We start from the raw sequence: 56,194 nt of genomic DNA on the forward strand, positions 1-56,194 counted from the left end.
GATCGCAGCGAGAAAGCATGCCGTCGTCCTTTGGTGCTGGGGCGCCCGGTTCGATCAATGCATCGGCCACGGCGCCCGTGATCTGCGTGACTGTTCGCCACCGCTTTGTCGTTTGCTCCTCGAAAACGGTTCACGGCCGGAAACAAATGCGGCCCGATGAATCCTGATGCGAAGAGGCCGAGTCCAAGTCCAAGAGCTCGAGGGGACGGATTTGGATGAAATCCAAACGCCATAGTTTGTCTCTTGGTCAGAAGGCCCGCTGTGGCTGCCGATCCATAGCGCGAGATCGACGCCTATTTCGTCGACGATACAACCGCCGACGCCAGACTCAACAATTACGTGTATACGCTGAAGAAGCCTGGTTCGCGTCCACCAACGTCCATTCAGATCCGAAACAACACGAAGCGCAGCGTCGATCGACGGCAATCGAGGCTGTATGCTGATGGATGACGCTTCTTGACGCAGGTGGGTGACGGCGGGCCCTATTCCTGTTATCCGGAATTGCCGTGGTGCGATGCAGACGAAGCATCGCTGCGCCAACCGTTGGGCTTGCCGGAGGGGTTGTTTCTTGACATAGTTACAACCTGTTCAGGTGCGCGCTTGCACATGTAGCTCGGCGTGCGAACACACCGGGCTTCCCCCCGGCCGAAGGCGCGCCGTCGCCATAGCATCCGGTTATGGCATCCGGTTATGGCATCCGGTTATGGCGTTGGGTTCTTAGTTGGGACCTCGATGTTGGATCACGAAGTCCGATGCTTGTCATAGGTGCGAGATGAAGAACCTCGATTTCGCAGCTGAGCTGCACCTCAAGCTCGGCGCGCCCGCAAGCGGCACCGTCGAAAGCCTGCGCCTGCTCCGCGCCTTTCTGAAGCTCGCGCCCCGGCAGCGTTTCGAGGTCATCAAGCTCGTCGAAGACCTCGCCACCGAAGAAACCCTCCCCGAACACCCCCTTTCCTGAGCCGGCCCGCGCGCCCGCCTTACGATTTCCTGCCAAAGCCGGCCGCCGGGCGACGTCTTCCCCGGGGCTGGACGCTGGCAGGCGATCCGGCAAGTGTGGTATTCAGTTCTGAAAACGGGAGGAGTGCGACCATGATCGAACCGAAGCTCGAAGTTCCGGCCGAACTGCGCGACCTGGCCGAGAAGACGATTGACCAGGCGGAAAAGGCATTCGGCATGTTTTTCGAAGCCGCCACCAAGTCGATGACGACCGTTCCGGGCGCGGGGGCGGACGTGTCGAAGCAGGCGCTCGCTTTCACCGAGCAGAACATGAAGTCGGCGTTCGAGCATGCTCGCAAGCTCGTCCATGCGACCGACCTTCAGGAGGCGATGCGAATCCAATCGGATTTCCTGCGCAGCCAGTTCACCAGTGCCGGAGACCACATGCGCCAGATGACCGGCAGTCTCATGCAACCGGGTAAGGACAAGTCCTGATTCTCGGTGTGTTCACGCCGCGTCCACAGATTGGACTTGTCCGGCGTGAATATCGCCACTGGTGCCGGTCCATGATGGCCGTCGAATGGACCTCATTCGCCGCCCATCATGCTTTCTGCTGAACCCTGTCGGTTCTCAGGCAGGGATTTGCATATGTCGCAGGTACCTTGAGCCATCGGCCGCTCTGCTAACGCAGCGATGCGATGTAGGCCGCGATGTCGCCGGCTTCAGTCCGGCTCAAGGGGAAATTCGGCATTTTCGGGTGCGGGTCTAGCAGGAAAAAAGCGCGTCTTTCTGAACTGAAGTCGGGCCTGCGCGCAACGGACGCGAAGGAGGGAACGTCGGCGCTCGCCTGGATCTGGCCGTTCGCCACGACATGGCGGCTGGCGGACCAGCGCTTCGCAAGCTCGGCGCCATGATCTGCATCGGCGCTAGAAAAAGATAGGCCGGCAACAAGCGCAGCCTTGAAGCAGGGCGGCCCCGGGGTGTCTAGGAGCCCGGGGCCACAACCTCAGCTTCCGGTGGGTCCAATAGTTCGGCCACGGGGTCCAAGCGGGAATCAGCGGAGCACATTTGGCGAAAAGTTTTGCATCTGCAGCCTGCTGCATTTCTATGCGGTGAACGCCCTTCGGATGATGCGGGGAGTTCGATCCCGCAACATGGGCAGTGTGATCGCAGCCCAGCGACAATTGTTGTGTCTATTCCTGGCGTGTGTGGGCGATGACGTCTATGATGCAACTGGACAGATTAGTCGACCAGAACAGCGCTGACGAACATCGTGTACGGTGCTTTTGACAAATAGAAGCCGTTCTAATTTTACCTAGGGCGCTCATTGTGCGGCGCCCGCCGGTGGGGAGGCCTAGCGGCTAAGCGCTACAATACCAGTATTCGTATTCCCCAAATTCTGCACGGCCTTGTTCATCGTAGGATCGTTGACGTAGCCGCTGGCGGGGGTAGAAGAGCCATTGTTCTCATTCCTAGCGCGATTGCCCAGCCGATTTCCCGTAGTTTGATGGTTGAGAGCGTTGCTCGCGTTAGGTCCGGGCGAACCACCCGTACCGCTCGCGGTGCCACTGCTCGACATCGAGCCGGCCGTCGTGCTGCCTGAGCCTGTTCCTCCTCCAGAAGCTCCACCTGAACCACCTCCGCCAGCTTGCGCCAGGGCCGAGGTGTTTGGTCAAAACGCGACCGCTATCCTGTTCGTTCAGGCGGCGCAAAATGATCTTCGTTCGACTGACGCTTCAACGTGGCTTGCAGCCCTTGATGGATATTTGGCCACGTTCCAGGATGCAATTAAGTCCTCACGCAAAATCGTGCAGCTCAAAATCAGCACGCACAATCCTCCTACCGAAAGTATCTTCAATGTTAATCGGGCCATCGCCGACGGGCTCTGCGCCGCTTCCCAGCGAAGGAAGGTGCGACTTCGTCCTAGATTACGCTGCCGATCCAACCGGGGGCCCTGTTCCGCTGCCGCAAACCGAGCTTTATACCCTGACGGCACGCACCCTTCGCAGGGCGGACAAAGCAATATGGAGGCAAATTACTTTCGACCTCTTTCCTCTCTTGATCCATCGTAGAATTCGTCCTGTTCGCTAGACCGGCAGGATGTAAGATTATGTCCGGGCGGCGCTGGGCGAACGGGCTCAAGTGTGCTGGTGGAACTTTATAGCCCCTTGATCTTTGCGTTAGGCGCCGAAGTGAATAGGCAGACGATGCTCCGCTGGCTTAGCTCAGATCGTCGAAAGATCAAAAGCGATCGAAAGCAGCTTGAAGGCAGGGCTCGCCGCCTGCTGCAGAGTTACCTGACGGCCAATGAGTGGCAAAAGCGCCAATACTATCAGGCAATCGCCGGCGCGGCTTCTGCATGTCAGCCTGGTATTGATGATCCGAGCTTAAGTAACGAGAAGCTTGCTGAATTAACCGCTCAGGCCGCGACAAAAGTCGTCCAAGTACGTAATCGGAAAGCAAAAGATGCGCACGATCATTCAGCTGTACTGATCACGGATGCATACGCAACGGTTGCAATCGCCTATCGACGAGCGGCTTCAGCCTACACTGCTGACAAGGAAATGGAGCAGCTGGGCACCGCCGCAGTACACCTGGTCACGATAGCGAATTCATTTATGAATGCTGAATAGGACCGACAACGACAGAAATGTGACTGCGGCTTCGGCAAACCAGCCTCGCTTCTCGCTCAGGCGTATACCTTGCGCAAACCCTTTCTCCTAAGCTGCCCGTAAGACGTTATTTGTACCGTCGTCACCAACAAGAAAAGGCGGGCGGCATGTCGATTGCATTTCGAATTTTTGTTCTCCTGTTCTGTGCTTACGCCGGTTGGGAGACCGCGAGCATCCAATTCGGCGATTTGCGAGAGCCTCAGCAGCAAGGGCGTTCTCCAACCGGATAAGCAAGGAATGAACAAAACAACCCTTCACCTGGAACGTCCGCAACCAAGCCAAGTTCGGCGTGCTGACCTCGCGCCGGCTATCGGTTATGCGATGCTCGTCGATGGTCGTTTCAAGACCGAATTTCTAGATCAGGACGCCGCGACTAACGCGGCCCTTGATTTGTTGGCCAAGTATCCGAAGCTGAAGATCGAGATCTACGATGCAGCATCGAAGTCACGAACGCCGGCGAAATAGCCGCTGCGCCGCAGCATGCGTGATAACCATGTCTTCTGTTTTAATCTACCTTTAGCTTTTTGCTAACAATCGAGGTCGTCGCCAAACGGAGGCGGCCTGTGCCTTTGATGAAGTATTTCGGATTCGTCGGCAGCGCTCTCGTCCTGTTGCTGATCGCTATCGGCTGGTGCTTGCCGCAGCAGGCGATGGGCCCCGATAACAGCGACGTAGAGCGACCGTCCATCAAGATCAGCTCAGCCGAGAGGGCGCCTGAACGGGTCATAATCGATACCAGCTTGCCGACCATTGTGGCTCCGTCGAACATCAGTCCTTCTACATCAATGACGTCGGTGCAATCTGCTCGGCCTCTGCAGAGCGCATTCTCCGAACTTGACGTCGCCCGGAAGCCGGTCACTCCGAAATCAGGCGGCGAGGTCTTGAAGTCGAAGCATGCGGCAAAAGGCGAATCCGCGAAAAAAGTCTCTCACCGTCGAGCAGCGAAACCGTTGAATATTATTCCCGCACCCGCAACGGGAGCGCAAGCTGCGGCGCCTGATACGAGAATGTCGTTACTGGAAACACTCAAGGAGCGGCTAGGGCAGACGTTTTTCAAGCTGAACTGATGACGGTGTCCAACGATAGGAGCCGACGAGCGCCAGTCACGGCGGAGGCGCACTCGGCTCGATTGGACCGACCCAATAAATAGTCTCTGAAGATGGCATCCGACGGCGGCAAATCGGCCTCCTGCGTCACCGGGGCGGCTGGAGCAGGCCCGCACAAAACGGCTTTAGTCCGAAAGTCGAATAGCGCCACGTCATCGGGCTCGCGGAAGCAGCAAAACCCCGCCCGCGTAAGCCCGCTTATTTGGAAGGGCGCCCTGTCGTAGAGCGGCTGAGATAGACGTCGCGATGGGCGATCGGCGGCCACGATAGACGGCGAGGGACGCATTACGCTTACTGCGATACTACGATTCGTGGAAAGACGGCCCGGGTCGGGCGCTTGGGTTTAGGGCGGTGGCCGCTTTAGGTCGTCGGCAAGCCGTTGCGGATTCAGCAGAATGCGCGAGGCCGGTTCTCCGTCCTGCTCACAATGGTGAGACCGTTTACGCGGGCAGCCCTGCCTAAGGCAGCCTCTGACCGCAGGAACAGTGGAGGGAAGGTAACCTCGGCCGCAGGTCTCGGCCTGAGGTCGCTTTTTGCGAGCCGCAACCGTCGACCCTGATTCACATAGTGAAATGCAGATGCGGGTCAGAATGCGGCAACGTCCACGTGCCGCGACCTTGACGCTGGCAGGTTTCTCCGACCTGCTCCCTCCCAGGCGCCGCCGGCTCTTGAAGTTGCGCCCGACGGACGGCGCCCGCCCCTCCGGACTGTGGTTGAGCCGTCCCGGACCTGGCGATGGATCTCTCCATCGCAGGCGCGCCCTGCGCAAGTATCATGGCACTGGGCCACATCCGGCCAATCCCTCGGCCGTCTTGATTGCCGCCGGCGTCTCTCCGAAATCGTACCGGCCCGCAAAGGCCGCACCGGGCTGGTGGATCTCGTCCCGCTCACGCTCGGGCATTGTCAGCTCCTCAATCGTTCTCAGTCCACGCGTGCGACATTGACGAAGCGAGCGCTTGTCCGTCGTGCCAGGCGGAATACACAGTCGGGCTAGTGAGGCGCACAACTAAAAATATCTCGGCGCTTACGAAAATAGGAACGAGGTCTGCACTTTCACATTCCTTCCGAAGTGCAATCGGGAGCCTCAGCATGGCAACGCAGATCGTGATGGATCACAGCGGCGACAGCCGCTACTTCTTCGACAACTCCAGCGGTGATGCTCTGGCGGAGGCGGAGAGACGTTTTCTGGAATTCACCGGGAAAGGATACACTGCAGCGGTGCGGAGTAGCCCGGAGGAGGTAACCAGGATCACCACGTTTGATCCGACCGCCGAAGAGACATTGTTTTTTCCGCGGCTCGTCGGTGGGTGATGGCCAGGTGAAGAGGAACTTAGCTCGGGTCAGTCGGTGGCCCCTTCGTAGCCTCTGTATTGGGAAGCTCTATGAAGCATCCAAGGACGAGAAAACGATTCACGCTCGTGCGCTACGCCTCCTTCGTTCTTGGCTTTCGCCTCAGCAGAGGGCGGACTTTGACAGGAAGGGATACTTCGAGGTCGTGGGATGCGACACTGGGAAGCGGTACCGAATCCGGCGCGGCACGTCCGCCAACGTCAACGAGATAGACGAATACGGGCGGCTCGGAACGGGGCGCTGCTTCGTCCCGTTAGGTGGCTTGGCCCAGGGCGACGTCATGCTTGCCCAGAAAATAGCTCTCGAAACCGACGAGAACCGCGCGTTGAGCATCGCCAACAGCTTCCCGGGACCGCTAGGCTTGCGCCTCCCCAGGCGTCGCCCCGCAGAGGCTAGGAGCTCGGGGGTACGCCTGTCCCCGGGCTAGAATTCGAGCCACGGTGCTTCTCATGCGGCGACGCCACAGCGGTCTCGCTGATTGCAACCACAACATTGGTGGTTGACGACTGTTGGATCATCTCGCGTACCACCGCTGGCATCCATTGCCTTATTGATTCGGAGTGTAGCCCTGACCGATTGGCTCTTCAAATCGGCAATACGGGAAAGATCTTCGTCGTGTGTTGAGTATGCCGCTATTAGGCCTGACCGATAACCCGAGGACTGGGGCGTTCGAACGGGAGCTATCTTGTCTCAAAGAATGCAGTTCTGCACCTCGTTTGCTTGAACGCAGCCCTGGATGAAAAGGGCCGAAGAGCCGGAGGCTGCGGGGAGGGCTAGAACAGTCCGCCGCCTTCGGGTTGAATTCTCCCTCGAGTGACGCTGCCCGGACGCGCGGGAAAGCTCGACACAAAGGTGACGCGACGTGAAAGCCTTCAGGCTCGATGGAATTCCACCGCCCGCTGTTTCAGAGAAACTCTGGCCGCGAAGCCTGCCTGCAGCCACGCCATGGCCTGCGTGTGCCCCGCTTTGCGCGAACCTCATTTTCCCACCAGGCACTGAACTTGTAAGCTGACGGCGGTAACGGCCTCCCGAGAATTTCCTCGATGTCCGAGAACGTGAGCCGAATAGTGTGCGTCCTTGTGCGACCCAGCTCCCTCGATAGCGGATCGTAAACGGACATGACGCTCGGCTCGTCACGTCGGTCTGTCATCGCCGCTCGCGGGGATGTTGAAGCCCCGGGCGGCAACTTCTAGCTCGAGCTCAGTGATCCGTTCGAAGATGCGAGCAGTAATAGCCTCGGAATCTTCAGCGCTTATTGATCGAACGCCTGTTAGAGATAGCTCGTCCCTGAGAACCTTCGCCACAAGCAATTGGATTGCCATTGGATTAAATCCTAAAAAGACGATCCAACCGCAACCGACGGGCGAACGCAAGTGGTTAGGTGGTGCTGCCGTGCTTCGGCTAGTTGTCTCGGCCCGGAATTCTGAGCTGCGCAGCTGCTCGCACAAACTTTTCTGCCGCAGCATCAACAGCAAACCCGTGTGCCTCATCGGGTGTCCTACCCTGCGTGGTCTGTAGGCGATTAGCCGTCTCGCTTTGCTTGAGCACGAGTCGTTAGCTTATCCAGCTTCCATTGCTCCTCGCTCAGACGTCTTTCGACATACTGCCGTTCGAACTCCGTCAGAGTGGTTTGCAATAAGAGGTGGTAGCGTTGAATATTGTTGCGATGTGCCCGGACCAAATCGTCGTCAATCATCGTCGTCGGCTTTCCGGGAGTGAAACGGACAAAACAATTCATCATCAAGCGGGATGGGCAGGCGACCGAGCAAGAGCAGGCCGGAGCATCTCCGCCGCTCTCTCCATGGTAGTAAGCTTTTCTTTCCCAATCTGTGAACTATTTCACACGGCCTTGCGATCGTCGCCTAGGTGGCAGCAGACACAGTGCAGTGGTTTAACGGGCGTCGGTCGGCTTCATCCAGCCCGATGACCGCGGTATGGATGCCTAGCACAGTGGGGCGGCTCATCGAGCTTGGCTGAAGGCCGCAAGGTTTCTTATGGAGTCCAAGTCCATCAAAAGCGCAGGAAAAGAGCTGCCAAGTCTATGCGTCGGAAGACTGCGGCGACAATGGCATGGCGGTTTGATCACTGCATTTTATGCCCGAGGTCTCTCAGCCGCGTGCGAAGAAAGTCGCTGGCATGGTCGTATTGCGCGTTGCCGTTCGTGATTTGGCGGACGCGTGGATCCATTAAGCGACCAACGGTTTCGGAGCCGAGCAACTCAACTCTGTCCGACCACTGCCGTAGCAACGTATCGGGTATATCGTCCGCAGATCCAAACATCCGCAAAAGGGAATGTTCGGCTTCGGGCTTGTGGTCGTGATGAGTCTTCGCCGCATAGAAAGCGAATAGTCCCCGGAAGGCATCACGGGAAACGCCAGGTTTTCCCATCGCAATATCCCTGAAAAAATCACGTTCTCAATGGACGCAAGTTTGACGCCTCCGTTCGGGAAAAGCTAGAAAACCAAAACCCTGTGCCCACGTTTTTCGAAGAGTTTGCGGTTGGACGCTGAGTGGAATGCCAGCCCGTCAATGATCGTAACCAATTTTGACGAAGGCCAGGTTGGACCTTTGAGGCGCCCTCTGGCTCTTGTTGCTCCCCAGCCGCGCCATTGGCTGAAGCGCGAGCCGGCGGAGGGGCCAGCGTGTAGAAGCCAGCATAGAAGTTGCGCCGACCGCGCGGCTTGCACTAAGCTCATTCGATTGTACGAATTGTTTTTGTGGAGTAGCGTCATGTCGAGTGCGATTGAGTTGATTGTGGACGGCTACGCAAGACTTAAAGACCGCCAGTCGCTTGAAGAGCTGAAGATGCACCGCCGGCGCCTTGCCGGAGACCTGAAAGCCTGGGTGGGCTTTGACTGCAGGTTGTCGATCGCGCAGATCGAACAGGACATCGCGGCAATAGAGGCGGGACTGGAGACGTTGTCGGGGCCGGTCGGCGGCTAAGCTAAGGAGCCAGCCCGACGGCGGCGTGCGCGCAAGGAGGCAAGTGCTGCGATCTTTCGTCATGGCTGCCCTCATTGAGCTTTGGCCGTGCTCGTTTGCGCTATGCCTGCCGTCGGAGGAGATTGTCGCTAAGCTTCGCGCCGCAGGCTACTCGCAGATCCAGGAGGTGCCGGCCGGAAAGATCAAGACTTACAAGGCCGTCAAAGAAGGTCCCGCGCGCTCGGTGGTCATCGACAGGACCGGCCACATCGCAGACGTGGGAGATAGCTAGACGGGCAGACGAAGCCAGACGTCTTTACTGGATAGCGTGCCGGTTGGCGTCGCATCTCCATATCGACGACGCGAAACGAGCCATGACTTTCGTAAACGTAGCGAAGGTGCCAGACCGGGCCGAGTTCCGGCGAGATGGCGAAGTCGTCTAAGGCAGACGCGACGTACCGAACGGCATCGCGTCGCTCAACCGGTGCGGAGAACATCGCCTCTATCAGCGCGGCCAGGCTCACGCCGCCGACTAGCAGGCTCGTGCAGCTTCGTCGCCGTCAGTAAGCCGGAGGGAGGTCACGATGACCCGCAATACCGGCGGGGTTCTTCAGAGCCACGGCACGGTTCAGACCCAAAACCGGACCGTTGATGTAAGGGCGCGGGGCGGCGGTTGGGTATTTTCGCAAGGTGATGGACGACTGCTACAACACTTCAGCACGAACCGGAGCCACGCCACGATCCGTAATCCCTAAGGTGCGCGCGGCGGCGAGCGAGAGGTCGAGGACGCGGCCTCGGACCCATGGTCCGCGGTCGGTGATACGAACCACCACCGACCTCTTAGTCTCAAGATCAATGACCCGGACTCTCGTGCCGAACGGCAGACGGCGGTGCGCCGCGGTTAGTGAATTCCGGTCGTACGATGAACCGTTCGCCGTCTTGCCCTTTGAGTACGAGTAGAATGAGGCCCTTCCGGAGAACACTCGGTCGAGGGAGCGAGAGGCTGAACGGTCTTTCAAGGGTTCTTGACGATCTTTCAATGTTTGTTGTCCGTTCGGAGCTTGCACTTGCGGCTCATCCTTCTTTGTCTGTTCGAGCCCATCAGGAGCCGGCTCAGCACGAGCCTTTGGAATGATGGACCACCGCTCATTGAAATCCTCTGCTGCAGCGGTGTTCGCATTCAAGCCAATCCAAGCAGGGACTGTCGCAATCGCAACCATTCTGAGGAGAAGACGCATCGTTCGGCCTCATCAAACAATTGAAGCACAAGTCAACAATGCAACCCACCAGCCAGTGTTCCTGAACATGTATTCGCGTCTCGCACATAGGTGATTGCATACCGACGTTGCGAGGATGTGCGTAGGAGCACCGCAGCAAGTCAATTATCTCGCTGCGATGCATCGCGCCATTTAGCGCCACCGGCCGGGGCCTAGGGGCGGCCAGTCTTCCCAGCGCGCACTACATACGAGCGGCCCATGGGAAAGTTGCGTATCCCCAAAATGAGAAATTTCAACCCGCCTACTGACAAAGGGGCAGAGTTGTTGGTGGCCGTACGCCCGCCGACGCCAAGCCCGGCGAGCGGTGCTTCGCGCTGGTCTTAGTGGACGAGCAGCGGCCCCCAGCTTGAGGGGCAATCGCCAAGGCCGAACACGACGACCACGCCGCGGCGGGTGCCGAACGAACTGTGTCGGGCAGCTTGATTCGCGGCAGAGGGGGTTATTCGAGGTACTTAGGAGCCTGCGGTTGGCGCTCGCTAAAGGACCCCGCAATCTTCTGTTCGGCGATTTCGAAGACCGGACGAGCGTTGGCAATTGACCACAGTACCTTCCCAAGACTTCCGATTGCTTGCTCGGCTTCCTCAGTCCGGTCAGCCGGCTCTTCCTTCAATGCCTCTCGCTCTGCACGCTTGGCTGCCGCAGACTTGCTCCTTTGAGCCCGCACAGCATGTTGCAGGCAACACAGGGGCGGCGGTCGCAACTAAGTCCGATTCAGGGTGTATGACGGAGTTGCGTTCCTCCTAGGAGCCGTGATGGAACCAACAGAATCTGCCCGCACGCACCGTCAGGTGTTGCCTTGGCTCGTGGTCGCGTTGATTGTTGTGTTGGCTGGAGGCATGTTCGTTTGGATGAGTAACAGAATTGATGCCCTACAGGCAGCGACTGCTATTCGTCAAGATTCTGGCGTCGAACAAACAAAGAGGGCGGTAGCAGCTCTTGAGCAGACGGTGAAAGACATTCAGTCAAGCCAGCAAAGCCTTGTGGACCGGATTGCGGAGGTCCAGCGCAAAATTGCCTCGGAAGGCAGTAATCGCAAGCTAATGTCAGATCAACTAGGCGCACTAGGCGCACGCGTTGATGGGCTGGCATCGGCGAACGCGGAGAGCGCCGCGACTGCCCGTCAGAACTCACGCACAAAGCGATAGATGTTGGCGCTTAGTTCGGTGCCGGAAATTTCTTTCCGAAAGTGGGAAAAACCTTTCGCGAACATCTTCAACACAGAGAACGAAACAGCGACGCGCGTCAACGTTAGTGACCAATTAACCTGCCCTTGAGAGTGGTCCTCTCAACGCGATTTGGGACTCGCCTCCGGTCCGACGGCCAGTTGATCAGTACTGCGGGGTTCTCGCACTTCTTCCGCCGCTTGCGGTTTCTTTGAAACGCCCATCCGATCAATCGCGCCAGCCCGAGGACAACTCCTGCGACGATCACCCAGTGGGGATATCCGATCCTGGAAAACGTCGCTGTTCCCGCTAGTGCTCAGCGCTCACCCTCGTGCCGCAACGGCTGGGTACGAACCGCTTTTGAGAGCAATGTTTTCGACGACTGTTTGCTCTTTGGTCGGAAAGTACGTCGCAACCAACGACAGGACACCAGCGATGCAGACGGCCGTCAAAGCGGCGCCTGCAACGCTTACCGCACCTCGCAATAGCAACTGCCTCAACGCGCGAAACACGATATCTGCATAGTCGGAAATGCGTAACGAACATACTGCGCGCGATCGACGGCGCCCAGAAACGCACGTCGCATCGCGCGCATCCTGTCAGATGGAGGTTGCGTGGAGCGAGAGCACTGTCGGATGATCGAGTAGGTGCCGGTCTATTGCGTGAGCGACAAGCCAAGAACAAATGCCTTAGCCGCCGTCGCGCCCGGCGTTCGCTTCAATTTCTTTGCGATCTTCGTGACACCAGTCTTTTGCTTCGCAAGTAACTTCAGCGTCTTCAGGTCGTCTTTCGTCCACTCGCGACGAAACCTTTTTTCTTCTTGGCCAACTTGGCGCTCCTTCGTTGATAGGAGCGCGGTCTAACACGTGTTGCGCGGTTCGCAAATGCCTCGTGAATGGCGCTGTTTGACGGACGCTGTCCTTTTCGACAGGTGTAGGCCGTCCTGAGCCGTGGGCATGATCGCGCTAAAGGACGAGGGCCGCGGCTATGCGACGTTACTACTTCCCGATTTTTCACAAGGGAGAGCCACATGCGGACGATGTGGGGGAGCTATTTGGCTCGGCTCAACTAGCCGTCCAATACGGCGCGCGCGTCGCTCGGGACATCGCCAGCGACCTCGACTATGATTTTAGCCAAGCGGCGTCGTCGTCAGAGTCAATCGTCAACGCTAGGGAAGCGCGACGTTGGCGAACAATGCCCACCAATTCGTGCCGGCGGGCCTCCTGCACACGGCTGTGATGCGCATTGTGTGAAGTAGTTCACAACCGGCAGGGTATCACCGAGCGTAGCGTGCGCGCTTCCACTGGAGGGAAGCGCAATGAAGTGGAACTTGGCAACCTATCGAATGCTCGCGCTGACCGCCGCTGTTCTGGCGGCGGCTGGTACTACTATGGCCATCGGTACTCCTCGTGGAGTCCCTGAACCAATGTTGGGATCCGATTGGCAATGCAGCCGGACCATGCTGCTCGTGACCACGTGTGCGCACTGAAGCATTGATCGGATAGCCGCAGACGCGCGCTCGGCAAAGCTAGCGGGTGCTCGTTCACACATCTCGGCCTTCACGAACGTCGGCCTAACAATCGGTGTACGCATCCGGCGAAGACCCCGGCAGGCCGCTTTCGGGAAGGCTGATCGCGCTCAAGCTGCGTGAGCGACGTTTTTGGGCTGCCAATTCCAAGGCAGCAGTTGGTCAATGCGCTTGGCAGAGTGATCAGGTAGGCGGGCCAGCACGTCGGCAAGCCAAGCCTGCGGGTCGACGTCGTTGAGCTTTGCGGTGGCGATGAGGCTGTAGATGGCAGCAGCACGCCGAGCGCCCTCATCGGACCCGGCGAAGGTCCAATTTTTTCGCCCGATGGCGACGGCCCGTAGCTCACGTTCAGCAGCATTGTTCGACATGCAAAGCCGCCCGTCATCAAGGAAGCGGCTAAATGCATCCCAGCGGCTGAGGCAGTAATTGATCGCCTTCGTCGTGTCGTTGTTCCTGGAGAGCTTGGCGCGCTGCTCGCGCAACCACACCTCCAGCTCGTCGATCAGGGGGCGGCTACGCTCCTGGCGCACACGCAGACGCTCCTGCGCAGGAAGTCCGTTGATCTCGCGCTCGATGGCGAACAGGACGTCGACGCGCTTGACCGCCTCGGCCGCGATCGGCGCCTTGCTGAGCCGTGCCAGATCAAAGAACTTGCGCCTGCCGTGCGCCCAGCACGCGGCCTCGACGATCGGGCCGCCTTTGCGATTGGCCTCATAGAGCCTGCCAAAGCCGGCGTAGGCGTCGGCCTGCATCAGTCCGGCATAACCTGCCAGATGCTGCTCCGGATGCGCACCGCCACGATCGGGCGAGTAGAAGAACACGGCCGCCGGCGGATCTGGGCCGGCAAACGGACGGTCGTCGCGCACGTAGGTCCAGAGCCGTCCGGTCCGGGTCTTGCCCTTGGCCAGGACCGGCACCGTGGTGTCATCGGCGTGGATGCGCTCGGCTGCGAAGACGTGGCTCCGGATCGCATCGACCAGAGGCATCAGGTTTGCGGCGGAGGCACCTACCCAGTCCGCGAGCGTCGAGACGTCGAGGTCGATGCCCTCACGCTGGTAGACGTCGCTCTGACGATGAAGCGGCAGGTGAAGGCCGTACTTGGCGAACAGGACATGAGCCAGCAGCTTGGGTCCTGCACGCCCGCGCGTAATCGGGTGCGAAGGAGCCGGCGGCTGGGTGATCGCTTCGCAGGCCCGGCAGACAAGCTTCTCGCGCACGTGCTGGATCACCTTCCACTGGCGCGGAACGAGCTCCAGCGTCTCGGTCACGTCCTCCCCAATTTTGCGCAATCGGCTGTCGCCGCAGCATGGGCAGCTGGCAGGCACCGGGTAGACAATGCGCTCCCGCTGCAAATGCTCCGGCAGCGGACGACGGGCCGGCTTGCGACGCTCGAACGATGGCACCGTAATCTTGTCGGCTGCCATCTGCGTCGCGCTCTCAGCTTGCGCCGCGTTCTCCTCCAGGTCGGCGAGCTGTAGCTCGAGCTGGTCCAGCAATGCGCCTCGCTCGGAGGACTGTCCGAACTGCTCGTGCCGCAGCTTCTTGATCGTGAGCTTGAGCTTCTCGATCAACAAGGTCCCCGCATGGGCCTCGGCTTCTGCGGCCAACCGGGCCGCTCGCTCGGCGAGCAGCATCGCCTGCAGCGTAGTCACATCATCAGGAAGAGAATCATCGGCGCCCATCGAGACCAGAGAATCACAAGACGCGGTCTCTGTCCGAACTGCTGGTCGCGCCGGCGATTCAAATCACAGCGATCAGCCGGCCGCCTGCGGTCGCCAGGTATGTTGCGGCATCCGCCAGTCGATGCCCTTCAGCAGGTAGCCAAGCTGGGCTGGGGTAATTGTCACGACGCCATCAGCCGGCGATGGCCACAGGAAGCGGCCGCGCTCCAGCCGCTTGGCATAAAGCGACATGCCCAGTCCATCGTGCCAAAGGATCTTGATCAGCTTGCCGCTTTTGCCACGGAACACATAGAGGTCGCCGCCGTGTGGGTCTCGCTTAAAGGCTTCCTGCACCAGTAAGCCCAGCGAGTTCATGCCCCGACGCATATCGGTGTGGCCGGTCGCAATCCACACCCGCACGCCTGACGCAATAGGGATCACCGTAGGCGTCCATCTGCCAGCGCCGCCACCGCGGCCTTTAGCGTCGCCGCGTCGACCGTACCCATGATCCGCATCCGAGCCCCGGCAGCAAACTCGATCTCGATCGACCCGCCGCTGCTGGCCGGCGTGACCGGACAGGGCGCCGGACCTGATTCCGCCACCACCATCGCCGGTACGAAGCCAGGTTGATGGGCGGCATCCTTCGGCTCAGGCCGAAACGACCGTCGCCATCGCAGGAGCAGTGAGCGCGAAACGCCATATCGCCGCGCCGTCGCAGCGACCTGGCGCGGCGCTTGTAAGCTCTCGAGGACGATTTTGAGCTTCTCATCCTCGGACCAGCGCCGCCGCCGGCCTGTGTCCACTACTTCGAGCCGTTCGACTTGGGCACTGCGCCTATCACTGTCCATAAGGACAGTTCTCAACAACAAGCCTCATTCGGCAAGGCGGCCTTCACCGGACGCATACCAATCGGTTAACGAAGAACCCATAGCGTGTTCCGCCGTTGACCTGCATCCCGTCACGCATGACGAGGTAGGTCTAGGACGGGGCCGATACCATGGCGGACCTAAGGGAAAAATTGGACAAACTCCGCACCGATGCCGCGGATTTTGTCCTTATGAGCAGACGATCGAGCGACCCGCAAAAGCGCGCACTTTTCGAACGCTTGGCAGATGAGCTCGCCATAGAGGCTCTCGAACTCGAGCAGGTGGTGAAGCTGCAAAGCCGGCGCTCCGGTCACAGCGACATGGATAAAGTCGTGCCCCTCCACGTGCGTCCAGATCGTCGCTGACCCAATCCCTTTCCATTTGTGGGCGTCGATACGAACCCCTCCGACCCATGCGGCGGCCGCCCGATCTATGTAAGGCCCGAGCTCGCCGCTCGGATGGCGCGACCAAGCAGATAGATAGCTCGCCGCCAAAAGCCAATCCCCGGCTCGCTCCACTAGGGGATCGGCGGCTTGCAATCTTTGCAAATGTCGTCGGATTAACTACTAAATAATAAAACGAGAATTAAATAAATTAAATCATGGACGAGGTTTAAATTTGGATTAGGATGCGAATGCTTGGCGCCGGACGAACGCGTCAAGGACCTCCTGGAAGCGGCCCCATCATCCTGCCCCCAGCTTACGCCGTCAAAAGGATGTAGGGGCCGCTTCTTTTCTTTGGCAAATTGGGAGGCGAATCATGCAGTTCCTGTCATTAGGTGATTGGTTTTTCATCTCCGCAGCGACGGGTACGCTCCTACTGGTCGAGGTCGGAGTTTTGATCATTGTGGGCGTGATCTGAGCCGGACGTTTTCCCTCAATTTCAATTTCAGCGCTCCCAGCGCGCGAACTGCACTTTATGCCCTCCATAGTGTCTACGCACTTCAGCACAGAGCTTTCCGAGCGACGCTCCCATGGTCACGGGCGTGCGCCTGCTGCCTGCCTCTCTTCCACTCCTATGAGGGGGCGACGGTACCATATGGGAAGCGACTTTAGCTAGGCAACCGTTCTTCATGGCAAAAAGGCCGCCCGGCTTAAATAAGCGCGGACGGCGGCAGCCCGGGAGCGTGAGCAAAACCGGTGCTGGCAAATTGTACATCCGAATCGTGGAGTCTGAGCAAAATTGCTCACTAAAGCAAACCACGTGAGGCGGCCATACTCCTTCTGGACCTCTATTCGCGGGCAGTGTTCACACCGGAAGACTGAGACCTTGCGGCGCAGTCCCATGGCTCCCATCGTGCCGAAAGGATTGCCCGATGTTGTACATGGTGCCTTTCATGTCGTTTTCGGCGGGCGCAATTCGCTGTTGGTCCATGCTTGAAAATCCGGGACCTGCATTGGATCGATGTCGTCGCACTTGATACACCGAAACTTGCGACCGCCTGTCCTGACGATCACGAAGTGCATCGGCGTACCGCAGTTAGGGCAGATCGGTCGGGGAGGGTTTTTTGGCATGCTACTCACGCTGAAAACGCGCGAGTCTTCTGCTCACTGTCATCGGATAGCTGCGGAAGATAGGCCGATGATGGAGCTACTCTAGTTAACAATTGTGGCCGCTGCATGAAAACGAACAGGACTACGTATTGTCACGTAGCCGCCCTGGTGCAACGGCGAGGTCATTTCTTCGGTCACCTCAGTCCGAGCGGCTCGCTTCGCTGCCTCGTCCGCCAATAGTCGTCGCCCGCGATCCCAGCGTAGACTCTCTGATCTGATCGCGCAGTTGGTGCAATTCGTTCAACTGAGTTCTTAAATTAGCTGCCGTCGCTGCGACGGCTGCAATTCGCACTTCGGTCAGGGCTGCAATCCGCGAGTCCACGGCGGCTTCAATGCGCCGCTTAAGAGAACTCATCGGATACCTCCAATTAATGGAACTCTACTACGAAAATCACGAATGTGGCAGTGTGGCACTGTGGCAGTGTGCTTTACTGGTCAATATTGCTCATACTGCAAATATTAATGCAGACGAGTAGTCCTTCGGTTTGCGGATCGGCCGCATGGCCGCTTCGGGTCTTGGTCATCGCCGGATCCCTTGGCACCTGCAACCAAATGCGTAGACTAGCCCCGAACGAGCCAGGAGAGAGCTTTGGCGATCGAGCGGCCAAACCGACGGCTGACGACGATCCTCGCGGCTGATGCAGTCGGCTATAGTCGGCTTGTGGGGATTGACGAGGAAGGCACGCTCGATCGCCTCCGGACCGTCCGCAATGACCTCATCAATCCTATGATCGCCGCCCATCGCGGGCGTATCGTCAAAACTACTGGGGATGGCTTGCTGGCCGAGTTCGCCTCGGTTGTGGATGCAGTTCGTTCGGCGATCGGTATGCAACAGGCCATGGCCGAGAGCAATTCTGGCCTCGTACAGGATAGGCGCATTGAGTTCCGCATCGGAATCAATCTCGGTGACGTGGTCGTGGAGGACGATGGCGACCTCATGGGCGACGGCGTCAATGTGGCGGCGCGATTGGAGGGCACTGCCGACCCTGGTGGTATTTGCCTTTCTAGTGCAGTCTATGACCAGGTGCGTGGCAAAATGGATATCACCGCGCAAGATCGCGGTCGGCAGCAGCTAAAGAACATCGCCGAGCTGGTGCAGATCTATTCGATTTCACCCGCGCAACCCGCAGCAGCAGCGCCGCACACGACCGTCGCACCGCGACTCTCTATCGTTGTCTTGCCCTTCGTCAATCTCGATGGCAACAGCGAGCAGGACTACTTCGTCGACGGTGTCACTGAAAGCCTCACAACCGACCTGTCGCGTATTCCTGGCGCCTTTGTCATAGCTCGCAACACTGCCTTCACTTTCAAAGGCAAGCCAGTGGACGTCCGGGTGATCGGGCGAGAACTTGGTGTGCGCTACGTGTTGGAAGGCAGCGTGCAAGGTGGCGAGGCCCGCATTCGTGTCAACGCGCAGCTCATCGACACGGAAACCGGCGCACACCTCTGGGCTGAGCGCTTCGACAAGCCGCGCGCCGACATCTTCGACATGCAGGACGAAATCACCACGCGCCTCGCCCGGACGGTGGGTGTCGAGCTCGTTGCCGCAGAGGGCCGCCGCGCCGAACGCGAACGACCGAACAATATGGATGCCGGGGACTTGGCCATGCGCGGCTGGGCAATCCTCAACCAACCCTTGTCGCTGCGCCGCGACAGCGCCGCGTGTGACCTGTTCGAGGCGGCGCTCCGGTTGGACGATTGCAACGTCGAGGCGTTGGTCGGTCTTGCTTTCTACCATGGTAATGACCTTCGCACCTTCGCCTCGACCAATCGGGACGAACAGCTACGCATCGCCCAGATGGCCATCACTGAGGCACTGAGGCTCGCTCCGTCCAACGCTTTAGCCCATTTCGTTCACGCCAATCTCCTCCATGTCTCAGGCGCGACGGAACGCGCGCTGCGCGAACTTCAGTTCGCTATTGCGCTCGATCGTAATCTGGCTTGGGCCCATGCTGATGCAGGCTTTCTTAAGGTACTACTGGGGCGAGCTGAAGAGGCAGAAGCTGACCTCACAAAGGCGATCCGGCTTAGCCCACGGGACCCTGCGCTCGATCGCTGGTATGCCCTACTCGGTATCGCCGACCTGTTCCTCGGCAGGCTCAACTCAGCGTTGGATCGGCTCCGCAAATCGGTCGAAATGAATCCGAACGTCGCGATGGCTCACTTTTTTCTAGCCGCGGCGTTCGCGCTGAGCGGCCGCGCTGCCGATGCGCGGGAGGAGCGGAATGCCGGCCTCGAGCTGGACCCGCACTTTACTGTTGCAAGATTTCGAAACGAGCGACGCAGTGAAAACCCGTCCTTCCTGGCTCAACGCGAGCGCATCTACGAGGGCCTAAGCTTGGCGGGCGTCCCAGAAGGCAAATAGGTTTGTACGGGCAAGCGGCAAAGTAGTTCTAGCAAATCAGGAGAATCCCGCAGGGGTGGCCCAGCGGGACGAGTTGCCTGCTAAGGTCAACAGCGTCGAATTGCTTGCTTCGCCGCCATGTCCGGTCTCGCCTCAACTCCCGACCGACCCGATCGCGATCTACGCCTTCGGTCCAACAACGGGCTTATCGCGCCTCACCTCCTCTGGAAATTTCCAACGACCATCGAGAAGTTCTTCCCGCGTGGGCCCTTAACACGATGGATTCCTGCAAACCGTGCGATCCGGCAGGACTGCTCATCGTTGATAATCGTGCCGCGATACCTTCGTTTGTGAAATTGCTAGCTCAAGAGAGTTTCGTCGACACCGGCAGAATTTTCACACCGTCTCGACTTGCAGTCGTTATTCATTAGGCGTTGGACCCGAAACGGAGTAGCGTTTTGCAGCAGTCAAGCGGATTACTTGCCTGACAGCTGCACAAAACGGCGACCCACCGAAGTCTCCGCCTCCACTTAAGTGCAGCCCAGTGCCGTCGGTAGGCAAACTCTTTCCAAAATTGCTGTCCCAAACACGTCTCACGCTCGCGGTCTGCTGACCGCGACGCGCGCCGTCGGCCACCCGGTTAAAGGAGGAACAACATGAAAATGAGCAATGTAGTTCCCAGTGCGTTATCTGTAGCAAAGTACACTTATGTCGCGGCGACCATATGGGTAGCTCCGGCTGCTCTCATCAAATCGGCTCATCTCTTTGAAAGGATTGGACTCGCTACGGTTGGAGGCTCGTGCGGCCTATACGTGGCCGCAGCATTGATGCGCCTGGAAAACGAACTGTTTGGAAGCGGCTGGTTCATCTTGTTGATGATGCTCTACGGAGCTTTCAGCTTCTATATCGGCATCGATCTGCCTGGCCGTCCTGTTCAGGGAGCGACTTCGAGACTCCCGGAAGAGCGGAACCGTGGCACCGATGCGGCTCAGATCTTCAGTGCGGCAGGCACATTCGTTGCCGCGATTGCGGCGTTTCTGTCTGTCAGCATGATTGTCGTTGATCAGGTCCTGTCTCAAGGTTCGATCATTCTGATCGCATGCTGTTGGGCGATTGGTTCTTCGCTTCAAATTGCGGCCGGCTCCATCGCTCGCAACGGCGTGCTCGAAGATGATGGCGAGTAACTGACGCTGCAATTGCTCTGACGCCACTGGTCTTTGTTTGAGCGGCGCGACAGTGAGAGGCACACGGACAAGACGGAGCAAACAAAGAAAGTCATTGAATGAGTAGTCAACGTGTTGCCTATCCTCCAGAAGAGCTTGCGAACTTCTCTCCAGAAGAGCTCGCCAGCTTCAGAACGGTTTTTGAGGATGCGATAGGTTCATTCTCACCTAGACTGCTCACAACCTCCAACCGTTTGCAGGTTGCGCAAAACATCCTCGCTCGTGCGGCGACTGGTGAGCGTGATCAAAGCGAACTGCGGCTTGCGGCATTCGCAAACGTCAACGAACGTCGCCGCTATGGCGGCGGCGTCCCGTAGCCAATGTGCGGGAATGACGATGACAGCGGTCCGATCGCGATGTGAAACGGTGGTTTTCAAGTATCCATTCCGGATCGCAAGCATCGAGCGGCTGCTACCGGCGGGCTCGTATGAGGTCATTACCGACGAAGAGTTGATGGAAGGCTCGTTAATTCCATCCCTTCGGTGCGTCGCCACCAGGATGATCGTGCCTGCCCCGCCACGTAGTCCTGCCGTTGAGATGGTAGTGATCAGTTCGACCGAACTATCCATAGCTCGCGAGACGATGCGCTGGTGTCCCGAAAATGATGTGCCTGTTGACATCGACAAGCATCGCGACATGCCCTCGCCAAGCTTCCGGCGGATGATGGTGGAGATCGAAAGCAAGGCGTTGCGCGGTCAGCAGCCGCTACGTGAATCCGAGTTGCTTGCGATTCCCGCGCAGTCAGTGGTGGGCGCGCTACCAGTGCTGAAACGGTTTCGCCGGGACTTGCGCATCGATGCGTGCCGTGGCATCGCGCTATGGTGCATCTTTCTTGACCATGTCCCCAACAACATCGGAAGCTGGCTGACGCTGCGGAATTATGGTTTTAGCGATACCGCGGAAGTGTTCATGTTCCTCTCGGGTGTGACCTGCGCGCTGGCTTACGGCAAGGCAAGTCGGTGCGATGGTTGGCCGAGTGTGGTCAGCCGTACGCTGTGGCGAAGCTGGGACATCTATGCGGCATTTCTGCTGCTCACTCTCGCTTGCGCCATCATGGGTTACCTCGCCGGCGGCGGCAGGATTGCCGACGAAAGCAACACGCGCATTCTGCTGGAACAGCCGGGCGCGGCGCTCGCCCATGCAGCGATCCTGCAATACCGCCCAGTCAACTCCGATGTCTTGCCGCTTTTCGTGATTTATCATCTTCTATTCGCACCGTTGCTGTGGCTGATGCTGCGAATGCCGAACGTAATGCTTGGCGCGTCGCTTTGCTTTATGCGCTGGTGCACGTCTTCGGTTGGTCCGTCCCGGCATGGCACAATGACGTCTGGTTCTTCAATCCGCTGGCTTGGCAGCTGCTGGTTGTTCTTGGTGCCTGGTGGGTCATCGAGGGCAAGACGTTTTGGCCGTGGGTGACCTCGCGCACGGCGCTTGCAATTGCCATTCTCTACCTGGTTTTCGACCTGACGATCGCATTGAGTTGGAGCATTGGACCCGTGGTTTCACAAATGCTGGCTGAGCTGGTTTACCCGCCGGACAAATCGAATCTCGCGCCGTTGCGCCTGCTGCATTTTGTTGCTCTCGCGATTCTGGTTGCGTGGGTCGTGCCTCGCGATTGGCGTTGGCTTACGACTCCGGTCATGCGTGGGGCGATCCGCTGTGGCGAGAACTCCCTGGCAATCTATTGCATCGGCATCCTGCTGGCGCTTGCCGGCCACATCGTACTGATTGATATCTCGGATGGGCTTGCCATGCAGATCACGCTGAGTCTCGCTGGCATCTTGGTCATGATTGCGGCCGCAACGTTCCTGAACTCGATCCGGATCAAACCGGCGGCAAACACGATCGGCGGGAAGACTATGATCTCCTGAGAATGGTAAGGAAACGCCGTAACCTGATTAGAATCGCCACCACTTACGACGCAGCGGATGCAGTGGCAGTTCGCTTGGGGGTGAGAGTCCGCCTTGGGTTCACAAGCCGCCAAAGCGGCGCCCCTTCTGGTCTGTGCTCTTGAGCTGACATGCAGCGACGCGGCGTCAACGGAAGCCATGGGCCGGACGTCGCACGTGAGGCCGATATGAAAGAAGGCCGCCTCAATGGTGGGCTTCGGGTGAGCTGTGCTCGGCAGAGGTGCCGAGCGACGGCCGATGGCAAACAACTGACAATTAGCGACCCCTTACAAGCGCCCTCTGCAGGTCTGGCGATACCTGCGGCAATTTCCTTCGCCTCGTTCGCCCAATTCGTCCTTGTTGAGGCAGGCTTGTCGCAATTCGGCACACGCATCCCTCCGAACTGGTCGTTGGCAGGTCTCCCGGTATCTGCGGCAATTTCCCTCGCCCCGCTCGCCGAGCATGTCCTTACTTTCGCAGGCACGCCGCAGTTGCTCGCATTCCCCGCCCCCCATACGCACGCCTCCCGGTCCAATCTCAAGGGATTGGGAAAAGGCCGAGACCGGAATTACAAAAAGAGCAGCTGCCGCTGCGGCGCCGAACACAAATTTTCGCATTCCTTGCAACATTCCTGATCCTCCAGTTGGTGTGGGTCGCTGGACCGCCACTCTTAGTTGGCGCACACCCTAACTTAGTGGTTTAGCGGGTCTGTCTCCGGCTTAGCTGCGCGTTCTTGGTAGATTACAGTGCGGCGTCGAATTGGTTCCACGGCTCGGGACGATGTAGTTTAACGCTTTCAGTCCTTAGATGACTTCAATGGTGGACATGAAGGCCTGACCAAGCAGGCAGTTCAAGACCCGACGTCACAACGGCTGGAGCTTAGGTCGGCAGCTGGTCACAGGCCGACTTCCGAACCGACTTGAGCCTAGGTCGGCTTATTTCCTGACGGCAGACACGGCGGCCCTGTCAGCGAACGGCGCGACTGGCCAGAAGCAGATGGTTCACGCGGCAAGCTCATCTTCATCTTTGTTGCTCTCGCCTGGACTCGCCTTAGAACCAACTTGCCGAAATTTCCCGATCGTGGTTACGACTTGTTGGTTGCTTGTCACTACCTTGCGAGGCAATCTCCGGCTTAATCAGAGAGACATCGCGCCTGCTAAACATCCCGTATGCCTAATTTTCCCAGGCTATGGAACCTTTTGCTTCTGTGCACTTTGTAACATCCAGCGAAAGTACGAGTACGGGGAAAGCCTTGACGGAAATGCCATCCATCCTTGTCATCGAGTATGACGACGCGATCCAGAGCCTTGTTGAGGATGCGCTGAACGAGGGAGGCTTCGAGACCGCCGTCGCAAGTACCGGCGAGGAAGCCGTGCCCCTCCTTAAAGGGGGGCTCGTTACATACGGCGGCCTCGTGACTGACATTAATCTGCTGGGAAGGTTCAACGGCTGGGAGGTAGCGCGCGCAGCACGTGAGGTCGATCCGAGCTTTGCCGTGGTCTATATGTCCGGCGTGGCCGCTGACGAATGGCTGGTACTAGGGGTTCCCAACAGCATAATGCTTCATAAACCGTTCGCGCCCGTGCAGCTCGTAACGGCAGTTTCCGACCTCCTCAACGGCTGCTTGAGTCCCAAAGCACCAGACGAACCCTTCGGCTAGCTTGGTGCTCAGATGGCGCGATTCTTCTTCGGCCTTTGCGGTACAGAAAACGTCAGTGATCCCGGCGGCCTCGTCTTTGAGCACGAAATAGATGCCTTCCGTGCGGCTCAAAGACTTGCTGAAGAACTAGCAAGTAGCCGACCCCATTTGAGAGAAAATACATGGGTGGTCGTGAGTCGGAACGATAGCGCCAGCGCTTATTATCTGACCCTTTAACATTCATTCCCGATTGGCATTCCGTAACATGCCGTTATGAACCGGCGATAGCCTGCCGAGTACAACGCACACATGCCAGGAAGCCACTCCAAATCAGCACGGAAGGAAAAAGATGAACGGCCCTCGGGGGAGTATCCCGATCTTAGAACGTCGTGCCTCAAAACGGCTTTCAGTCAATCAACCCGCGCTGCTCCGCTTTCGCGACATTCGTGGAGTTCATCCATGTGTTGTGAGAAATCTCAGCGAAGAAGGAGCCTGCCTTAGCTCTCCGGTCCGCATTTTCACCGATGAGCTTGACCTGTCGGTTGACGGCTTCAAGAGTACTCTGAGGTGCGAAGTTGTGTGGAGGGACGAGCATTTGTATGGCGTAAAATTCAAAGGCGGCAAACACACATGCGTCCCGTTGTGATGCAGCCTCGGCACCGGCCCTGAGTAGCACTTTCGGCAGAGCAGCCAGTGTGCTGGCTGACTTGAAATGCGGCCTCCTGAGGAACAACGCCCGCATGTCCATTGAGGGTCAAAATGCGAAGAACTCAGCCTGAGCAGATCTAGTCCGCCGTGCCTCACTAAGCGGACCTCAACAAGGTGCGCGGCTACTTCGCTGATGGCCAATAGGCGACATGGACCACATCGACAAAATGAAAGAGGCCGCCCACTAAGGCATCGGGTATGACAAGGCCCCGACGTGGGCGCCGGCCTTACTTGGCACTGTTTTTTTCAAGGCACTCCAGTTTATCTAGCTGACCGGCTAAACCCCGCAAAGTTCTGGCGATGTTTTTGAGGACGGCGGCGCGATCCTCGGAAGGGCTAACCCGACTCGAAAGTGTAGAATAGTGTCAGCAGCTTTTTGGCACTGTGTAATGCTAATCATCATTGCACTCTGACTTGTGTTCCGGCCACGGGATCTTTGCAGGCATCGCAGATTAAAGCTGAGCAAAATTGCTCACTCAAATCAGGCCACTCCCAAAATCGAACTAGGCCACTAGCGTCGGAAACAGGCCAGTACCATCGTGGCGGATGGGAACGGATCAAGAAACTGGTACCCTTCGGGAACGCGCCGTTTGAGGTCCGTTCGGGGGGCTACGCCGCGACCGAGTCCGCCAGGACGTCCGCCCGGACCACGCGATTGCGACCTCGGTGTTTGGCGGCATAGAGCGCCTGATCGGCCATGCGCATGACCTTGCCCAGATCCATTTCGCCATGGGATTGGGCGAGCCCGATGCTGATCGTCACGTTGGTCGAGGCACCTTCGCCGACGACTACTTCGGCGGCGCAGGCCTGCCGCAGATCTTCGGCGTATTGGGCAGCGCGTTCCCTGGATACCCCGGTCATCACAACGGCGAACTCCTCGCCGCCATGCCTTGCCACCAGCATCTGCCTTCGCTCGGCGAAGGAGCACAACACCTGCGCGACCGCGATGAGCACCTTGTCTCCGAAGTCGTGCCCGAACTGGTCGTTGATCGCCTTGAAGCGGTCGATGTCGCACATCAGCACCGTGGTCGGCAGGTTAGCATCGCGCGCCTTGGTGAGGGCCGATTCGGCAGCCTGGTCGAAGCCACGTCGGTTGAGCAGTCCGGTCAGCTGGTCGGTGCCGGAGATTCGCTGCAGCTCGGCGCGCGTCAGCGCCAGCTCGCGCATCGTCAGCGCGGACCGGTAGCTCAGGGCGGCCGTCAGCAGCCCCGAAATCATCATGCTGATGAGGATAGACGATTTGGTCACGAAGCCGACGCGCACCAACGCATCCGGATCGGATCCGAACTGTAGGAAGCACAGGGACAACGTCAAGAGGACGGTCAGACCGACGCTCACGGCAGAGCGGCCCATCGTGTGGCGCAGCGCGTCCCGGTGCGTAATGATGTCGTTGGCCATGGCTCTGCGTAAAGCGACCAGCATCCGCCCCCTCACCTTCACGGCAGGTTAAGGCACGCTCCGCTGCGCAGACGCCGTTAACGCCGACCTAAAGACGAAGCTCAATTTGCGATGGCCCGCCTTGAAAAGCGCAGCGGCCCGGCCGCAGACATTTCAGCACTGCGAGTCTCACCACACGATGTCACATGAAGCCCGGATTGCGAGGCAGATACTGGGCCCAACTGCCGAAATCGCGCGACGACATCAGAAGCATCGGAAACTTGATCCGCATGCCGCACTCGAGCGCCGCCGAGAGGGCCGCTTCGCTCGAGCCGGGCAAGAATGCCGACACCTGCGAGGCGCCGCTCTCTGCGGCGAGGCGCAGCGCCGTCCTGAAGGCGGTGGCCATCGCGCTGGACTGCAGCACCGCGACAGGTCCGGCGTGGCCGCCGGCATCGACGTAAGCGTAGCCCAGCCAATCAGCTCCATCGTAGAGGCTGAAGCCTCGCGTCCGGCTGTCGTTGATGAGATATCGGTGGTGCTTCTCGCGCGAGATCCCAAGCACCCGCTCGTCCGCCTGCGCGAGGCGAGCCAGCGTCGAAGCTTCTTCGTCGAGCGGAGCGCATTCGAATTGCGGCCCATTCAGGCGACCGACCAAATGCTCCCGGGGCGCGCTGACGCTGTAGATCGGAAATCGCGGAAACAGTCCGTGGCGGATGTAGAGCCCCTGCGATACGGCGTTGAAGGCAAATGTGATCAGAACCCTGTTGCAAGCGCCGGACTTCTCGGCGTGATCCAGCGTCCGTTTGATCAGCTCGTTGCCGATGCTCCCACCCTGACGGTCGGGAGATACGAAGAGCTGCGCCAGAAACCAGATGTCGCCGCAGACCCAGCTCCAGGCGAAGCCCAGGATCCGGCCGTCGGCTTCCGCGACCCAGAGACCGTCGGGATCGTCCGCCAGTGAGAACAACTGAAAGATCGGCTGGCTTGGGGAGGCCATTTGCCCGAAACCATGGCGGACCGTGAGATCGTTGATGCTGGACACGACAAGCGCGTCGGCGAACTCCAGATCTTCCGCGCGGGCGGGCCGGTAAACCACTGTCATCGAACAACTCCACGACCACGCGGCCCCCGAAAGGGTCTCGACACCTACTGCCGACGGATCAGCCTCAACAGCGCGGACTACTCCTCCAGAGGCTTCAGCGGCCCGTCCGCCCACTTGCGGGCTTCAAGTCGCGCAACGGGTCGTCGTCACAACCGGTGCAGACGTACCGCAATTCCCTATGAGCGACTTCGTCGGGCACAGCCTTCATCGGCCTGCCGCACGCAGGGCAGGCCTTCCGGACGGATAGAACACCGGCATCTGATTTCCCCTGCGATGGCCAGTCTACGTCCGCCGGCATCGCGATCTCAAGACCGACACGGAAAGTTGCATGCGCGTGCCGACGCTTCTTGACTCCGCGACCGCAGGCTACTCAACTCCGGGCAGTGATGTTGCGAGGGTGCGTCATGGAGCAGGAATTCTATCGGAGCCTCGCGCAGCGGGTCCGGGACATCGCCGAGCAGGCCGATCCGTTCACCCGACGTCGCCTCTTGGATCTCGCCAAGCGGTACGATGCCAAGGGCAGCCCGACTGCCCGATCCGGAGTAACCGAGCGGCCACTGCTGGTGCCGCGCACGACGCCACCGATCTCGACCTTCACCGGACCAGGCGAGGCCTGACAGGCGGCAGGCTCATCCTGCCGGCTCCTCCACAGTGGGCACGTCGTCTTCGGTCAGCGTCATCTCCAACCGAAGGCTGTTCAGGCGCTGCTATGCCGAAACCTGGCGCCCCGCTCAGGACGAAATTGAACCGTGAAACGGCCACGAGAGCCGTCAGTGGCTCCTGAAAAATGCGGTCGAGAACCGTAACCTATTTCGTGATCATGCGATGTACCGGGGGGCGGAGGCGCCGCTGCGGGCGAGATGGCAAATGTGAGCCAGCTGTTCCACCCGGTCGGGCGAGCCGCCCCTCCGAATTCCGCGTATCCCTTGAGATTGACGTACCCGTGGAGGCCTTCGCTGAGCGGAAAGACGTAGCCGAACTGCGGCCCGACGCCGAACACCTGCGACCGGAAGCACCCGACCCGGTCGCCAGAGCCGCTGTCGCACCCCAGTTCCTTGTAGGCGTACCCTACCAGACCCACCTGCACCTGCTTGGTCAGGAATTGCGACGCGCCCCAGTCGAGATGCATGTCCACGCCGCTCTGGTACTGCGTCGACGGGTTGACAAAGTTGTACGTAAATCCGAGCACCGCGGATAATTCGGGGCCCGTCGCCGGATTGAAGTAGGTGTACCCGCCGCCGGCATCGATGGCGCCGTGGCCGAGGCCCAGATTCGCCAGTCTCGTGGACTGATAGGCTCCAACAGGTATGTCGCCAGTGACGTAGGTCATGAAGTTGTTGACGCCTGCGTTCCAACGCAGGGAGAATTGAGGAATAACATCGGCGAAGCCCTAAGTGGTATCGCTGAAGCTGTCGGACCGCATGAAGGGGATGCTTCCGACAGGCGTCGAGAGGTTTCCCGACAACGTGCCCGCCAGCTAAGCGCTGGTGACGCCATAGGCACCCACAAGGGCAAACGTTGCCTGGCCGCCAAGCACCGGCGTTGCGAACACGTAGCTCGGGATGACAAAACCCAGATCGCCGGTACCGGTCAGACTCGCGTTCAGGCGGGCCGACAAGTTCGCAGGGACTCTGCCCGTCTGGAGTTCACGCGCCAAGGCCACATCCGAGCCCGCCGATACCGAGGTGTGGTAGTAGACGGTCGCCAGCGACCAACCCGGCTGCTGGGGCGCCGCCGACAGGCTTCCAAAAAAGCCAGGCACCCAGAAACTCACGCCGCCTTCGTCGGCCAATGCACTAGAAGCGGCGCTTTTGATGGCGGTTGTTCTGTTCCTTGCGACCAATGCCATTGGGCAAGAGGATAAGAAGACCGATGACGACAAACCGGCCGATCCCGACACGGGAGAGAGCACGGTGGAGGAAAAGACGCTTGGGTTGCTGCCCAATCCGCTGCAGAAGTACGGCGTGAAGTTCGCGGCGACCTACATCGGCGAGGTGCTCGGCATCGCGTCCGGAGGATTGAAGCAGAGCGCGATCTACGAAGGTCGCCTGAACCTCGCCGTCGACGTCGATTTGCAGAAGCTGATTGGGATCGACAAGCTCACCTTTCACGCCAACATGTTCCTGATCCATGGCGACGGGCTATCGCGCAGTAACCTGCAGAACTTCTTCGTTGTTAGCGGGATCGAGGCTCTGCCGTCGACCCGTCTGTACGACGCCTATTTTGAAAAGCAGTGGGGTGCGAAGCAGGTCTCGCTGAAATTGGGCCAGCTAGCCGCGGACAGCGAATTCTTCAACACCAAGTACACGGACGTGTTCACCAACGCCTCGATGGGTTGGCCAGCCATCACCTCGGTAAATCTGCCCAGCGGTGGACCCTCGCCGCCTTTGGCCGCCATGGGAGGTGCTCGTCAACGTAACCGATCAGCTTGCTGTGCTTGGCGGAATCTTCGATGGCGACCAGGCCGGAGGCGGTCCGGCCGACCCGCAGGAGCGCGACCGCTACGGCCTTAATTTCCGCGTCAACGAATGCGCCGCTGTTGCTCGGGCAGATTCAGTATGCCTGGAATAACAAGAAGGGCGACCCGAGCCTGACCGGCCAGATCAAGTTCGGAGGCTGGCGGCACTTCGGCTCCTTCGCAGATCAGCGGCTCGCGTCGAACGGGGTCTCGCTCGCCGCTGCCGCCAGCAGCAGCGGCGAGCCCTTGCTATTGTCCGGGGATGTCGGAGGGTGGGCGGTTTTCGAGCAGCAGATCCACCGCGTGCCTCATAGCGATGATCGGGGGATCGGCGTGTTCGCCAGGGCCGCAGGCTCGCCTGCCGATCGCAACCTGATCGATCTCTACGCGGATGTGGGCGTTGAGTTCATCGGCCTGCGCGATGACCGCCCTGACGATAAGTTCGGGATCGCCGCGGGTTATGCCCACGTCTCGAAACGAGCGCAGGCACTCGACGCGGATTATCGGACTTTGGTCGATATGACTTGGCCAGTGCGCAGCTTCGAAGGATTGCTGACAGCGGTTTACCAATTATCAGGTCAAGGACGGCTGGACGTTACAGCCCAATTTCCAATACATCGTTCATCCCGGCGGTGGCGCCACGCTGCCGGCGAGCCCGCTTTCCGGCAAGCCTCTCAAGAACGCGTCCGTGTTCGGTCTCAGGACCACGCTCAAGTTCTAGGACGATGTGCTCATGAACATCGTGGCGGCCATGCCCACAAAGCGAAGAGCCATCGCGGCGGTCGCAGCCCGACCGAAACCGTAGCGGGGACCGGTGACGACGAGCTTGCCCATGACCTTCGGTCTCCGGACAAGCACCGTGAGGATGACCATCACGGGCGAGGCGAGTACGCCGTTGCGGCATTCATGCGGATGGCGATATTGTCGTGGTTGAGCAGCGGATGCGAGCCACTCCCAGGCGGCCAGCCCTATGAAAATGACTATTGCTTCGTCTTCGTCGTTGCGGGCGACAGCATCAAGCAGGTTCGTGAATATATGGACACACGGAAAGGCTGGCAGATGGTATTCAAGCCGGATTGAAAATAACTCCGGCGCATTCGCCACGAAGTCTGGCCGCTAGCAGGGCCAGGTACCCTCTGAGCCGACATGAACGGTAGCGATGGGCCTTAGGCCGCCATTCGATAAAATGAAAGAGGCCGCCAACTGATGGGGTGGATGGCCCCCTGACGGCATCGATGTGCCAGGATGGTGGTCGTTAGAGATCACCAGCAAAGGGAGCCATCCATGGGCGATATTACAACAAGTGGTCTTGATCTGGCAAAGAGTGTCTTCCAGGTTCATGCGGTCGACGAGATGGGCAGCGTAGTGATGCGCAAGCGGCTGCGACGCAGCCAGGTCCTCGCGTTCTTTGCCGAGATTCCGCCGTGCCTCATCGGCCTCGAAGCCTGCGCGACGGCGCACCATTGGGCTCGTGAGTTGATTGCGCTTGGCCATGAAGCGCGCCTGATGCCGCCCAACTATGTGAAAGCCTATGTGAAGCGTAACAACCACGACGTGGCCGATGCCGAGGCGATCTGCGAGGCGGTTAGGCGTCCGTCGATGCGCTTCGTCCCGATAAAGACGGCGGAGCAACAATCGGCGCTCATGATGCATCGGGCTCGAGATTTGCTGGTCCGCCAGCGCACCATGCTGGTGAATGCTCTGCGTGGGCACCTGGCCGAGTTCGGTCTTATCGAGGCGCAGGGTCTGCACAAGGTGGCGAAACTGATTGCGATTGTCACCAACGAGAATGATGGGTGTGTACCGGATATTGCCCGTCAGGTGTTGCAGGTAATGGTCAACCACATCGAAGATATTCAGGTACGGATCGTTGGTCTCGAGAAGCAGGTTCTCGCGTGGCATGAGAGCAACCCAGTCAGCCAACGACTGGCTACCATTCCAGGCATCGGGCCGATCATCGCCACGGCCATCGCAGCAACGGTTGCAGATCCCAACACATTCCGTAGCGGCAGAGAGTTTGCCGCCTGGCTCGGGCTAGTGCCGAGACAAAACTCCACCGGGGGCAAGGCGCGCCTCGGTGGAATTAGCAAGCGAGGGGACAGTTATCTCCGTCGCCTGCTGGTCAACAGTGCGCACACGGTGCGAGCAGGATCCGCGAAACCTCTGGCTCGGCAAGATGCGGCAACGGCGCCATCCCAATGTCGCGGCCGTGGCTCTTGCCAACAACAACGCGCGGATCGTGTGGGCTATGCTCACAGGCGACGCGGCTTATGAGCCGGCGCTTTCGGTGAAGGCGGCCTGAAGCGAAGCGGCAATCAAGGAAAGGAGGTCTCACCGGCAATTGCAACAAATGGCAGGAGATGGCGAAACGGTCACCCCGTCGCTTCCCGAACCTGATGTGTGGACCGGCACGGCTTGCGCCGATGTCTCGGGGCCGTTGAGGTGGAAGCGGGCGAAAACCATCGCGGCTCGCGGCGGAGACGTTGTCCAGCCGCATCAAGAAGCCGGATATACGTCAGCAGTTGTGGCCGTCGATCCCAATCAAGCCGGTCGTTGCAATCGGGCGCGGTCCATATACATCCACACATGAGGCGGCCTTCATAGCAAAAACGCCGCCCGCTTAATATATCGCGGACGGCGGCATTCCAGCCCCGGGAGGGTGAGCAAAATCCCGATGGTGACACAAATTGCATATCCGCATCGTGGAATCTGAGCAAAATTGCTCACTCTTTAGAATGCCAAAGCGGCCTATTCATTTCGGGTGGCCGCAAGCCCTACCGAACAGGGACGGTGCTAGCTACCGTACGCCCTTTCTGTGGGTAGCAAATTCGCTCTGCAAGCATCCGGCTGAAGCGCACCTTACTTGTCTGCCGGATGAAGCGCCGCCTTTCGCGCTTCCAGCTCAGCCATCATTTCGACCGTGGCCTGTTGGGCGGATTCAAGCGGTTGTCGCAACACCGAATGTGTTCCACTCATGACAGCAACTCGTCAAGCGCCTCTGCTGGCGTTTTCCAACCCAAAGTTTTTCTCGGTCGAGCATTGAGGGCCGCGGCCACGGCGGCGATGTCGTCGGCGCTGTGGACGCTCAGGTCGGTGCCTTTCGGGAAGTACTGACGCAGCAGCCCATTGGTGTTCTCGTTGGTGCCACGCTGCCAGGGGCTTTGCGGATCGCAGAAGTAGACTTGGACGCCCGCGTCGATCTTGAGACGATCGTGCTGAGCCATTTCCGCTCCCTGATCCCAGGTCAGCGAACGACGCATCTCTTCGGGCAAGGTGATGATGGTGCGCGTAATCGCGTCGCGCACGGCTTCAGCTCCGTGTCCCGCGAGAGCAGGGCCATTCTTCATGCGTGGAGCTTCGCCATGCCCCGCAAGCCGGGGAAGATGCAGCAACATCGTGAAGCGTGTTGTCCGCTCAACCAGCGTGCCGATCGCCGAGCTGCCAAGACCAAGGATGAGGTCTCCCTCCCAGTGGCCCGGCACCGCGCGATCGGCCGCTTCGGCGGGGCGTTGGCTGATCATGATCTCCGGCGAGACAAAGCTCTTGCCTCGCCTGCGTACGCGCGCCCTGGGGACCCGCAATACGCGCCCCGTTCGCAAGCAGGCTGACAGTTCGCGGCGTAGCGCTCCCCGACCCTGAACGAAGAGAGCTTGATAGATGGCTTCGTGGCTGATGCGCATCGTCTTGTCGTCCGGGAAGTCGATCGGCAAGCGTCGGGCAATCTGCTCCGGGCTCCAAGCCCTGGCCCATCGCCGATCCTTTCGCGGGCCATGCCGGCGGCCCTTCCACGGAACGGCGGGACCAGGAACGGCAGCGCCACTCGGGGTCATGACCACGCCGGCCAGTCGCTGCTCCAGATAAGTGCGCAACGTTGTGTTGAGCGCAAGCTTAGTCGGTTTGGGCCGACGGGCCGATCGCTCGGCGTGCCATTGGGCTGTCGATGCACGATACTCCAGGCCGCCGCTGCGCGTCGCGGCATTGCGTCGTAGCTCACGGGAGATGGTCGAGGCGGATCGGCCAAGTCGGCGTCCGATCTCGCGTCTCGAAAGGCCCTGAACGCGAAGAAGTGCGATCTCCTCACGTTCCGCAAACGAGAGGTACCGCCCGGACCGCGGCTGGGTTGAAGATCTGAACATCGCTGGTGCCATGCCGCCTGCCTGTCGGAACAATCTGGTTCCGACAGGCTGCGACATACCAGCCGTTAATGCAGCATCCTCGCTGGTCATTCCCTGCACGATCCCCAACCAGAATCGCTGGAGTTCAGATCGCCCCGCTACCGGCGGCCGTCCCGGTGACGCCAACGGTGCTCGTCGAGAGCGGTGTGATCGTCGCTTTCGAATGCCCATCGCAACCTCCTTCGTTCAGGTGTTGCGACGACCGCTTGAATCCGCCTTGCGTCTGACGGTCGTTAATGCGGTCCTTAATACGGCGGTAGCGGAGGATCTGATCATCGATGGTTTTGCAATTATCGCACATGTCTCACCGCTGCAAATAACTCGGAAGTCATCTGACCAGCGGAGACGCCTTACCCCGCCACTGGTACATTGCATGTCGCGCAATGGAAATCTGGGCCAAACTCTGTTTGCACAACTCTAAAGCCGTCCGTGACACTATTCACGGTTGGTCTGTCGACGCCTTTGAAGTGAGACAAACTGGCGGTGCCCGTTCTGCCACATTGCGGGCAACGCAGCCTTTCATCCCATTTATCGGTCATAGGGTCCCCTGTTTCTTAAGACGGTATCCTCTCGGACGGATCGCCGATGTCCGAAATTGACCACCCGAGCGATTTATGTTGAGCCACTGAGATGATTTTCAAACTAGGCCACCGAGGCCGGAAGTAGACCAAGCACCAGCCCGAAAATGGAACGGATTGGCCACCGGAACGTATGCCGAACCGTCACCATCGAATGACCCCTCTGGGTCAAAGGCTCGGAACTGAGGATATTCCGTCCGAGCTCGGCGCGGCGGTGCACTGGGTTTGGTTGGACGGATGACATCTGCGTTCCCCGAAGTCGGCGGGAGCATTACCTATCTCTCTGTCGCCGATAACAGCCGGTCGGAGCGGCGATTGACCTAGTTTCGCTCAAGTCATGGCTGCGGGACTGGTCAATATTGACCAAGACTCCGAATTGGTGCGAGGGGTGTCTTCTGGCCAACGTCGTGCGTTAGCGGAAGGAACCATCTGCCACTGTTTATTTAGGTTGGAGCTGGCACAGGCTCACCAAGGCAGCGAGACGAGGGTATGGCAGGTGCTGCAGAATTCTTCCGTGTTTGAGGTGCGGCAAGCCTATGCGGCTCGTTTGTATCGAACCTGACCAGCCCGGTCATGAAGTCCGAATTTTCGAGTGTTCGGAATGCACAACAATCGGTAGGTTCAAAGCCGTGATATAGTCTCAGGTGCGTATTGCGGCCCTCTTGGCAACGCTCGTCTGCGGCGAGGCGCAAATGGCACAACGATGCGGAGAGTGGAGGGCTTTCCGTCTGGCCGGTTTAGCGGCGCGGGTCGGGCGGGACAACCAAAGCGGGCGTTGATGGGAAGCAAAAATCGGCATGCCAGGCAAGGCCAATCCACCGTTTGACCCGAAGGAGTTTCTCGCCAACGTAGGCGAAGGAAAGACCATCCTTAAGTTTGGCAAGGGTGACGTCATCTTTGCCCAGGGAGATGAGGCGAACACGATCTTCTATATCCAAAAAGGGAGGGTGAAGGTCGTCGTCATATCCGAGCAGGGCAAGGAAGCCGTGGTCGGAATCTTGGAGCCGGCTCAATTCTTTGGCGAAGGCTGCATGAACGGCCATTCGGTGCGGATTGCGACGACGACAGCGATGGAGGCCTGCCTGATCACGGTGATCACTAAAAGGGCCATGCTCGCGGCGCTGCACGACCAGCCCAAATTCTCCGAGCTGTTCATGAGTTACCTGCTCACCCGAAACAGTCGTGTTGAAGAAGATCTGATCGACCAGCTCTTCAATTCCAGTGAAAAGCGACTGGCGCGCCTACTTCTCCTCCTGGCCAATTTCGGCAAGGAGGGGAGCCCTCAACAGATCAGCCCAAACATCAGCCAGGAAACATTGGCCGAGATGATCGGAACGACCCGATCTCGCGTCAGTTTCTTCATGAACAAATTTCGCAAGCTCGGCTTGATCAACTACAACGGAAAGATCGAGGTCAATAGCTCGCTACTGAACGCCGTTTTGTACGACAAACCCGAGATCCAACGCGACCCATAAGTCGAGCAACATCTAGGTACCAGAACCGGCGGACGCACGCGGCGTCTAGGCCAGTTACTGAAGGGGATCTTTCGGGCGTGATCCCGCAATCCTGTACGCGAATCCATTAGCCAGACAGCGCGCTAAAATACTCGGGCGGAATTATATGTCGGCCTGAGTTCGCAGCCGTATTTAATTTCCTGGGTGTGCGGGAGTCTTGCGCTTGCTCATCCGCCAGCAATATCAAGAGCACTCCCCATAGCAGGCACACCATGAAGGAGGCCCCCAGAAGGGGTTAGCTTGAGCATGAATGGTTCCGCGTAACTTCGCGGGAGCATGGGACGCTCAGTCGCCGATAACTGCCAGGGCGCGCGGTGATGCCGTAGGTATAACCACTTCCAGCCGATTAGCGAGAATCTGCGGCCTATTTCCAATCCGCCGGGACGAGGCCCTGCTGCAGTGTCGGCCGTTCATTAACTCTATGCTCTTACTGTTCTGCAGACATGGTCACGATTTGTGGTTCATGAACGGAACGGCGGAAGACGTGCAGCAGATCGAAACGAATGACCCTATCGAGGCCTGACGTAGCCGCTATGCCCAGTATCGAGGACTAGTTGCCACCGTGACCTTTGGCCGCGCAACGGTGAGAGGCATGGTCCGATCGGTCAAGGAAGACAGCTCTTGTAGCCCAGTTCGATGGTTGATCACTATCGCTCCGAGAGAACAGGGCAATTCGCAAAGTGATCGGCCTCCGACAAGATACCGTGAATATTCCGCGCCTGACAGTCAGCTCGCGATCCCTGCATGCCGACGTGCGCTTGGTCTCAATGAGCAGACGGCGCCAGCCACTAATCGCGCTGCAAATCATTGCTGAGGCCGGCTTGGTGATCGGAGTTCTTTCGGGGCGGAAGGCCTGAGGCGCCCTAGGAATCCAAGGCTCTCCTCGGTCCCCGCTACAAACCGTTGCTGCTCGGCTGGAGCGCCTTGGAGGTGCCGGGACTTCTCAGGAAGCCTTAAGTGCCCGCAGAGGACTGAGAGCCCCGCGAGAGCAAGCCCGTGCCTCTTGTCGTCCGCTCTGAAATGACGACGGAGCCACCGCGCGACTTCCGAGAAGAGCCCAACAGGCGACATGGAATTGAAAGAGAGGCCGCGACAACTGAAGCGGCCCTGCTTCACTGGCTCAGGCGCGACCTTGTCGCGTCCAAGGCCATCTGTATTCTCGCGAATATGTCGGCGGCAGCCTGTCCAGCACTAATTTCACGGCAAGCAGCGTCAACAGCATTGCATGTCGGCCCTGACCCCGAGCGGGATCAAGCGTATTTGCAGCGATGAGCTTTCGATAATGTGCAATGTTTGAAGCGTGAACGTACTGCGACATTCGGATCTCCAAAGGTCTCTTAAGGAAGATACCCATCATTGAGCCGCGCCTTACTTGGTCAGCACCCGATCAACGGGCGCTTTCAGCCAACCTTTCTCCCGCTGAAGGGATTCGACGGCGCGGCTGAGAGCCGGCACATCCGAGGGGCCTCTAAGCGAGCCGAATCGACATTTCGATAAACCGAAATAGTGCTTGCGCCGTCGGGCAAAACAGTGGTTGATAGGGTGCTGGTAGTCGTCGGGGGAGCCAGCATCGTGGCCGATGAACACGAAACATCTTCAGAGCTATCGAAGATAGCGAAGCTTAACGGAGACTTCAGGAGGAATTACGGGACGCTGCTCGGAGCCTTCCTGTATCTGCGCTCGATCAGTGCCGCACGCGGACGTTCCTGGTTTTTGGCCGGCTTGATTTCGCTCGTTTTTTCAGCGGCGATGGGTTGGGTTGGGAAGCACGGCTTTTCTTGGCTAGTCGGCGGATAGTCCCGTGAAAACGCTCGGCTTCAGCCGTCCTCGGGAGGACATTCGGGACAGGCGTCGCCGATCGACTCCAGCACGTCCCGAATCTCGGCCACCGCCTCGTGCGGAGACAGTTCGGCCGGTGCATCCTGTCTCGCGAGTTCCATTGCTCTGTCGCTAGCGTGCGGTCGGTCCTCATGCCGTCATGGTCGCCACCTCGGCTGGCTCTCGATCGAGCTCAGCGTTGCGGCCGCTTCAAGACGTGGAGGGCCGGCTTCATCTTGTTGACGGAGTACAGGCCCAAGAATGAAGCCGGTCGCGAACAAGCTGCCTCGAATAAGGGATACGCCTAGCGATGCGAGACCTGGCGCTGCCGCTCTATCGCTAAGGGAGAACGAGGGGAGCTAGACGAACTGCCGATGTGACTATCCACGCAGCTCCACAGCTTTGTTGGTACCAAGCGATTCGGCACAGGCTTTTGCAACGGCTGAGTTTGGCCCGGCGCTTCCCGGCATCGTGGCCCAACCGCCTTTTTCAACGAACTTGCTCTGGTCCCATGCGTAGGTCGCCTTCTTCATTTCGACCAAGTTCGCGGATGCATCAGCGGCTTGTCGAAACTTCTCAACGCAGATGGGTGTGAGAGCTGCAACGACAGCTGTCGCAGCACTATTCTTCGCGAGCGTCTCGGCGGTCCCACCTGTCACCCAACCGCCCCAGCTGAACCCCATGATTGCCAGAGCGATTGCTCCGGCCACGGCTCCCCAAAGTGCCGGCCGCACGGCAGCTTTTGTCTCCCTGGAGATTTCCATGATTTTCACCTTGAGTTAGAGGTATGTTGAGCAGGAGGCTAGACAGGTCGAGCGATCGACGTCTGTACCAAATTGCTCAGTCAATTGGGTGCCGACACTCTCGGGATGGCCTGAGGCGCCGGTCCCTGCAGTCTGGCGCCTGCGCCCTACGGCGAGTATCTGCCCCGCGATGCTTCTGGAAATAATGCATTGCCTGACTTGGAGTATGTTGTCGATCAGCCCGGCCCTCGTGGCCGGGCTTTTCGCTTGGGAGGCCATTCGCGGTCGATGCCGGTCGAACAGCAGCCTCATAGTCTTCTACGTCCTGGAGATCGGTCCATCCCGTCCCTTTTCTGCGGTTCGGCTATGAGCGAGTTGACCTAGAAATCCATACCACCCATGCCTCCCATGCCGCCGCCACTTGCAGGCACGCCGCCGCCTGCATTCCTCTTCGGCACCTCGGCCACCATGGCTTCAGTGGTAATCAAGAGAGCCGCGACCGAGGCCGCGTTCTGGATCGCCACGCGAACCACCTTGGTCGGGTCGATGATGCCCTTTGCGACCAAGTTGCCGTACTCACCGGTCTGCGAGTCGAAGCCGTAGGAGTACTGCTCCTTTTCCAGGATCTTGCCAACGATGACCGAGCCGTCTTCACCGGCGTTGATCGCGATCTGGCGGGCGGGGTAGGACAGTGCCTTGCGCACAATCTCGACGCCGGTCTTCTGGTCGTCGTTCTTGGTGCGCAGGCCCTTGAGCTGCCCGGAAGCACGGAGCAGGGCGACGCCGCCGCCCGGGACGATGCCCTCCTCAACCGCAGCGCGGGTCGCATGCATCGCGTCATCAACGCGATCCTTGCGCTCCTTGACCTCGACTTCGGTCGCGCCGCCGACGCGGATCACCGCGACGCCGCCCGCGAGCTTGGCGAGACGCTCCTGCAGCTTCTCACGATCGTAGTCCGAGGTGGTTTCCTCGATCTGCGCCTTGATTTGATTAACACGCGCCTCGATGTCGGCCTTCTTGCCGGCGCCACTGACGATCGTGGTGTTCTCCTTGTCGATCATCACCTTCTTGGCGCGACCCAGCATTGCAAGCGTCACGTTCTCCATCTTGATACCGAGATCTTCCGAGATGGCCTCGCCGCCGGTCAGGACCGCGATGTCCTGCAGCATGGCCTTGCGGCGATCGCCGAAGCCGGGAGCCTTGACGGCCGCAACCTTCAGGCCGCCACGGAGACGGTTCACGACCAGGGTCGCAAGCGCTTCGCCTTCGACGTCCTCGGCGATGACAACCAACGGCTTGCCGCTCTGAACGACCGCTTCGAGCAGCGGAAGCAGCTCGTTGAGCTGAGACAGTTTCTTTTCGTTGATGAGGACGTAGGCGTCGTCCATCTCAACGCGCATCTTGTCTGCGTTGGTGACGAAGTAGGGCGAAATGTAGCCGCGGTCGAACTGCATGCCCTCGACGACCTCGAGTTCGGTCTCGAGCGACTTGGCTTCCTCGACGGTGATGACACCCTCGTTGCCGACCTTCTTCATGGCGTCGGCGAGGAACTTGCCGATCTCCGCGTCGCCGTTGGCCGAGATGGTGCCGACCTGGGCGATCTCCTCGTTCGAGGTGACCTTCTTGGAGTTCTTCTGGAGGTCCGCAACGACGGCTTCGACCGCGAGATCGATACCGCGCTTGAGGTCCATCGGGTTCATGCCGGCGGCAACCGCCTTGGCGCCTTCCTTCACGATCGCGGCCGCGAGCACGGTCGCGGTGGTGGTGCCGTCGCCGGCCGCGTCAGCGGACTTGGAGGCGACTTCGCGCACCATCTGCGCGCCCATGTTCTCGAACTTCTCTTCGAGCTCGATTTCCTTGGCGACGGTGACGCCGTCCTTGGTGATGCGGGGAGCGCCGAACGACTTGTCGAGCACGACGTTGCGGCCCTTCGGACCGAGGGTCACCTTTACCGCGTTGTTAAGAATTTCGACGCCGCGCAACATGCGGTCACGGGCATCGACGCCGAACTTGACTTCTTTGGCTGACATAGTGATCTCCGTTTCAACTGGTCAAATCCCAAAGACCGCAACTGGCGAGCTTTTGAGGGATGAGATTTGAATTGCGGCCTCATCCTTCGGAGAGCCCGGCTACGCCGAATCCCTAGGGTAAGGAAAACTGGCTGGCGCTTACGCTGCCTTCTTCTTGGCAGCGGGCAAATCGTTGAGAACGCCCATGATGTCGCTCTCTTTCATGATCAGCAGGTCGACATTGTCGATCTTGACCTCGGTTCCCGACCACTTGCCGAACAGCACGTGGTCGCCGACCTTCAGGTCGATGGGGATCAGCTTGCCAGCTTCGTCGCGGCCGCCCGGGCCGACGGCAATGACTTCGCCCTGGGAGGGCTTCTCCTTGGCAGTGTCCGGGATGATGATGCCACCAGCGGTCTTGTCCTCGGGCTCAATGCGCTTGACCACGACACGGTCATGGAGCGGACGGAATTTCATGCGGTTCTCCCTGGCTTTTGTAATTATTTCTAAATTTGCGGTCGGAATGAACTACGTGGCGTAAATCGAGCCTTCCGCGTCCACTAAGACGTGGGTCTTCGTTTCAAAAATTAGCGGCGACCAGATCGTAAGAACCCCTGCTGCCGCGGACGTACACCCTGGCAGCGGCGGCACATATCGCATCACGATTGAAATCGAATGCGTTCAGGAAACCCGATTCATTAGGGTGAGCATCCGGTTGAAGTCGCCTCAGCGCGTCTTCCTCTATGAAAAACGACGCCTCTAGCGCACTATCGTATCCCCAAAAACGCACGGCATGCCGCGTTCGGTCATATGAACGACTGTGATTTGGAAACTCGATCATGGTGGGTCCGATCAAGTTTGCGCACGGGGAAGATATGCTGAAAGCAATCTGGCGGCGCTAAGCCTTAGATGGCTACTCTGGAATCGGATTACAACTGCCCGCGCCAATTAAGTCTACGACCAGCCTCGTGAATTGGGCCATGCTGCACGCGCTGGATCCGCCCTCCATGCTCGTCACCGTCAGTCTTGGCGGCGCCACCAACGCTCCTGCCCAAGCGCAGCCGACCGGGCGCTCTACGCGGCCAAGGAGGGCGGGCGCGATTGCCTGGTCATGTCCGGACCGGTGGTCGTCTGGCCGAGGACGAAGCGCGTCGTCGGGGCTTGGCTCAGTTGGCTGAACGGCTCCGCCGCGGGCCGGCTCGGCTCGTGTCGAGGCCACCGTCCGACTGAGGCTCGGCGAACAGCAGCACCTCGAATAGCACCCGATTTGCCCGATATCTGGCTGCGGAACGCTTGCCTTCCGACCCGTGCATAAGCGTGCGGCCGTCGGCCGTGCACAAGAACCACCACCACGTGCGGCCGCGCTTTCGCACGTGGGTCTCGAAAACAGGAAATCGCATCGCACCGCCAACCGTCAGGGGGACTTCCCATTGTGCTTTGTCTTACCGATGCTGCCGCGGGTTCAGATCTGCGTGCCCAAGCTCGCTCCTGGCGATCGACGGATAATCCTTCGTTGAAGGAAAAATGCTTTGAGGCAGAAACAATTGCGCGTAGCCTCCGACCTGTCGGAGCTGGGATTCCGCCGGAATGAGGGTGAGCGGAAGCGAGACCCAGGCCGCCCGACCTTACCTAAACCTTTTTGCTTCAATGACCCAGAGCCCGGATAGAAGCGCCTGTTTCCGTCCTGGAAACCAATTTCCGGCAGCGTCCAAATGTCCGCACCGAGCAGGATCGCGTTCTTCATCGATGGCGCCAATCTCTACGCCACCGCAAGGACGTTGGGATTCGACATCGACTACAAGCGCCTGCTGAAGGCGTTTGAGGGCCGCGGCACCCTGGTTCGCGCCTACTACTACACGGCCGTCATCGAGGATCAGGAGTATTCGTCGATCCGCCCGCTCGTCGACTGGCTCGACTACAACGGCTACACCGTCGTCACCAAGCCGACCAAGGAGTTCGTCGACGCCGGCGGCCGCCGCAAGGTCAAGGGCAACATGGACATCGAGCTCGCGGTCCACGCCATGGAGCTTACCGGACACATCAACGAGATGATCCTGTTTTCCGGCGACGGTGACTTCCGCTCGCTGGTCGAGGCCGTGCAGCGCCGCGGCGTCCGGGTCACCGTTGTCTCCACCATGGCCAGCCGGCCACCGATGATCGCCGACGAACTCCGCCGCCAAGCCGACGTCTTCACCGACCTGGCGGAGCTGCAGTCCACGGTCGGCAGAGATCCCTCCGAACGCGGCGACGTGCGCCAGAATGGCGCGCCGATGAGGCGCGGCGCCTCGCGACCCGGCGGAGCTGAGGATTCGATCGTCAGCACGCGCGAGCCCAGCGAGAAGCCGAGCGACGAATAGCGGTGTACCCGTGAAGTTGATGACGCGACGATGTCGCGTCCGCATTGCTCGGCAGACGAACTGAGGCCATCCAGCGGCGTAACACTCGCGGCGAATTTCGAGAGAGATCGCGCCCCGGTGAGCGCGACCGAAGGCCGCCGATCTGTCATCCGAGAGCGAAGAGACGCCTAAAGACAGCGCACAAGCCCGACGTGGAGCAGCCGCAGAGCTGACCACTCCCAAGGAGCCGCCTCGGGCGGCCTCTTTCTTTTGCCGGTACACGCCCACGGCGTGCGGTGGGGCGACCAGCCTCTCACCTCCGGAATGAGCGATCGATGTCGCGCAGGAGAGCCACGGCCGCATCCGTATAGCGCCCGTAGGACAACTGCTGATCTGCAAGACTGGCACACGCCAGTACAAGAGCAGCTATGGCCACGCCCTTGATCATGTCGGGATATGATGCCCGGAGCTGGTTAAGGACCGGCTAAATGGCCTTGCAGCCCCAGGCAGCCCCGGCCTGCGGTCCTCGTGGGCCTGCGCTCGCCACTCGCCGCAAAGAGAGTGAACCTTGCCGCTGAACGTCGAGACCAATGAATATCCGGGATTTGCTTATCCCTCTCGGGGCTGGAACGCCGCCGCCTACGCTTCATTTTAAGCGGGCGGCGTTTTCCGGGGCGGATCCTTGCTAGCCTATTTCGGCGTGCTGAATGTGCTCCCCGTGCATTCGGCCCGACGGACCGCCGGCCCAACACCCGCCGCGATGCCGCCTAGGCCGGCGGTCCAGGCCTTTCCAGTCAGATGGGTGACCCGTTCGTGTAGCAGCAGCACCGATCAACGCTCTCGCCGACCAGTGGCCCGACCACGTCCGGCTCTCCGATCTCGAACCCCGCTTTGTCTGCAAGGCGTGCGGAGTCGCCGTGCCAATGTCAGGCCCGGCAGCGAGCCCAGTGAAGCTGAAAACAACTCAGCCGATACGCAGCCAAGCTCGGAACGAAAGTGCGTCATGCGCTTCACACCCACGCCAGGCAGTAGATCGCCGCGCCGCCGATCGAGCCACCAGTAATCGACAACTTTGCCAGCCGCGCGTGGCTTGGTGTCGGGATGGTCTCCGTCTGCATCCGCAAGCACGAAGGTGCCCCAAAGCGGCAGCTGTGAGCTCTGCTTCGACGATGTCCGGCCGAGCGTTTATTTCTATTTGGACGATATACCGAGCTGCCGGCTCGGCCGGGCCTGGCGCCGAAGCGCTTGAGCAGGCCCGCAGACTTGCAAGGGCTGAACGCGTACACGAACGACGCCAAGGTGCCATCGATCGCCATCATTTGCGCTGGCAAGCTGTGCTCAAAGGTCACCCGTCGGCTTTCTTGTTCTTTGGTCTTGACGCATGGGCAACTGAACCGTTGCCTCGCAACGTAGTGAGAAGCAACCACAAGTCGTAACCACGATGGGGAAATTCGGCAAGTTGGTTCTAAGGCGAGTCCAGGCGAGAAAAACCAAAGATGAAGATGAGCTTGCCGCGTGAACGGTCTGCTTCTGGCCCGTCTCGGACCAACTGGGCCGGTTCGATTACCTCGGCGACAGTATCGCGCGGGCCGTCGTCCTGAACAATGCCGATCAGCCAGCCGATCGGTGGTGCCCGCGTCACGCTCGCGCGTCAGGTGCGCCAGCACTATCATGGCGAGGTCGTAGCTCAGCTCGATCTGCTCGGCGGATCAGAGGTTAGCTTGCGAGCGGCTTCAGCCTTAATTGCGAGCCGGTAATCTCCGCGCGGCCACTGGCGAGGAGCCGCTCGACGATGGCATCGCTGATTACCTTGACACCGAAGCGCCAGCCTCCGCGCGGCCGCCGCTCAAACGGGCCATGTTGGAGCAAGCGCAGGAAGTAGCGCTCGTTGTAGTTCTTCTGGTCGTTCATCACTTAGCCCCGCCTCTTGCCGGCGAGGAGGACCGTGATTTAGAGCTTGCGATAAGTCAACGGGTTGCCGGATCATGGGCCAGCGTCTTGGCCTGAGCCCATATAGCCTCGGTAACCAACCGCCAGCACCAGGATGATGATCAGGAAAACGCAACCCCGATCCGTCGCTCCGAGCGCCACACCGCTCGACAGGAAAGCTGGGACTGCGCACTCGGAATGACGAGTGTGAACTCGTGCGGAATGCCAGATGCGCTGGGCACGTCCAGATTGGCGCCCAGGTCGGAGAAGTTTCGGACGACGCAACTGAAGGCGCCCCCGGGAAACTCGATGATTGCCGACTTAAATACACGTTGACGGCGTGCGGTTCGCTTTTCCATGGGGACAAAGTTTAAGCCAGAGTTTCTTACAGATCGATAAAGCTGTCGTGGAAAGGCGGGAGTACATTCTGCGGGCAAATAGAGAAAGCATTTACCGTGGGCTGGTCCAGCGAGAGTCTCCTTCCAGTGGACCTGATGTCTTCACGCGGGCATCGGAGGTTGTGCGAGCGAGCGCAGAAAACCTTACGCCTGCAGTGTTCCGGAAACGCAACGCCTTGTCCGCCGTCCAGGCCTGCTCACTAAGAGGATTGGCAAGCTGGGGATGCCGGAGCGATGGCACAGTCACGGTTACCGTTGGTGCCAAGGGGGACGCCGCAGGAGCATCAACAACTGCTGGCGATGGCTAGGCGGCGACCAGATGAGATCGCCCGCGCGCTCGGCAGTACAGAGCCAGTCGTGCGAGGCCGCGCGCATCTCCATAACATCCCGTCGCGACTGGTGATGCAAAAGCGGAAGAGGCCATGATCAAGGGCGTGGCATAGCTGGTCTTGTATTGGTGGCGGCCGCTCTTGCGGACCAACAACTATCCCAAGGACGTTATACTGACCGCGCCCTGGCTATGCTGCGCGAGATCGAGCATTCCTTCCGGCGATAGGTGAGAGCCGGCTAAACCCGCGCCACGGCACGAGCACGGCCTTGGTGCTCCAGTCCCGCCGGACGTCCGCCCCGCGCACCGCAGGGCGAGGAGACGAAGCGCCCCTCGATGTCCGATAAACACGCAATCCTGGCGCCAGTCATTCCGGCTCATGAAAAAGGGCCAGCCCCGAGGCTGACCCTTTTGAGTATATTATGTAAGCCGTTAGTAACGAGAAGCCGAGGCAGCGCCCCAATTGAACCGGTAGTTCAGGCCGGCCTTGATGGTGTGCTCGTCATTGCGGAAACCGACGGCGGTCACAAGACCAGCGGCGCTGGTGAAGAGAGCGTTCCGGGTGCCGAAGTCATAGTACTGATATTCGACCTTGCCCGACCAGTTCTGGGCGAACAGGTATTCGAGACCACCGCCTACCGTGTAGCCATCGCGACCACCGCCGTTGTTGGTGAAGGTGCCGCCGCCGAAGCCATTCGTAAGGCGGGAGTCAGCCCAGGCATAACCGCCTTTGACGTACACCATCGCCGGACCCCAGGTGTAGCCAAGGCGACCGGTGACCGAACCGAGCCCACGGTTGACGAAGGGATTGTCATTGGTGTCGAGGAAGCTGTAGTTCGCTTCAATGCCCAGCACCCAGTTCGGTGAGAACTGATGGTCGTAACCGACCTGCGCGCCGCCCATGAACACACCATCGTTGCTGTTGGTGCCGGTGAAGCCGGGGGCCAGAATGTTGTTGTTGCCACCGAATGCGCCACCGACGTGACCGCCGATGTAAAAGCCGGTCCAGTTGTAAATCGGCGAGGCCTCCATCGCTGGGGCTTTGGTGTAAGGACGCGCGGCCATATCAGCTGCCGATGCCGTACCCGCTAGGGCGGCAAAAGCGACGGTAGCTAGAAGGAATTTTTTCATTTCGAGTCTCTCAGGTTTCAAAAGCTGTGCCAAAAGCTACCCCAATCCACCGAATTTGCTGTAGCGCGGCAGACACACAGCGCACTGGAATGCTGAAGCGCACCATTTTTCGCGCGCGACCGCAGGCAACGGCGCCAGCTTGATTGCGGAACATTCCACCCTCAATCGCTGCCACTACACGCTTGCGAAGATCAAGAGAGTAAGGCTTGCCTATCCATGTTGGCCTCCGCCCAGCCAGCATGGCGGCGAGACACTCTGATTTGGGCATGCCAAATGGATTCCGCCTAACCCCGTCGCGCTTGAGTTTATCGAGTTATGCGCTTAGCCATCTTAATGCCCGCAAGGCGATCACTGGTCATCCTCGAGCGGTTCTGACGATTTAATCGCTGCGCCTCTTCCGGGGTCAGGAGCACGAGACGAAAGTGCTTCTTCACAAAATGGCGAAGGCGTCGTCGTCTAGCTCATCGATCCTGTTGATTGCTATTCGCGTGAGGTCTCTGACCGGGGAGACGTGCTCGATCAGAACCTTGCCACCACGGTCGAACGCTGCTCGCGCGGCAACAGAGAACTCGGCTCTGTCATAGTTGCGGAGATGTTAATGTGGCTCAGCTCCGGGTAGACCAGATACTGGCCGAGGATGTTCAGTATCCGCTCGGCGCTGTGAATGGCTCCGCCGTTATCGGCGAAGCCCGTCGCGCGCATTTGCTTGCACAGCTTCGAAGCCAGCCGGAACATCGGGATCAAGTTGCCGGGATGATACTTACGCCGCTTCATGGAGGGGGCTCTCTCGATGGAGCTGCTATCATGGGTCGTGATACTGAGGCACGCAGGGCGGCGGGACTATCTATTTCATCCGATAGGACAGCAGCACTGGCTTGATCCGCATCGTCGCCGCTGACACATCATAGTCCATCGGGGATACGTTGGCCCCGACATACAGGCAACGCATCGACTGCCTCATGCGATGACGTATCCACTGCCTCATTCATGAAGGTTGTGCGTCCTGTGGGTGGCAGGCTTGGGCCACGTTCGAGCACCGCTCGGCGCGGCAAACCTCTACGCAAACGCAACGCAACGACACAAGCCGCTGAGGGAAACCTTGGCGGCTTTTGCGTGGAGGCACTATCAGCGGTCGTCTTCATGGCCCAACAGCAGCTTGTGCGTCACGCGATTGATGAAATGGTTTTTGCCGCAGCCTGGGCATTGCACGAGGATGAAGGAGGCGCGTGCCGCATTCGACTCAGCGTCGAACCGGTGCTGAACGTACTCGCCGCTTGTCGCGCAACGAACGTGTCCATCATAGCCCAGCATCGGCCATGGCAGCGCCCGGCCCATGACCTAGGTCAATGTTCCCGGTGCACTTACCGCGGCCGCGCTTGCCACGGTTGATATCCTCCGCCTGTGCAGAGGCAGGTCCGGAGCCCCATCATGAGGTGATGGCGATCTAAGCCAAACCTCATCCGAGTTTGCGACAGAGAAAATGCATGGAACGGATCAATGAGCGCATCCAGAGTCTGGCCCGTCGGCCGCATCGGCGATCGCGCCATTACAACGAACTACCTCCGGCCTTTGTCAACGCAATCGGGCCTTTTGCGAAGTGGCCGCCGACACCGACTACGTCCGATCATCGGGATAGACCGGAAGTGCGCGGCAAAATCAAAACGGCGCTTTGATCCGAGGCGGATTCCACCGGCCCGCTTCAGCCTTGTCGCGGCCACTGATTGCGGGCAGACTAGCAGTGGCAGAGAGGGCAAGAGCTATGCAACGTCGGCTTGCGGCCATTCTAGCGGCGGATGTGGTCGGCTACAGCCGCCTCATGGGCGCCGACGAGGTGGGGACCCTCAATTCCCTCAAGTCGCACCGCCGGGAACTGGTCGACTGCGGCATTTCCGAGCACCACGGCCGCATCGTCAAAACCACCGGCGATGGGATGCTGGTGGAATTCGCCAGCGTCGTGGATGCGGTCGGCTGTGCGGTCAAGATTCAGCGCAGCATGGTGGGGCGCAACGCAGGGATCGCTGCGGAACGGCAGGTCGTGTTCCGGATCGGGATCAACGTCGGCGATATTATCATCGACGGCGACGATATCTTCGGCGACGGCGTCAACATCGCGGCACGCTTGGAAACGCTCTGCGAGCCCGGCGGCGTATGCATATCCAGGGCGGCGAACGACCAGATCCGGGACAAGCTGTCGATGGCTTTTGCTGATTTGGGCGAGCAGGCTGTGAAGAACATCTCGCGCGCGGTCGGCGTGTTCGGGCTCACTGCCAAGGACATCGAGGCAATTCCAGACGCCGCGATTCCCTCGTCTGCGGAAGACACCGTGGCGGCGTCAACCGTCCAACACAAGCAGGAAATTCACTTCTGCCAGACCGGCGACGGCGTGCAGCTGGCCTACGCCCGGATGGGCCAAGGGCATCCGCTGGTGAAGACAGGGCACTGGATGACCCACATCGAATTCGACTTCGAAAGTCCGATCTGGCGGCATCTCTACCAGGAATTTTCCCGCGAGCACCTTTTCATCCGATATGACGCAAGGGGAAATGGGCTTTCGGATCGTGACATCCCGGACGTAACATTCGAGCGGTTCGTCGACGACCTCGATGCGGTGGTCGACGCCGCGGGCATCGAACGGTTCGCGCTGCTCGGCATATCCCAGGGGTGCGCGGTCTCGATTGCCTACGCGGTCCGGCATCCGGAGCGAGTGTCGCATCTGATTCTCTACGGAGGTTATGTCGTCGGCTGGAAGAAGCGCGCCAGGACCGAGGCGGAGAACGCGGCCGGGGATGCGATGCTGACGCTGATGCGGCTAGGATGGGGTCAGGAAAACCCGGCCTTCAGGCAGATGTTCACGTCCCAGTTTATTCCGGACGCTAACAAGGAGCAGGCCGACTGGTTTAACGAGCTACAGCGTATCTCGAGCTCGGCCGAAGACGCAGCGCGCAATTTACTGGCAAATGGCGAAGTGGAAATCAGTTCACTACTGCCGCAGGTCAAGGTGCCGACCCTTGTCATGCATTGCCGCAACGACGCGAGAGTGCCGTTCGAGTCGGGCCGTCGGCTGGCCGCGGGGATTCCCGGCGCCCGCTTTGTCCCGCTCGAAGGCCGGAATCACATCATGCTGGAGGGCGAGCCGGCTTTGGCACGCTTTCTCGACGAGCTACGATCATTTCTCGCCTCCGATACTCAACACTAAAGGTACTGGATACGGCGGCTCCGTTTCGCCGACCAATATGCGCCACGGGTTTCCCCTTGATGTCTGTTCTAGGCCAAGCGAAGTGCACGATGTCCGCTATTTGGGTCGCTATCGGGGGAAAGCGGACGTCGCACACAATCCGCGGACGGTCTTACTGCGCTAAAAATCCGAATGCGACAACCAGTGCCACCATGCTTGCGAAAATCAGCAGTGCCGGGAGGGATTTTCGGGTCATTGGCCTCGTCGAATGGCGCGCAGCCGATTGACCGGGTTGAGGTCTAGGCGGTCTCTGGGACCGCACGGCTTTGCCCTCTGTCGTTGGCGTCCGAGCCTTTGGTTCCGGCGCTGCGCCTACGCCTCCCATCTCGCTGTAATAAGCGCTGTAGACCTCGCGAACGGCTAGGGCCATGGACTCGGCCTCGCTCATTGTCTCGAGCCGAGTTCGATAGTTAGTCAGAAAGCTTTGGGCGCTGGACGGCAGGTCATCGAAACCACCGAGCTTGGCCATCATGAGCCAGGTGGCAAAATCCGCCTCAGCCTTCGTGCGCGCTCTCTTGGCGATACTGGCGTTGGAGCTAGAGGACATGGTGGTCCGATTGGTTTGAACCCGGCCGCGAAGCGCGGCGGGAAAGGCAATTGGCAATCCAATCACAGTAATGACGGCGCGGGAGAGTTCAAACGCAAACCTTACGAACTAGTCGGCTCCTGACCTGGTTGAAGGGACTAAGCAGGCTAACTAGGGACCCAACCAGCTGAAGTTGATTATCCATATTGGGACGTGAGCTATGTCGACGGTCGTCCCTGGCTTATGGCACGATTGGGCATGAACCCAACCCGCAAGAACCGTTAGACATCAGATGCAGCCGTCCAGCGCTCGATCAGGCGTAAAGCTATGCTGGCGAGCAAAATCCCGAGCAACCCGCCGACCACCTTTTCGGACGCATCCAGCAATCTAGCATGGCGATCTGGCGTCAGCTTTTGCAACAATTCCAGCACCACTGCGCTACCAAGCACGAGGCTGCACACCAGCGTCATCCGGTCCCGGTACGCGGCACAAAATGCCAAACCTAGGAACGCAAAGGCCGCGACGTGTCGATATTGGCCGAACTGCTCAGTTGAGGCCTGTCGTGGATTGGAGACAGACTTGCGTAGGTGATAAAGGCAAGAGAAGCCCACGCCACGGCAACTGAAATTCTATACAGCATAGTAGCGACTGACCCCGAGTAGTTGCCGCAATATACTTCAGCGCCGACCGGTCCAGCGGCTCGCATTTGCCAGGGTGGTGGCTGCGGTTCTTCACCTGATCCAGACCTTCTGCCGCCGCGCGGCAGGGCAGTACGACCAATGGTAGGCGCACCAGAACGTAACTTTTCGTGATTGAACAATTAAAGGATTTAATTTATTTAATTTGCTTTAAGTTAAATAGTCGCAGTTAGCCCGAGGGGGAATACCTGATGCCCACAACAGAAGAAGACGAAGACCGCCGGGAGTTCTTGAAGATGTGTGGCAGGTTTGCTGCCATAACCCCGCCAGCGATGACTCTACTCCTGTCGACGTCGTTGACGTCAACAGCCATCGCACGTTCCGGCGCCCAAGACGGAGCAGGATATAGCGGCGGCGGCAGCAGTCATTCAGCCTTCGACAATGATCCACACAGCGCGACCGAGGATCACTCGACCAAGGAGTATTCATCAGCCGGCGGCGGTGGTGGGGGCTCCGGCGGGGGTGGCGGCGAGAACTCGGGTGGCGCAAAGGGGTCCAAGGTCGCGCATTCCGGAGAGGAAGGCTCCCGATCTGGAGGTGGCGGCGGTAACAAGGGCTCCTCGGGCTTTGGCGGCCAGGATGGAGATGACAAGAAGAAAAAGAATGAGCGCGATTGAAAAGGACAAGTGGAGCGCCGCTTAGCTGCTGTCTGGTGGGGGGAACATGCGCCGTCTCAAGGTGACAATCCTGGTCTTGGCATATGCGGTGATATCGCCCGCGTCTGCGCAAACCTGTTGCCCCACCGGCTGCGCGCCAGACGCCAATCGGTGCGTGAGCAGCGGTCCGCTGTGGACCAGATGCCTTCCTATCGCCTGCGCCGAAGATTCTCGAGGGCCGTCACGTGGGTCCGCGGTGAGCAAGCACAGAGCCGCCGTGCTCGCCCGCCGGCCAGCGCGTACCTACGTGGTCCCAGCTCAGATTCCCCCAGAGTGCCCATTGGTGAAACCGACCAAGGCGCAGGTCGGCGACGCGACCACTCAATGCGTGAACGTGTTGACTCGAAATGCGCAGTTGCGGGATTGCTTTTTTGAGGACGACGCCGGGAGGGCCGAAGACGAAAGAACCGGCCTGAACTGCCCCGATCGCCAAGCTGCGCTGGCGAGGCAGTGTCTAAAGCGCTGCGTCAACTATGCATCCGATACGACACATTTGGTTTGCGCCGGCAGCTATCCGAACACCGTCTGGCGTGTGTCTTTTGGAGCTATCTCGGGCTACGCTCTCGGTTCCGAGCATGTCGACTTTTGCGGCCCTCCGCTAAGAACGCTGCGGCCAGCTCCAACGCGCTGAGGTGCGCTGGACTGAGCCCTTGGCTGCCATCAGGGGCAGGACAAGGGGCCGCCAACTGGCCCTGCTGGGAGCGCAGCGGCAGTGAAAGCCGCGGACGTCGCACAGTGCCGGGCGGCCCCAGCGCCGCGGCGAACGGCCTTGATGGCCCACGGCAGACCCTACATGATCTCACGGGGTCATGGGTTTGAGAGCTCCATGGTGTGATGACGCCCTGCATCCGCGACGGCTGCTCACCTCGGCGTGGTGCATTGATCGTGCGCGGACCGGCAGCCTCAGCAGCCGGATCAAGGCTGATGCGGCTCGATCGAATGGCGCGACCCGCGGGCACTTTTGTTGTCCACAGTGTGAGTTGCGACACACGGTATTGGCGCGACTCGTTATAAGTTTAACCCGCGCCTTCATGGCGCCTTTCCTCCCTGACCTTGAGCCCGTCGCAAATGACGGGCTTCCTTGTAGGGGTATTACAGGGACGCTAGATCTGCTGCGACGGAATCCGACTGGGCCTGGACAGTTGCAATCAAGTCCGTGCGGCATAGATCCCGCACGGACTTGATTCATTGGGAACTGGGCTACCCAATCATCAACTCCGCGGCCATCACAGCTCTCGATCCATTGCTGGGTGCCTGCGGTTCTTCACCTTGATCCAGTGCTTTTGCCTGCCGCCGCGGTAGGGCCGATCGCGATGCTTCGAGACGAGACCTTCAAGGCCCATGCGGCAGGCCGCCCGGAAAAGCTCCGGTCCGATAGTGCAGCCCATTGAAGTCTGAAACCCCATCAACGCCAAGGATCACCGCCTCGCCGTCAATGACGAAATGCTTCTGCCGGTTCTTCAGAGCGGCCTCGGCAATCCAGGGATAGCGCTTGGTCCAGTCGGTGCCATTGCGGGAGAGCAGGCGCACACGGTCGTTCTCCCGAATGACCAGCATCCGATAGCCGTCGTGCTTTACTTCGTGGATCCAGTCCGGCTCCGAAGGGACCTGCTTGCACGGATCTCCTGGCAACGCGCCTCCTGGCCATGCACACCGGCTCGCCAACCACCTTTCAGCCGACCTAGGGTGGGATTGTCATTTGGCCTGCAATATTTGACCCCCCGTATTGCCGCATCTGCGAATGTTACCCTGATGGCGCCATTGTCCGTCCCATGACATCCGTCCAATGGGACAAATTTGTCCGCCGTGCGTTGCGGGACGCCTTGCAAATCCTCTTTGCTGCTGCCGAGTGAGATGTAGGCGAGCGAGCCCAGCAATTCGAATTCTTCAAAGAAGGGGGTGTAACCTTCTGACGAAAACAAATAGTCGCCGGTCCAAGTCTGAAAGATATCATGCAGTGGTCGCTGAGGGCCGTCTTGCGCCGCTCAAGGCCGGGCACAATTTGCCACACGTTGTTTTCCCCGCCGGCCCATGCGCTGAGGAACAGGTGACCGACCACGTTTGAGGTGGTGTCGCGGTCGGTTACCAGCGGGAAGGTGAACAGTTTGAAGAGGTCCGCATATCGTCGAGCGGCCAGCAAGCCGAGGCCGTAAGCATAGCCGGGCGCGGAGTCGCTGACATACCGAAGCCCTTCTTCCGCGATGGTGGCCGCCACTTCGGCGGTGCGGTCCAGAACCTGTTCTTCGTTGCCGGACTCTCGGAGCATGGACCTGTCCCTCGGAAGCACCCTGGGATCGAGGCTCCACTTCTCCTAAAGGGATGAAGACACCAGTTAGTTCCGTTCTGAGATCGGTGGATGCAATCCATCTCAGGTGAAGGCCGGGCCGGTTCCTTTTCGACAACGCGCTGCCAGTCGTTGAGCGGCGTAGCTTAACTTCAGACAATCGCCACAAATTTCACCGACACCACCCCACAGTCAATTCACGATGGCCGCTATGTCCCAGTATTCACTAAACGTATTGCGTCAGCGCTATGTCGTTGAGAAAAGACCACTCGAGGCCAGCGTCGAGCAGATATTGCGGGCCGACACCCGCGCGGGAGCCGGTGCCATCCTGGCTTCAATCGATAAACGGCGTTTCGAAAACAGGTCCGAAGGGCAGCGCCTCCGCAAGATGCTCAGTTTCGAAACCTCTCTCTGGGAGAGCGGCCTTCATGCCGTGGCGGGCGTGGACGAGGCTGGAATGAGCCCTCTCGCCGGGCCAGTCTCCGCTGGCGCCGTGATCCTGAAGCCCGGTACGCGGATAGTCGGGATCGACGACTCGAAGAAACTCGACGCTGCCGCTCGCGAGGAACTCGCGAAGGAGATCAAGGCAAAGGCAGAGAGTTGGTGTGTGGCTTTCGTGGAGGTCGAGGAGATCGACGCGATCAACATTTATTGGGCGGGCATCCAGGCCATGCAGCGCGCGGTCAGGGGACTAGGATTGACGCCGCGGCCTTTGCTGATTGACGCGAAGCGGTTGAAGGAAATCGACATCCCTCAGCAAGCCATCATCAAGGGCGACGCCAAGTCCGCCAGCATCGCTGCTGGTCGATCCTGGCGAAAGTCGAGCGCGACACGGTCATGCGGACGCTCGACGTGCGCCACCCCGGGTACGGATTCGCGGATCACAAAGGCTACCCGGTGCCGGCTCATTATGAGGCGCTCGCCAAGCTTGGTGCGTGCGCAGCTCACAGGAGGTCGTTCGGACCTGTACGCAAGGCTCTCGGGTTGCCGCCCCTGCCGCCGTGGTCGTCAGCATCCGAGCGCGAAGCCGGCTGAGCCCAAGTCTTTTGCTCCGCCGCAGCGGCCTTATTTTCGCGACCAACTCTTTTCGCGAACGATGTCCTTGGCCTTTTTGTCGGACCGCAGGCCGAGATAGACCGGCTGGCGCAGCTCGCCCTTGCCGGTCCACTCGGCGAATTTTACTTCCGCGACCAGCGAAGGCCGCACCCAGGTCGTGACCTGCTCATCTTTCACCTTCGCAGGAAAGGGCGATTTGGCCGTCTTGAGCCTCACGAGCTTGCCGTGAAGCTCTTCGAGAACCTGGTGGCTGAAGCCCGTGCCGACGTGGCCGATGTACCGCCATGCATCCCCTTCGCGTACCGCCAGCACGAGCGCGCCGAAGAAGGGCCGAGTTCGCCTCGGCGCCGTGAAGCCGGCAATCACGACCTCCTGCCGCTGCGCGGTCTTCACCTTCAGCCAATCGGCGGTCCGGCGTCCCGACGCGTACGGGCTGTCGGCGCGCTTGGCCATGACGCCTTCGAGATGTCTCCGCTCGGCTTCCGCGAAGAACTTCGTTCCCTTGCCTTTGCGGTGGTTGCTGAACGCGATCAGCTTGTGGCGCGGCAGGATGGCCTCTAGCCGCTTCTTGCGCTCAAGGAGCGGCAGCGCACGCAGGTCCTCGCCGTCTGCAAACATGAGGTCGAACGCGCAGTACAAGAGCTTGGCCTCATGGCGCAGGGCGTTCTATAGCAACTGGAAATGGGATACGCCGTCCTCACCGATCGCGACCAGCTCTCCATCGATCACAGCGTTCGCCTTCACGCCCTCTAGCGCTTTCGCGACCTCCACGTAGGAGTGGCTGATGATCTTCCCGTTACGGCTGTAGAGCGCGACCTGATCACGCCGGATCTCCGCGACCATGCGGAAACCATCGAATTTGTCCTCGAAGACCCAATCTGGATCGTCGAATGGCGCATCCGTGAGCGTGGCCAACATGGGCTGCAGGCGACGAGGCAGGGTCGATTTGCGGGCCATGATAGGGTCTTTCTACACGGCCGGCAGTGGCCGAAAGGGGGAAGAC

50 protein-coding genes and 7 pseudogenes (2 of these 57 running past the window's edge) are annotated in these 56,194 nt (G+C 59.6%); 28 read left to right on the forward strand and 29 right to left on the reverse strand.

Translation table 11 applies throughout. The features are described from left to right. Positions 1–19 carry the start of a hypothetical protein gene (locus tag IVA93_RS11295; protein ID WP_247369311.1) on the reverse strand. 338 nt of this gene lie to the left of the window's left edge, so the window shows 19 of its 357 coding nt (coding positions 1–19); its start codon is at positions 17–19; the stop codon falls past the left edge of the window. Between the two features lie 753 nt (positions 20–772). Between IVA93_RS11295 and IVA93_RS11300 the strand changes: the two genes are divergently transcribed. Together IVA93_RS11300 and IVA93_RS11305 are read left to right on the forward strand one after the other, a co-directional pair. Next, positions 773–958, forward strand: a complete 186-nt coding sequence (locus IVA93_RS11300) for a hypothetical protein (RefSeq protein ID WP_247297873.1) — start codon at positions 773–775, stop codon at positions 956–958. Positions 959–1,089: 131 nt separating this feature from the next. Further along, positions 1,090–1,431: a phasin gene (locus IVA93_RS11305; protein WP_018456669.1), complete on the forward strand. Its 342-nt coding sequence runs from the start codon at positions 1,090–1,092 to the stop codon at positions 1,429–1,431. Positions 1,432–1,618: 187 nt separating this feature from the next. Here the strand turns inward: IVA93_RS11305 and IVA93_RS11310 are convergent. Beyond that, a pseudogene (locus IVA93_RS11310) lies at positions 1,619–1,867 on the reverse strand (cytochrome c); the annotation flags it as partial. Between the two features lie 1,213 nt (positions 1,868–3,080). Between IVA93_RS11310 and IVA93_RS11315 the strand changes: the two are divergent. The 5 genes from IVA93_RS11315 to IVA93_RS11335 all read left to right on the forward strand — a co-directional run bounded on the left by IVA93_RS11315 (position 3,081) and on the right by IVA93_RS11335 (position 6,491). Continuing rightward, entirely contained in the window at positions 3,081–3,569 is a 489-nt protein-coding gene (locus IVA93_RS11315; RefSeq protein ID WP_247367704.1) for a hypothetical protein, read from the forward strand. A gap of 276 nt (positions 3,570–3,845) precedes the next feature. Continuing rightward, positions 3,846–4,073: a hypothetical protein gene (locus IVA93_RS11320; protein WP_247452800.1), complete on the forward strand. Its 228-nt coding sequence runs from the start codon at positions 3,846–3,848 to the stop codon at positions 4,071–4,073. Between the two features lie 98 nt (positions 4,074–4,171). After that, a complete protein-coding gene (locus tag IVA93_RS11325; protein WP_247452802.1) occupies positions 4,172–4,675 on the forward strand; it encodes a hypothetical protein in 504 nt (167 codons plus the stop codon). Between the two features lie 1,128 nt (positions 4,676–5,803). Further along, positions 5,804–6,025, forward strand: a complete 222-nt coding sequence (locus IVA93_RS11330) for a hypothetical protein (RefSeq protein ID WP_018460208.1) — start codon at positions 5,804–5,806, stop codon at positions 6,023–6,025. Between the two features lie 7 nt (positions 6,026–6,032). Then, a complete protein-coding gene (locus tag IVA93_RS11335; protein ID WP_371827132.1) occupies positions 6,033–6,491 on the forward strand; it encodes a hypothetical protein in 459 nt (152 codons plus the stop codon). A gap of 477 nt (positions 6,492–6,968) precedes the next feature. Here IVA93_RS11335 and IVA93_RS41150 read toward each other — a convergent pair whose 3' ends face one another. After that, on the reverse strand, positions 6,969–7,214 hold the full coding sequence (locus tag IVA93_RS41150; protein ID WP_524536856.1) for a DUF7662 domain-containing protein: 246 nt from the start codon (positions 7,212–7,214) through the stop codon (positions 6,969–6,971). 932 nt (positions 7,215–8,146) lie between these two features. Beyond that, positions 8,147–8,452, reverse strand: coding sequence for a hypothetical protein (locus IVA93_RS11340; protein ID WP_247489107.1), 306 nt, complete (start codon positions 8,450–8,452; stop codon positions 8,147–8,149). 342 nt (positions 8,453–8,794) lie between these two features. Between IVA93_RS11340 and IVA93_RS11345 the strand changes: the two genes are divergently transcribed. Beyond that, positions 8,795–9,007: a hypothetical protein gene (locus tag IVA93_RS11345; RefSeq protein ID WP_247489108.1), complete on the forward strand. Its 213-nt coding sequence runs from the start codon at positions 8,795–8,797 to the stop codon at positions 9,005–9,007. A gap of 61 nt (positions 9,008–9,068) precedes the next feature. Beyond that, the gene (locus tag IVA93_RS11350; protein ID WP_247789771.1) at positions 9,069–9,278 is read left to right on the forward strand and encodes a hypothetical protein; all 210 of its coding nucleotides are present in this window, start codon (positions 9,069–9,071) and stop codon (positions 9,276–9,278) included. 412 nt (positions 9,279–9,690) lie between these two features. On the opposite strand, the gene IVA93_RS11355 is transcribed toward IVA93_RS11350, so the two are convergent. Beyond that, positions 9,691–10,224 (reverse strand): septal ring lytic transglycosylase RlpA family protein, encoded by a 534-nt coding sequence (locus tag IVA93_RS11355; RefSeq protein WP_247489112.1) that lies wholly within the window; start codon positions 10,222–10,224, stop codon positions 9,691–9,693. A gap of 791 nt (positions 10,225–11,015) precedes the next feature. Here IVA93_RS11355 and IVA93_RS11360 point away from each other — a divergent pair. Then, positions 11,016–11,408, forward strand: coding sequence for a hypothetical protein (locus IVA93_RS11360; RefSeq protein ID WP_247489114.1), 393 nt, complete (start codon positions 11,016–11,018; stop codon positions 11,406–11,408). Positions 11,409–13,064: 1,656 nt separating this feature from the next. Here IVA93_RS11360 and tnpC read toward each other — a convergent pair. From tnpC to tnpA, 3 genes are all read right to left on the reverse strand, one after another. After that, positions 13,065–14,636 carry an IS66 family transposase gene (gene tnpC / locus IVA93_RS11365; RefSeq protein WP_247789772.1) on the reverse strand — a complete coding sequence of 524 codons (1,572 nt, stop codon included), beginning with the start codon at positions 14,634–14,636 and terminating at the stop codon, positions 13,065–13,067. Between the two features lie 72 nt (positions 14,637–14,708). Beyond that, the gene (tnpB, locus tag IVA93_RS11370) at positions 14,709–15,056 is read right to left on the reverse strand and encodes an IS66 family insertion sequence element accessory protein TnpB (protein ID WP_247789773.1); all 348 of its coding nucleotides are present in this window, start codon (positions 15,054–15,056) and stop codon (positions 14,709–14,711) included. Continuing rightward, positions 15,053–15,463 (reverse strand): IS66-like element accessory protein TnpA, encoded by a 411-nt coding sequence (tnpA, locus tag IVA93_RS41155; RefSeq protein ID WP_018459976.1) that lies wholly within the window; start codon positions 15,461–15,463, stop codon positions 15,053–15,055. Before tnpA ends, tnpB begins: the two co-directional genes overlap by 4 nt. A 149-nt stretch (positions 15,464–15,612) precedes the next feature. Here tnpA and IVA93_RS11380 point away from each other — a divergent pair, with 149 nt between their 5' ends. Continuing rightward, a complete protein-coding gene (locus IVA93_RS11380; protein WP_247540098.1) occupies positions 15,613–15,846 on the forward strand; it encodes a hypothetical protein in 234 nt (77 codons plus the stop codon). 1,327 nt (positions 15,847–17,173) lie between these two features. Here the strand turns inward: IVA93_RS11380 and IVA93_RS11385 are convergent. Beyond that, positions 17,174–17,389, reverse strand: a complete 216-nt coding sequence (locus IVA93_RS11385; protein ID WP_247540096.1) for a hypothetical protein — start codon at positions 17,387–17,389, stop codon at positions 17,174–17,176. 234 nt (positions 17,390–17,623) lie between these two features. On the opposite strand from IVA93_RS11385, the gene IVA93_RS11390 reads away from it, so the two are divergent. From IVA93_RS11390 to IVA93_RS41165, 7 genes and pseudogenes are all read left to right on the forward strand, one after another. Further along, positions 17,624–19,399, forward strand: a complete 1,776-nt coding sequence (locus IVA93_RS11390; RefSeq protein ID WP_247789774.1) for an adenylate/guanylate cyclase domain-containing protein — start codon at positions 17,624–17,626, stop codon at positions 19,397–19,399. Positions 19,400–20,034: 635 nt separating this feature from the next. Further along, complete coding sequence (locus IVA93_RS11395) at positions 20,035–20,562, forward strand: hypothetical protein (protein WP_247488332.1); 528 nt, start codon at positions 20,035–20,037, stop codon at positions 20,560–20,562. A gap of 98 nt (positions 20,563–20,660) precedes the next feature. Beyond that, positions 20,661–20,918, forward strand: coding sequence for a hypothetical protein (locus IVA93_RS11400; RefSeq protein WP_247488334.1), 258 nt, complete (start codon positions 20,661–20,663; stop codon positions 20,916–20,918). A 346-nt stretch (positions 20,919–21,264) separates the two neighbouring features. Continuing rightward, a pseudogene (locus IVA93_RS11405) lies at positions 21,265–22,472 on the forward strand (OpgC family protein). Between the two features lie 1,279 nt (positions 22,473–23,751). Further along, positions 23,752–24,150, forward strand: a complete 399-nt coding sequence (locus IVA93_RS11410) for a response regulator (RefSeq protein WP_247789917.1) — start codon at positions 23,752–23,754, stop codon at positions 24,148–24,150. Positions 24,151–24,162: 12 nt separating this feature from the next. Next, positions 24,163–24,366, forward strand: a complete 204-nt coding sequence (locus tag IVA93_RS41160; protein ID WP_524536857.1) for a DUF6894 family protein — start codon at positions 24,163–24,165, stop codon at positions 24,364–24,366. A gap of 112 nt (positions 24,367–24,478) precedes the next feature. Further along, on the forward strand, positions 24,479–24,775 hold the full coding sequence (locus IVA93_RS41165) for a PilZ domain-containing protein (protein WP_524536858.1): 297 nt from the start codon (positions 24,479–24,481) through the stop codon (positions 24,773–24,775). Positions 24,776–25,446: 671 nt separating this feature from the next. Here the strand turns inward: IVA93_RS41165 and IVA93_RS11415 are convergent. Both IVA93_RS11415 and IVA93_RS11420 read right to left on the reverse strand, forming a co-directional pair. Then, positions 25,447–26,235: a GGDEF domain-containing protein gene (locus tag IVA93_RS11415; protein WP_247789775.1), complete on the reverse strand. Its 789-nt coding sequence runs from the start codon at positions 26,233–26,235 to the stop codon at positions 25,447–25,449. A gap of 181 nt (positions 26,236–26,416) precedes the next feature. Next, the gene (locus tag IVA93_RS11420) at positions 26,417–27,319 is read right to left on the reverse strand and encodes a GNAT family N-acetyltransferase (protein WP_247789776.1); all 903 of its coding nucleotides are present in this window, start codon (positions 27,317–27,319) and stop codon (positions 26,417–26,419) included. Positions 27,320–27,723: 404 nt separating this feature from the next. Between IVA93_RS11420 and IVA93_RS11425 the strand changes: the two genes are divergently transcribed. Next, a complete protein-coding gene (locus IVA93_RS11425; protein ID WP_247488344.1) occupies positions 27,724–27,936 on the forward strand; it encodes a hypothetical protein in 213 nt (70 codons plus the stop codon). A gap of 80 nt (positions 27,937–28,016) precedes the next feature. On the opposite strand, the gene IVA93_RS40905 is transcribed toward IVA93_RS11425, so the two are convergent. Both IVA93_RS40905 and IVA93_RS40910 read right to left on the reverse strand, forming a co-directional pair. Next, positions 28,017–28,649, reverse strand: a complete 633-nt coding sequence (locus tag IVA93_RS40905; protein WP_346732275.1) for a SphA family protein — start codon at positions 28,647–28,649, stop codon at positions 28,017–28,019. 147 nt (positions 28,650–28,796) lie between these two features. Beyond that, entirely contained in the window at positions 28,797–29,081 is a 285-nt protein-coding gene (locus tag IVA93_RS40910; protein WP_346283629.1) for a transporter family protein, read from the reverse strand. A gap of 52 nt (positions 29,082–29,133) precedes the next feature. On the opposite strand from IVA93_RS40910, the gene IVA93_RS11435 reads away from it, so the two are divergent. From IVA93_RS11435 to IVA93_RS11445, 3 genes and pseudogenes are all read left to right on the forward strand, one after another. Next, positions 29,134–29,832 carry a carbohydrate porin gene (locus IVA93_RS11435; protein ID WP_247488346.1) on the forward strand — a complete coding sequence of 233 codons (699 nt, stop codon included), beginning with the start codon at positions 29,134–29,136 and terminating at the stop codon, positions 29,830–29,832. Beyond that, a complete protein-coding gene (locus tag IVA93_RS41170) occupies positions 29,772–30,857 on the forward strand; it encodes a carbohydrate porin (protein ID WP_247789777.1) in 1,086 nt (361 codons plus the stop codon). The genes IVA93_RS11435 and IVA93_RS41170 overlap by 61 nt, the downstream gene beginning before the upstream one ends. Before the next feature lie 204 nt (positions 30,858–31,061). After that, positions 31,062–32,079: pseudogene (locus IVA93_RS11445) on the forward strand (IS110 family RNA-guided transposase). 636 nt (positions 32,080–32,715) lie between these two features. On the opposite strand, the pseudogene IVA93_RS11450 reads toward IVA93_RS11445, so the two are convergent. After that, positions 32,716–34,123 (reverse strand): annotated as a pseudogene (locus IVA93_RS11450) (IS30 family transposase). A 1,204-nt stretch (positions 34,124–35,327) separates the two neighbouring features. Between IVA93_RS11450 and IVA93_RS11455 the strand changes: the two are divergent. Both IVA93_RS11455 and IVA93_RS11460 read left to right on the forward strand, forming a co-directional pair. Beyond that, positions 35,328–36,005: a Crp/Fnr family transcriptional regulator gene (locus tag IVA93_RS11455; RefSeq protein ID WP_247488349.1), complete on the forward strand. Its 678-nt coding sequence runs from the start codon at positions 35,328–35,330 to the stop codon at positions 36,003–36,005. A gap of 1,611 nt (positions 36,006–37,616) precedes the next feature. Then, positions 37,617–37,841 carry a hypothetical protein gene (locus tag IVA93_RS11460; protein WP_247488351.1) on the forward strand — a complete coding sequence of 75 codons (225 nt, stop codon included), beginning with the start codon at positions 37,617–37,619 and terminating at the stop codon, positions 37,839–37,841. Positions 37,842–38,242: 401 nt separating this feature from the next. Here IVA93_RS11460 and IVA93_RS11465 read toward each other — a convergent pair whose 3' ends face one another. The 4 genes from IVA93_RS11465 to IVA93_RS11480 form a co-directional block, all read right to left on the reverse strand. Continuing rightward, on the reverse strand, positions 38,243–38,626 hold the full coding sequence (locus IVA93_RS11465; protein ID WP_247789778.1) for a hypothetical protein: 384 nt from the start codon (positions 38,624–38,626) through the stop codon (positions 38,243–38,245). Between the two features lie 359 nt (positions 38,627–38,985). After that, complete coding sequence (gene groL, locus IVA93_RS11470; RefSeq protein WP_247789779.1) at positions 38,986–40,635, reverse strand: chaperonin GroEL; 1,650 nt, start codon at positions 40,633–40,635, stop codon at positions 38,986–38,988. A 138-nt stretch (positions 40,636–40,773) separates the two neighbouring features. Beyond that, positions 40,774–41,091 carry a co-chaperone GroES gene (locus IVA93_RS11475; RefSeq protein ID WP_247789780.1) on the reverse strand — a complete coding sequence of 106 codons (318 nt, stop codon included), beginning with the start codon at positions 41,089–41,091 and terminating at the stop codon, positions 40,774–40,776. Positions 41,092–41,194: 103 nt separating this feature from the next. Beyond that, the gene (locus IVA93_RS11480; protein WP_247488352.1) at positions 41,195–41,455 is read right to left on the reverse strand and encodes a DUF1488 family protein; all 261 of its coding nucleotides are present in this window, start codon (positions 41,453–41,455) and stop codon (positions 41,195–41,197) included. Positions 41,456–42,326: 871 nt separating this feature from the next. On the opposite strand from IVA93_RS11480, the gene IVA93_RS11485 reads away from it, so the two are divergent. Further along, positions 42,327–42,971 (forward strand): LabA-like NYN domain-containing protein, encoded by a 645-nt coding sequence (locus IVA93_RS11485; RefSeq protein WP_247488354.1) that lies wholly within the window; start codon positions 42,327–42,329, stop codon positions 42,969–42,971. A gap of 1,695 nt (positions 42,972–44,666) precedes the next feature. Here the strand turns inward: IVA93_RS11485 and IVA93_RS11490 are convergent. From IVA93_RS11490 to IVA93_RS11510, 5 genes are all read right to left on the reverse strand, one after another. Beyond that, positions 44,667–44,861: a hypothetical protein gene (locus IVA93_RS11490; RefSeq protein ID WP_247488357.1), complete on the reverse strand. Its 195-nt coding sequence runs from the start codon at positions 44,859–44,861 to the stop codon at positions 44,667–44,669. A gap of 140 nt (positions 44,862–45,001) precedes the next feature. Continuing rightward, entirely contained in the window at positions 45,002–45,238 is a 237-nt protein-coding gene (locus IVA93_RS11495; protein ID WP_247361381.1) for a PilZ domain-containing protein, read from the reverse strand. Positions 45,239–46,037: 799 nt separating this feature from the next. Beyond that, the gene (locus IVA93_RS11500; RefSeq protein ID WP_247789781.1) at positions 46,038–46,736 is read right to left on the reverse strand and encodes an outer membrane protein; all 699 of its coding nucleotides are present in this window, start codon (positions 46,734–46,736) and stop codon (positions 46,038–46,040) included. Positions 46,737–47,255: 519 nt separating this feature from the next. Beyond that, on the reverse strand, positions 47,256–47,510 hold the full coding sequence (locus IVA93_RS11505; RefSeq protein ID WP_247370328.1) for a hypothetical protein: 255 nt from the start codon (positions 47,508–47,510) through the stop codon (positions 47,256–47,258). Between the two features lie 351 nt (positions 47,511–47,861). After that, entirely contained in the window at positions 47,862–48,071 is a 210-nt protein-coding gene (locus IVA93_RS11510) for a hypothetical protein (RefSeq protein ID WP_247370330.1), read from the reverse strand. A gap of 424 nt (positions 48,072–48,495) precedes the next feature. Between IVA93_RS11510 and IVA93_RS40915 the strand changes: the two genes are divergently transcribed. Beyond that, a complete protein-coding gene (locus tag IVA93_RS40915) occupies positions 48,496–49,932 on the forward strand; it encodes an alpha/beta fold hydrolase (protein ID WP_346771679.1) in 1,437 nt (478 codons plus the stop codon). 151 nt (positions 49,933–50,083) lie between these two features. On the opposite strand, the gene IVA93_RS11525 is transcribed toward IVA93_RS40915, so the two are convergent. Together IVA93_RS11525 and IVA93_RS11530 are read right to left on the reverse strand one after the other, a co-directional pair. Beyond that, on the reverse strand, positions 50,084–50,518 hold the full coding sequence (locus IVA93_RS11525) for a hypothetical protein (protein ID WP_247370331.1): 435 nt from the start codon (positions 50,516–50,518) through the stop codon (positions 50,084–50,086). Positions 50,519–50,778: 260 nt separating this feature from the next. Next, positions 50,779–50,967, reverse strand: a complete 189-nt coding sequence (locus tag IVA93_RS11530; RefSeq protein ID WP_247789782.1) for a hypothetical protein — start codon at positions 50,965–50,967, stop codon at positions 50,779–50,781. 419 nt (positions 50,968–51,386) lie between these two features. On the opposite strand from IVA93_RS11530, the pseudogene IVA93_RS11535 reads away from it, so the two are divergent. Further along, positions 51,387–51,584: pseudogene (locus IVA93_RS11535) on the forward strand (hypothetical protein); the annotation flags it as partial. Positions 51,585–53,183: 1,599 nt separating this feature from the next. On the opposite strand, the gene IVA93_RS11540 reads toward IVA93_RS11535, so the two are convergent. Together IVA93_RS11540 and IVA93_RS11545 are read right to left on the reverse strand one after the other, a co-directional pair. After that, positions 53,184–53,483 (reverse strand): ATP-dependent DNA ligase, encoded by a 300-nt coding sequence (locus tag IVA93_RS11540; protein ID WP_524536859.1) that lies wholly within the window; start codon positions 53,481–53,483, stop codon positions 53,184–53,186. A 112-nt stretch (positions 53,484–53,595) separates the two neighbouring features. Further along, positions 53,596–54,117, reverse strand: coding sequence for a hypothetical protein (locus IVA93_RS11545; protein WP_247789783.1), 522 nt, complete (start codon positions 54,115–54,117; stop codon positions 53,596–53,598). 229 nt (positions 54,118–54,346) lie between these two features. Between IVA93_RS11545 and rnhB the strand changes: the two are divergent. After that, positions 54,347–55,170 (forward strand): annotated as a pseudogene (rnhB, locus tag IVA93_RS11550) (ribonuclease HII). 30 nt (positions 55,171–55,200) lie between these two features. Here the strand turns inward: rnhB and ligD are convergent. Together ligD and IVA93_RS11560 are read right to left on the reverse strand one after the other, a co-directional pair. Then, positions 55,201–56,148 (reverse strand): annotated as a pseudogene (gene ligD, locus IVA93_RS11555) (non-homologous end-joining DNA ligase). Positions 56,149–56,160: 12 nt separating this feature from the next. Continuing rightward, a protein-coding gene (locus tag IVA93_RS11560) for an MOSC domain-containing protein (protein ID WP_247372805.1) crosses the window boundary here: on the reverse strand, positions 56,161–56,194 show its 3' portion. It continues 530 nt past the right edge of the window; only the last 34 of its 564 coding nucleotides appear in the window; the start codon falls outside the window, past its right edge; the stop codon is at positions 56,161–56,163.

This window comes from Bradyrhizobium sp. 155 (assembly GCF_023101105.1).
Lineage (GTDB): Bacteria > Pseudomonadota > Alphaproteobacteria > Rhizobiales > Xanthobacteraceae > Bradyrhizobium > Bradyrhizobium canariense_D.

What these genes read in the sequence shown, in the direction of transcription:
- IVA93_RS11300 (WP_247297873.1), top strand. Translation starts at nt 773, where the DNA reads ATGAAGAACCTCGATTTCGCAGCTGAGCTGCACCTCAAGCTCGGCGCG.
- IVA93_RS11305 (WP_018456669.1), top strand. Translation starts at nt 1,090, where the DNA reads ATGATCGAACCGAAGCTCGAAGTTCCGGCCGAACTGCGCGACCTGGCC.
- IVA93_RS11320 (WP_247452800.1), top strand. Translation starts at nt 3,846, where the DNA reads ATGAACAAAACAACCCTTCACCTGGAACGTCCGCAACCAAGCCAAGTT.
- IVA93_RS11330 (WP_018460208.1), top strand. Translation starts at nt 5,804, where the DNA reads ATGGCAACGCAGATCGTGATGGATCACAGCGGCGACAGCCGCTACTTC.
- IVA93_RS41150 (WP_524536856.1), bottom strand. Translation starts at nt 7,214, where the DNA reads ATGACAGACCGACGTGACGAGCCGAGCGTCATGTCCGTTTACGATCCG.
- IVA93_RS11340 (WP_247489107.1), bottom strand. Translation starts at nt 8,452, where the DNA reads ATGGGAAAACCTGGCGTTTCCCGTGATGCCTTCCGGGGACTATTCGCT.
- IVA93_RS11345 (WP_247489108.1), top strand. Translation starts at nt 8,795, where the DNA reads ATGTCGAGTGCGATTGAGTTGATTGTGGACGGCTACGCAAGACTTAAA.
- IVA93_RS11350 (WP_247789771.1), top strand. Translation starts at nt 9,069, where the DNA reads ATGGCTGCCCTCATTGAGCTTTGGCCGTGCTCGTTTGCGCTATGCCTG.
- IVA93_RS11355 (WP_247489112.1), bottom strand. Translation starts at nt 10,224, where the DNA reads ATGCGTCTTCTCCTCAGAATGGTTGCGATTGCGACAGTCCCTGCTTGG.
- IVA93_RS11360 (WP_247489114.1), top strand. Translation starts at nt 11,016, where the DNA reads ATGGAACCAACAGAATCTGCCCGCACGCACCGTCAGGTGTTGCCTTGG.
- tnpC (WP_247789772.1), bottom strand. Translation starts at nt 14,636, where the DNA reads ATGGGCGCCGATGATTCTCTTCCTGATGATGTGACTACGCTGCAGGCG.
- tnpA (WP_018459976.1), bottom strand. Translation starts at nt 15,463, where the DNA reads ATGGACAGTGATAGGCGCAGTGCCCAAGTCGAACGGCTCGAAGTAGTG.
- IVA93_RS11380 (WP_247540098.1), top strand. Translation starts at nt 15,613, where the DNA reads ATGGCGGACCTAAGGGAAAAATTGGACAAACTCCGCACCGATGCCGCG.
- IVA93_RS11385 (WP_247540096.1), bottom strand. Translation starts at nt 17,389, where the DNA reads ATGAGTTCTCTTAAGCGGCGCATTGAAGCCGCCGTGGACTCGCGGATT.
- IVA93_RS11395 (WP_247488332.1), top strand. Translation starts at nt 20,035, where the DNA reads ATGAAAATGAGCAATGTAGTTCCCAGTGCGTTATCTGTAGCAAAGTAC.
- IVA93_RS11400 (WP_247488334.1), top strand. Translation starts at nt 20,661, where the DNA reads ATGAGTAGTCAACGTGTTGCCTATCCTCCAGAAGAGCTTGCGAACTTC.
- IVA93_RS11410 (WP_247789917.1), top strand. Translation starts at nt 23,752, where the DNA reads ATGCCATCCATCCTTGTCATCGAGTATGACGACGCGATCCAGAGCCTT.
- IVA93_RS41160 (WP_524536857.1), top strand. Translation starts at nt 24,163, where the DNA reads ATGGCGCGATTCTTCTTCGGCCTTTGCGGTACAGAAAACGTCAGTGAT.
- IVA93_RS41165 (WP_524536858.1), top strand. Translation starts at nt 24,479, where the DNA reads ATGAACGGCCCTCGGGGGAGTATCCCGATCTTAGAACGTCGTGCCTCA.
- IVA93_RS11415 (WP_247789775.1), bottom strand. Translation starts at nt 26,235, where the DNA reads ATGGCCAACGACATCATTACGCACCGGGACGCGCTGCGCCACACGATG.
- IVA93_RS11420 (WP_247789776.1), bottom strand. Translation starts at nt 27,319, where the DNA reads ATGACAGTGGTTTACCGGCCCGCCCGCGCGGAAGATCTGGAGTTCGCC.
- IVA93_RS11425 (WP_247488344.1), top strand. Translation starts at nt 27,724, where the DNA reads ATGGAGCAGGAATTCTATCGGAGCCTCGCGCAGCGGGTCCGGGACATC.
- IVA93_RS40905 (WP_346732275.1), bottom strand. Translation starts at nt 28,649, where the DNA reads ATGACCTACGTCACTGGCGACATACCTGTTGGAGCCTATCAGTCCACG.
- IVA93_RS11435 (WP_247488346.1), top strand. Translation starts at nt 29,134, where the DNA reads ATGGCGGTTGTTCTGTTCCTTGCGACCAATGCCATTGGGCAAGAGGAT.
- IVA93_RS41170 (WP_247789777.1), top strand. Translation starts at nt 29,772, where the DNA reads ATGGCGACCAGGCCGGAGGCGGTCCGGCCGACCCGCAGGAGCGCGACC.
- IVA93_RS11455 (WP_247488349.1), top strand. Translation starts at nt 35,328, where the DNA reads ATGCCAGGCAAGGCCAATCCACCGTTTGACCCGAAGGAGTTTCTCGCC.
- IVA93_RS11465 (WP_247789778.1), bottom strand. Translation starts at nt 38,626, where the DNA reads ATGGAAATCTCCAGGGAGACAAAAGCTGCCGTGCGGCCGGCACTTTGG.
- groL (WP_247789779.1), bottom strand. Translation starts at nt 40,635, where the DNA reads ATGTCAGCCAAAGAAGTCAAGTTCGGCGTCGATGCCCGTGACCGCATG.
- IVA93_RS11475 (WP_247789780.1), bottom strand. Translation starts at nt 41,091, where the DNA reads ATGAAATTCCGTCCGCTCCATGACCGTGTCGTGGTCAAGCGCATTGAG.
- IVA93_RS11480 (WP_247488352.1), bottom strand. Translation starts at nt 41,455, where the DNA reads ATGATCGAGTTTCCAAATCACAGTCGTTCATATGACCGAACGCGGCAT.
- IVA93_RS11485 (WP_247488354.1), top strand. Translation starts at nt 42,327, where the DNA reads ATGTCCGCACCGAGCAGGATCGCGTTCTTCATCGATGGCGCCAATCTC.
- IVA93_RS11490 (WP_247488357.1), bottom strand. Translation starts at nt 44,861, where the DNA reads ATGAACGACCAGAAGAACTACAACGAGCGCTACTTCCTGCGCTTGCTC.
- IVA93_RS11495 (WP_247361381.1), bottom strand. Translation starts at nt 45,238, where the DNA reads ATGGAAAAGCGAACCGCACGCCGTCAACGTGTATTTAAGTCGGCAATC.
- IVA93_RS11500 (WP_247789781.1), bottom strand. Translation starts at nt 46,736, where the DNA reads ATGAAAAAATTCCTTCTAGCTACCGTCGCTTTTGCCGCCCTAGCGGGT.
- IVA93_RS11505 (WP_247370328.1), bottom strand. Translation starts at nt 47,510, where the DNA reads ATGAAGCGGCGTAAGTATCATCCCGGCAACTTGATCCCGATGTTCCGG.
- IVA93_RS11510 (WP_247370330.1), bottom strand. Translation starts at nt 48,071, where the DNA reads ATGGGCCGGGCGCTGCCATGGCCGATGCTGGGCTATGATGGACACGTT.
- IVA93_RS40915 (WP_346771679.1), top strand. Translation starts at nt 48,496, where the DNA reads ATGCAACGTCGGCTTGCGGCCATTCTAGCGGCGGATGTGGTCGGCTAC.
- IVA93_RS11525 (WP_247370331.1), bottom strand. Translation starts at nt 50,518, where the DNA reads ATGTCCTCTAGCTCCAACGCCAGTATCGCCAAGAGAGCGCGCACGAAG.
- IVA93_RS11530 (WP_247789782.1), bottom strand. Translation starts at nt 50,967, where the DNA reads ATGACGCTGGTGTGCAGCCTCGTGCTTGGTAGCGCAGTGGTGCTGGAA.
- IVA93_RS11545 (WP_247789783.1), bottom strand. Translation starts at nt 54,117, where the DNA reads ATGCTCCGAGAGTCCGGCAACGAAGAACAGGTTCTGGACCGCACCGCC.